61 protein-coding genes (2 of these 61 cut by a window edge) are annotated in these 54,185 nt (G+C 60.0%); 26 read left to right on the plus strand and 35 right to left on the minus strand.

The features are described from left to right. On the minus strand, window positions 1-933 hold the 5' portion of the coding sequence (dmeF, locus tag FHT86_RS11290) for a CDF family Co(II)/Ni(II) efflux transporter DmeF (RefSeq protein WP_133706814.1). The gene continues 27 nt to the left of window position 1, outside the view; 933 of the gene's 960 nt are visible here — the first part of the coding sequence; it begins with the start codon at window positions 931-933; the stop codon falls past the left edge of the window. Window positions 934-970: 37 nt separating this feature from the next. Then, window positions 971-1,243 carry a Ni(II)/Co(II)-sensing transcriptional repressor DmeR gene (gene dmeR, locus FHT86_RS11295; RefSeq protein WP_133706815.1) on the minus strand — a complete coding sequence of 91 codons (273 nt, stop codon included), beginning with the start codon at window positions 1,241-1,243 and terminating at the stop codon, window positions 971-973. 357 nt (window positions 1,244-1,600) lie between these two features. On the opposite strand from dmeR, the gene FHT86_RS11300 reads away from it, so the two are divergent. After that, window positions 1,601-2,089, plus strand: coding sequence for a GNAT family N-acetyltransferase (locus tag FHT86_RS11300; RefSeq protein ID WP_133706816.1), 489 nt, complete (start codon window positions 1,601-1,603; stop codon window positions 2,087-2,089). 39 nt (window positions 2,090-2,128) lie between these two features. Here FHT86_RS11300 and FHT86_RS11305 read toward each other — a convergent pair whose 3' ends face one another. Further along, the gene (locus FHT86_RS11305; protein WP_133707129.1) at window positions 2,129-2,746 is read right to left on the minus strand and encodes a C39 family peptidase; all 618 of its coding nucleotides are present in this window, start codon (window positions 2,744-2,746) and stop codon (window positions 2,129-2,131) included. A gap of 117 nt (window positions 2,747-2,863) precedes the next feature. On the opposite strand from FHT86_RS11305, the gene FHT86_RS11310 reads away from it, so the two are divergent. Next, window positions 2,864-3,634, plus strand: a complete 771-nt coding sequence (locus FHT86_RS11310; protein WP_133706817.1) for a class I SAM-dependent methyltransferase — start codon at window positions 2,864-2,866, stop codon at window positions 3,632-3,634. A 25-nt stretch (window positions 3,635-3,659) separates the two neighbouring features. On the opposite strand, the gene FHT86_RS11315 is transcribed toward FHT86_RS11310, so the two are convergent. From FHT86_RS11315 to FHT86_RS11325, 3 genes are all read right to left on the minus strand, one after another. After that, complete coding sequence (locus tag FHT86_RS11315; RefSeq protein ID WP_133706818.1) at window positions 3,660-4,574, minus strand: cytochrome c; 915 nt, start codon at window positions 4,572-4,574, stop codon at window positions 3,660-3,662. A gap of 109 nt (window positions 4,575-4,683) precedes the next feature. Further along, window positions 4,684-5,127: a cytochrome c gene (locus FHT86_RS11320; RefSeq protein WP_133706819.1), complete on the minus strand. Its 444-nt coding sequence runs from the start codon at window positions 5,125-5,127 to the stop codon at window positions 4,684-4,686. A 159-nt stretch (window positions 5,128-5,286) separates the two neighbouring features. After that, entirely contained in the window at window positions 5,287-5,922 is a 636-nt protein-coding gene (locus tag FHT86_RS11325; RefSeq protein WP_133706820.1) for a LysE family translocator, read from the minus strand. Between the two features lie 128 nt (window positions 5,923-6,050). Here FHT86_RS11325 and FHT86_RS11330 point away from each other — a divergent pair, with 128 nt between their 5' ends. Next, complete coding sequence (locus FHT86_RS11330) at window positions 6,051-6,752, plus strand: YafY family protein (protein WP_133706821.1); 702 nt, start codon at window positions 6,051-6,053, stop codon at window positions 6,750-6,752. 53 nt (window positions 6,753-6,805) lie between these two features. Here the strand turns inward: FHT86_RS11330 and FHT86_RS11335 are convergent, their stop codons facing one another. Beyond that, a complete protein-coding gene (locus FHT86_RS11335) occupies window positions 6,806-7,588 on the minus strand; it encodes an SDR family NAD(P)-dependent oxidoreductase (protein WP_133706822.1) in 783 nt (260 codons plus the stop codon). 23 nt (window positions 7,589-7,611) lie between these two features. Between FHT86_RS11335 and FHT86_RS11340 the strand changes: the two genes are divergently transcribed. Then, on the plus strand, window positions 7,612-7,770 hold the full coding sequence (locus tag FHT86_RS11340; protein WP_166656784.1) for a hypothetical protein: 159 nt from the start codon (window positions 7,612-7,614) through the stop codon (window positions 7,768-7,770). Continuing rightward, entirely contained in the window at window positions 7,754-8,650 is an 897-nt protein-coding gene (locus tag FHT86_RS11345) for an AraC family transcriptional regulator (protein ID WP_133706823.1), read from the plus strand. Before FHT86_RS11340 ends, FHT86_RS11345 begins: the two co-directional genes overlap by 17 nt. Window positions 8,651-8,653: 3 nt before the next feature. On the opposite strand, the gene FHT86_RS11350 is transcribed toward FHT86_RS11345, so the two are convergent. After that, window positions 8,654-9,502, minus strand: a complete 849-nt coding sequence (locus tag FHT86_RS11350) for a metallophosphoesterase (protein ID WP_133706824.1) — start codon at window positions 9,500-9,502, stop codon at window positions 8,654-8,656. 115 nt (window positions 9,503-9,617) lie between these two features. After that, window positions 9,618-10,220, minus strand: coding sequence for a superoxide dismutase (locus FHT86_RS11355; RefSeq protein WP_120703556.1), 603 nt, complete (start codon window positions 10,218-10,220; stop codon window positions 9,618-9,620). Window positions 10,221-10,613: 393 nt separating this feature from the next. Between FHT86_RS11355 and FHT86_RS11360 the strand changes: the two genes are divergently transcribed. The 6 genes from FHT86_RS11360 (at window position 10,614) to FHT86_RS11385 (ending at window position 13,538) form a co-directional block, all read left to right on the plus strand. Further along, window positions 10,614-10,820 (plus strand): cold-shock protein, encoded by a 207-nt coding sequence (locus FHT86_RS11360; protein ID WP_133706825.1) that lies wholly within the window; start codon window positions 10,614-10,616, stop codon window positions 10,818-10,820. A gap of 184 nt (window positions 10,821-11,004) precedes the next feature. Further along, a complete protein-coding gene (locus FHT86_RS11365) occupies window positions 11,005-11,238 on the plus strand; it encodes a hypothetical protein (protein ID WP_210297678.1) in 234 nt (77 codons plus the stop codon). Between the two features lie 202 nt (window positions 11,239-11,440). Further along, window positions 11,441-11,896: a hypothetical protein gene (locus FHT86_RS11370; protein ID WP_246779427.1), complete on the plus strand. Its 456-nt coding sequence runs from the start codon at window positions 11,441-11,443 to the stop codon at window positions 11,894-11,896. A gap of 10 nt (window positions 11,897-11,906) precedes the next feature. Further along, on the plus strand, window positions 11,907-12,158 hold the full coding sequence (locus FHT86_RS11375) for a BON domain-containing protein (protein WP_133706827.1): 252 nt from the start codon (window positions 11,907-11,909) through the stop codon (window positions 12,156-12,158). Between the two features lie 47 nt (window positions 12,159-12,205). After that, a complete protein-coding gene (locus FHT86_RS11380; protein ID WP_133706828.1) occupies window positions 12,206-12,856 on the plus strand; it encodes an aspartate/glutamate racemase family protein in 651 nt (216 codons plus the stop codon). A 175-nt stretch (window positions 12,857-13,031) separates the two neighbouring features. Then, window positions 13,032-13,538, plus strand: a complete 507-nt coding sequence (locus FHT86_RS11385; RefSeq protein WP_133706829.1) for a hypothetical protein — start codon at window positions 13,032-13,034, stop codon at window positions 13,536-13,538. Window positions 13,539-13,579: 41 nt separating this feature from the next. On the opposite strand, the gene FHT86_RS11390 is transcribed toward FHT86_RS11385, so the two are convergent. After that, a complete protein-coding gene (locus tag FHT86_RS11390) occupies window positions 13,580-13,924 on the minus strand; it encodes a nuclear transport factor 2 family protein (protein ID WP_133706830.1) in 345 nt (114 codons plus the stop codon). A 186-nt stretch (window positions 13,925-14,110) separates the two neighbouring features. Here FHT86_RS11390 and FHT86_RS11395 point away from each other — a divergent pair, with 186 nt between their 5' ends. The 3 genes from FHT86_RS11395 to FHT86_RS11405 all read left to right on the plus strand — a co-directional run bounded on the left by FHT86_RS11395 (window position 14,111) and on the right by FHT86_RS11405 (window position 16,954). Next, on the plus strand, window positions 14,111-14,923 hold the full coding sequence (locus FHT86_RS11395) for a helix-turn-helix domain-containing protein (RefSeq protein WP_133706831.1): 813 nt from the start codon (window positions 14,111-14,113) through the stop codon (window positions 14,921-14,923). Window positions 14,924-15,032: 109 nt separating this feature from the next. Then, entirely contained in the window at window positions 15,033-15,725 is a 693-nt protein-coding gene (locus FHT86_RS11400) for a YbhB/YbcL family Raf kinase inhibitor-like protein (RefSeq protein WP_133706832.1), read from the plus strand. Further along, complete coding sequence (locus FHT86_RS11405) at window positions 15,722-16,954, plus strand: MFS transporter (RefSeq protein WP_133706833.1); 1,233 nt, start codon at window positions 15,722-15,724, stop codon at window positions 16,952-16,954. The genes FHT86_RS11400 and FHT86_RS11405 overlap by 4 nt, the downstream gene beginning before the upstream one ends. A gap of 5 nt (window positions 16,955-16,959) precedes the next feature. Here the strand turns inward: FHT86_RS11405 and FHT86_RS11410 are convergent, their stop codons facing one another. From FHT86_RS11410 to FHT86_RS11415, 3 genes are all read right to left on the minus strand, one after another. Further along, a complete protein-coding gene (locus tag FHT86_RS11410) occupies window positions 16,960-17,211 on the minus strand; it encodes a DUF1488 domain-containing protein (RefSeq protein ID WP_133706834.1) in 252 nt (83 codons plus the stop codon). Between the two features lie 73 nt (window positions 17,212-17,284). After that, window positions 17,285-17,407, minus strand: coding sequence for a hypothetical protein (locus FHT86_RS38435; protein WP_007699477.1), 123 nt, complete (start codon window positions 17,405-17,407; stop codon window positions 17,285-17,287). Between the two features lie 185 nt (window positions 17,408-17,592). After that, on the minus strand, window positions 17,593-18,204 hold the full coding sequence (locus FHT86_RS11415; RefSeq protein ID WP_133706835.1) for a TetR/AcrR family transcriptional regulator: 612 nt from the start codon (window positions 18,202-18,204) through the stop codon (window positions 17,593-17,595). A gap of 119 nt (window positions 18,205-18,323) precedes the next feature. Between FHT86_RS11415 and FHT86_RS11420 the strand changes: the two genes are divergently transcribed. Next, window positions 18,324-19,007, plus strand: coding sequence for a glutathione S-transferase N-terminal domain-containing protein (locus tag FHT86_RS11420; RefSeq protein ID WP_133706836.1), 684 nt, complete (start codon window positions 18,324-18,326; stop codon window positions 19,005-19,007). Between the two features lie 136 nt (window positions 19,008-19,143). Here FHT86_RS11420 and FHT86_RS11425 read toward each other — a convergent pair whose 3' ends face one another. Next, on the minus strand, window positions 19,144-20,031 hold the full coding sequence (locus tag FHT86_RS11425; protein WP_133706837.1) for a branched-chain amino acid aminotransferase: 888 nt from the start codon (window positions 20,029-20,031) through the stop codon (window positions 19,144-19,146). Window positions 20,032-20,239: 208 nt separating this feature from the next. Between FHT86_RS11425 and FHT86_RS11430 the strand changes: the two genes are divergently transcribed. From FHT86_RS11430 to zwf, 5 genes are all read left to right on the plus strand, one after another. Beyond that, window positions 20,240-21,280 (plus strand): zinc-dependent alcohol dehydrogenase family protein, encoded by a 1,041-nt coding sequence (locus tag FHT86_RS11430; protein ID WP_133706838.1) that lies wholly within the window; start codon window positions 20,240-20,242, stop codon window positions 21,278-21,280. Between the two features lie 175 nt (window positions 21,281-21,455). Continuing rightward, the gene (locus FHT86_RS11435; RefSeq protein ID WP_246779428.1) at window positions 21,456-21,569 is read left to right on the plus strand and encodes a transporter associated domain-containing protein; all 114 of its coding nucleotides are present in this window, start codon (window positions 21,456-21,458) and stop codon (window positions 21,567-21,569) included. A gap of 16 nt (window positions 21,570-21,585) precedes the next feature. After that, on the plus strand, window positions 21,586-22,356 hold the full coding sequence (gene tam, locus FHT86_RS11440) for a trans-aconitate 2-methyltransferase (protein ID WP_133707131.1): 771 nt from the start codon (window positions 21,586-21,588) through the stop codon (window positions 22,354-22,356). 239 nt (window positions 22,357-22,595) lie between these two features. Then, complete coding sequence (locus FHT86_RS11445) at window positions 22,596-23,315, plus strand: DUF1194 domain-containing protein (protein WP_133706839.1); 720 nt, start codon at window positions 22,596-22,598, stop codon at window positions 23,313-23,315. 240 nt (window positions 23,316-23,555) lie between these two features. Continuing rightward, window positions 23,556-25,070: a glucose-6-phosphate dehydrogenase gene (zwf, locus tag FHT86_RS11450; protein ID WP_133706840.1), complete on the plus strand. Its 1,515-nt coding sequence runs from the start codon at window positions 23,556-23,558 to the stop codon at window positions 25,068-25,070. Between the two features lie 141 nt (window positions 25,071-25,211). Here zwf and FHT86_RS11455 read toward each other — a convergent pair whose 3' ends face one another. Continuing rightward, complete coding sequence (locus FHT86_RS11455) at window positions 25,212-26,573, minus strand: metallophosphoesterase (protein ID WP_133706841.1); 1,362 nt, start codon at window positions 26,571-26,573, stop codon at window positions 25,212-25,214. An 82-nt stretch (window positions 26,574-26,655) separates the two neighbouring features. Continuing rightward, a complete protein-coding gene (locus FHT86_RS11460) occupies window positions 26,656-27,051 on the minus strand; it encodes a hypothetical protein (protein ID WP_133706842.1) in 396 nt (131 codons plus the stop codon). A 226-nt stretch (window positions 27,052-27,277) separates the two neighbouring features. On the opposite strand from FHT86_RS11460, the gene FHT86_RS11465 reads away from it, so the two are divergent. Continuing rightward, entirely contained in the window at window positions 27,278-28,807 is a 1,530-nt protein-coding gene (locus FHT86_RS11465; RefSeq protein WP_133706843.1) for a helicase HerA-like C-terminal domain-containing protein, read from the plus strand. A 133-nt stretch (window positions 28,808-28,940) separates the two neighbouring features. Here the strand turns inward: FHT86_RS11465 and FHT86_RS11470 are convergent, their stop codons facing one another. From FHT86_RS11470 to FHT86_RS11480, 3 genes are all read right to left on the minus strand, one after another. Further along, a complete protein-coding gene (locus FHT86_RS11470) occupies window positions 28,941-29,717 on the minus strand; it encodes a VOC family protein (protein WP_133706844.1) in 777 nt (258 codons plus the stop codon). Window positions 29,718-29,728: 11 nt separating this feature from the next. Then, window positions 29,729-30,202: a DUF1579 domain-containing protein gene (locus FHT86_RS11475; RefSeq protein ID WP_133706845.1), complete on the minus strand. Its 474-nt coding sequence runs from the start codon at window positions 30,200-30,202 to the stop codon at window positions 29,729-29,731. A 119-nt stretch (window positions 30,203-30,321) separates the two neighbouring features. Next, entirely contained in the window at window positions 30,322-31,047 is a 726-nt protein-coding gene (locus tag FHT86_RS11480; protein ID WP_133706846.1) for a thioredoxin family protein, read from the minus strand. Between the two features lie 72 nt (window positions 31,048-31,119). Here FHT86_RS11480 and FHT86_RS11485 point away from each other — a divergent pair, with 72 nt between their 5' ends. After that, window positions 31,120-31,566: a MarR family winged helix-turn-helix transcriptional regulator gene (locus FHT86_RS11485; RefSeq protein WP_133706847.1), complete on the plus strand. Its 447-nt coding sequence runs from the start codon at window positions 31,120-31,122 to the stop codon at window positions 31,564-31,566. Here the strand turns inward: FHT86_RS11485 and FHT86_RS11490 are convergent. The 3 genes from FHT86_RS11490 to FHT86_RS11500 form a co-directional block, all read right to left on the minus strand. Next, complete coding sequence (locus FHT86_RS11490; RefSeq protein WP_133706848.1) at window positions 31,563-32,321, minus strand: RES family NAD+ phosphorylase; 759 nt, start codon at window positions 32,319-32,321, stop codon at window positions 31,563-31,565. The genes FHT86_RS11485 and FHT86_RS11490 overlap by 4 nt on opposite strands. Continuing rightward, entirely contained in the window at window positions 32,281-32,664 is a 384-nt protein-coding gene (locus FHT86_RS11495) for an MbcA/ParS/Xre antitoxin family protein (RefSeq protein WP_133706849.1), read from the minus strand. Before FHT86_RS11495 ends, FHT86_RS11490 begins: the two co-directional genes overlap by 41 nt. A 132-nt stretch (window positions 32,665-32,796) precedes the next feature. Next, window positions 32,797-33,219, minus strand: coding sequence for an organic hydroperoxide resistance protein (locus FHT86_RS11500; RefSeq protein WP_133706850.1), 423 nt, complete (start codon window positions 33,217-33,219; stop codon window positions 32,797-32,799). A 232-nt stretch (window positions 33,220-33,451) separates the two neighbouring features. Here FHT86_RS11500 and FHT86_RS11505 point away from each other — a divergent pair, with 232 nt between their 5' ends. Then, window positions 33,452-33,913 carry a MarR family winged helix-turn-helix transcriptional regulator gene (locus FHT86_RS11505; RefSeq protein WP_133706851.1) on the plus strand — a complete coding sequence of 154 codons (462 nt, stop codon included), beginning with the start codon at window positions 33,452-33,454 and terminating at the stop codon, window positions 33,911-33,913. 39 nt (window positions 33,914-33,952) lie between these two features. On the opposite strand, the gene FHT86_RS11510 is transcribed toward FHT86_RS11505, so the two are convergent. Both FHT86_RS11510 and FHT86_RS11515 read right to left on the minus strand, forming a co-directional pair. After that, window positions 33,953-34,690: a L,D-transpeptidase gene (locus tag FHT86_RS11510; RefSeq protein ID WP_133706852.1), complete on the minus strand. Its 738-nt coding sequence runs from the start codon at window positions 34,688-34,690 to the stop codon at window positions 33,953-33,955. A 158-nt stretch (window positions 34,691-34,848) separates the two neighbouring features. Then, window positions 34,849-35,655 carry a L,D-transpeptidase gene (locus FHT86_RS11515; protein WP_133707133.1) on the minus strand — a complete coding sequence of 269 codons (807 nt, stop codon included), beginning with the start codon at window positions 35,653-35,655 and terminating at the stop codon, window positions 34,849-34,851. A gap of 155 nt (window positions 35,656-35,810) precedes the next feature. Between FHT86_RS11515 and FHT86_RS11520 the strand changes: the two genes are divergently transcribed. Continuing rightward, window positions 35,811-37,163: a methylmalonyl-CoA mutase family protein gene (locus FHT86_RS11520; protein WP_133706853.1), complete on the plus strand. Its 1,353-nt coding sequence runs from the start codon at window positions 35,811-35,813 to the stop codon at window positions 37,161-37,163. 67 nt (window positions 37,164-37,230) lie between these two features. Further along, a complete protein-coding gene (scpA, locus tag FHT86_RS11525; RefSeq protein ID WP_133706854.1) occupies window positions 37,231-39,363 on the plus strand; it encodes a methylmalonyl-CoA mutase in 2,133 nt (710 codons plus the stop codon). A gap of 3 nt (window positions 39,364-39,366) precedes the next feature. Here scpA and FHT86_RS11530 read toward each other — a convergent pair whose 3' ends face one another. The 5 genes from FHT86_RS11530 to FHT86_RS11550 form a co-directional block, all read right to left on the minus strand. Beyond that, window positions 39,367-40,359: an alpha/beta hydrolase family protein gene (locus tag FHT86_RS11530; protein WP_133706855.1), complete on the minus strand. Its 993-nt coding sequence runs from the start codon at window positions 40,357-40,359 to the stop codon at window positions 39,367-39,369. Between the two features lie 90 nt (window positions 40,360-40,449). Then, window positions 40,450-42,087 carry a cisplatin damage response ATP-dependent DNA ligase gene (locus FHT86_RS11535; RefSeq protein WP_133706856.1) on the minus strand — a complete coding sequence of 546 codons (1,638 nt, stop codon included), beginning with the start codon at window positions 42,085-42,087 and terminating at the stop codon, window positions 40,450-40,452. Beyond that, entirely contained in the window at window positions 42,087-43,097 is a 1,011-nt protein-coding gene (locus FHT86_RS11540) for a ligase-associated DNA damage response exonuclease (RefSeq protein WP_133706857.1), read from the minus strand. Before FHT86_RS11540 ends, FHT86_RS11535 begins: the two co-directional genes overlap by 1 nt. A 44-nt stretch (window positions 43,098-43,141) precedes the next feature. Then, window positions 43,142-43,714: a TMEM175 family protein gene (locus FHT86_RS11545; RefSeq protein ID WP_133706858.1), complete on the minus strand. Its 573-nt coding sequence runs from the start codon at window positions 43,712-43,714 to the stop codon at window positions 43,142-43,144. A 94-nt stretch (window positions 43,715-43,808) separates the two neighbouring features. Beyond that, entirely contained in the window at window positions 43,809-46,127 is a 2,319-nt protein-coding gene (locus FHT86_RS11550) for an EAL domain-containing protein (RefSeq protein ID WP_133706859.1), read from the minus strand. Window positions 46,128-46,374: 247 nt separating this feature from the next. Here FHT86_RS11550 and FHT86_RS11555 point away from each other — a divergent pair, with 247 nt between their 5' ends. Further along, complete coding sequence (locus tag FHT86_RS11555; RefSeq protein WP_133706860.1) at window positions 46,375-47,748, plus strand: TIGR03808 family TAT-translocated repetitive protein; 1,374 nt, start codon at window positions 46,375-46,377, stop codon at window positions 47,746-47,748. A 5-nt stretch (window positions 47,749-47,753) separates the two neighbouring features. On the opposite strand, the gene FHT86_RS11560 is transcribed toward FHT86_RS11555, so the two are convergent. The 6 genes in view from FHT86_RS11560 to FHT86_RS11585 are tightly spaced (at most 35 nt apart) and all read right to left on the minus strand, a layout consistent with a single transcriptional unit that may run on beyond the window. Continuing rightward, window positions 47,754-48,536 carry a crotonase/enoyl-CoA hydratase family protein gene (locus tag FHT86_RS11560; protein ID WP_133706861.1) on the minus strand — a complete coding sequence of 261 codons (783 nt, stop codon included), beginning with the start codon at window positions 48,534-48,536 and terminating at the stop codon, window positions 47,754-47,756. Then, entirely contained in the window at window positions 48,533-49,402 is an 870-nt protein-coding gene (locus FHT86_RS11565; RefSeq protein ID WP_133706862.1) for a hydroxymethylglutaryl-CoA lyase, read from the minus strand. Before FHT86_RS11565 ends, FHT86_RS11560 begins: the two co-directional genes overlap by 4 nt. Then, the gene (locus FHT86_RS11570; RefSeq protein WP_133706863.1) at window positions 49,399-51,387 is read right to left on the minus strand and encodes an acetyl/propionyl/methylcrotonyl-CoA carboxylase subunit alpha; all 1,989 of its coding nucleotides are present in this window, start codon (window positions 51,385-51,387) and stop codon (window positions 49,399-49,401) included. Before FHT86_RS11570 ends, FHT86_RS11565 begins: the two co-directional genes overlap by 4 nt. Window positions 51,388-51,396: 9 nt before the next feature. Continuing rightward, on the minus strand, window positions 51,397-51,780 hold the full coding sequence (locus FHT86_RS11575; RefSeq protein ID WP_133706864.1) for a RidA family protein: 384 nt from the start codon (window positions 51,778-51,780) through the stop codon (window positions 51,397-51,399). 10 nt (window positions 51,781-51,790) lie between these two features. Further along, window positions 51,791-53,398 (minus strand): carboxyl transferase domain-containing protein, encoded by a 1,608-nt coding sequence (locus tag FHT86_RS11580; protein ID WP_133706865.1) that lies wholly within the window; start codon window positions 53,396-53,398, stop codon window positions 51,791-51,793. A gap of 35 nt (window positions 53,399-53,433) precedes the next feature. Further along, window positions 53,434-54,185: the 3' portion of an isovaleryl-CoA dehydrogenase gene (locus FHT86_RS11585; RefSeq protein WP_133706866.1), read on the minus strand. Its footprint extends 412 nt past the window's final position; the window shows 752 of its 1,164 coding nt (coding positions 413-1,164); the start codon falls outside the window, past its right edge; it ends in the stop codon at window positions 53,434-53,436.

Raw genomic sequence — 54,185 nt, forward strand, 5'->3', positions numbered from 1 at the left:
AACGGTGACATGCGACAATTCGTGGATACCGGCCAGCCTTGCCTTGTAGAAGGCAGGGTCACGTAGCTCCGGCGTTACCACAGCGACGATCGCCGCATGATGGCCAGGACCGACTTGCCAGACATGCAGATCGGTGATGCGGTCGGCGTCCGTTTCGATGACCTCACGGATCTCATCCGGCAGGTCCTCGCCCGGAGGGATGAAGTCGAGCAAGATTGCGCCTGAGGCACGCAAGAGGCTCCAGGACCACTGCAAGATCACCAGACCACCGACAATGCCCATCAGCGGATCGAGAAAGGTCCAGCCGAAGCGGCTGCCGAGTAGAAGGGCGACAATGGCCAGAACCGAGGTCATGGCATCGGCGATGACATGGACATAGGCCGAGCGCAGATTGTTGTCCTTGCCGCCATGATCATGATCGTGGTGATGGTCATGCGCGTGGTGATGATCATGTCCATGCCCGTGATGATGGTGGTCGTGATCGTCCCGCAGCAGCCATGCGCTGACAAGATTGACGAGGAGGCCGACAAAGGCAATGGCGATCGCCTCACGGAAATTGATTGCCACCGGATTCTGCAATCGCAGCAGGCTTTCCCAGGCCATCAACAGCGCGATCATGGCGAGGACGATAGCGCTGGCGAAGCCGGCAAGATCGCCGAGTTTCCCGGTGCCGAAGGTGAAGCGTGAATTGTGGGCGTGGCGGCGGGCATAGAGATAGGCCAGCGCCGAAATCAGCATGGCGCTGGCATGCGTCGACATGTGCCAGCCATCGGCGACCAGCGCCATCGAGCCATACAGCGTGCCGGCGCCGATTTCGACCGCCATCATCACCGTCGTCAGTGCGATGACCAGCCAGATGCGGCGTTCGTTACGACGATGATCGGCGCCCAGAAATACATGGCTATGCGTCAACGCATCCGAAGAAGTACTCATGAAATCAGTCTCCCGTTGGGGTTACCAAAGCCTCTGATCAGCGCAGATAGGTCTTCAGCACATCGGATATTTCATCGACCGCCTGGCGGCGAGCCTGCTCGCTTTCGGCTTGGAGCACATGCTCCTGCAGATGATCTTCCAATATCTCGCCGGTCAGTCCTGTCAGGGCGCCACGGATGGAAGCGAGAAGCTGCAAGACCTCCCCACAGGGCCGCTCGGCCTCCAGCGCCCTCTCCACTGCCTCCATCTGTCCTTTGAGACGGCGAACGCGGGAAAGTAGCTTGGCTTGCTGACGGATAGTATGGGACATGTCGGCCTCGTTTATAATATAGGGGGGTATACTATAATTATCACCAAGAGAAAACCCGCGCTCGGTGACACGCGGGTGCGATAGACTGACGCGCTGACGCCCGCGGATCGAAATCAACCGCATTACCGATGTCGCACATGGCTCATGAGGAGGCATTGAGCCTCCCCATTGACAAATCCGCCATTCCAGATCATTTATGCGCCCATGATCACGCACGCGCTCCATAACTGCTCGTATTTTTGGCTGTACCTGTAAGGGGCGGCCGAGACAGATCATTTTGTCAACAAGCCGCCGTCAGGCGGCTTTGTTGTATCGGCAGCGTCCTGACGGCATATTCGAAAAAGGACGCCAAACCCCATGCTAGATGATAGCGAAATTTCACTTCTCCGCCCGCCTGTCATCACTATCCGCCATGCGCACCCCCGCGATTTGCCGGAGTTGAACGACATGATCCGGCTGCTCGCCGCCCATCACGGCGATCCTTCAGCCACCACCCCGGAACAGCTCGAACGAGATCTCTTCGGCCCGGTGCCGTGGATCACGGCCCTAGTGGCGGAAGGCGAAAACGGACTGATCGGCTACGCCATCCTCGTACCGCTCTACCGGGCGCAGGAAGGTCAACGCGGCATGGACCTGCATCACCTCTTCGTGCGCGACGGCCATCGCGGCCATGGCGTCGGCCAGCATCTCGTCGACCGCGCTCGCGACGTCGCCCGCAAGGCCGGCTGCGGCTACCTCTCCGTCAGTGCCGCGACCGGGAATGTCCAGGCGCACCGCTTCTACGAACAAATGGATTTCAAACCGCGCCCCGTCACCGGCATGCGCTATCTGCAGGCGCTTGCATGAAACGGACCAACGCCGGGATCGCCAAAGATCTTCCTGTCATCAGAGATCGATGACGATCCCTCGTCCGGCGAAGAACCGGTCGAATATCTCCAGCGGCAATTCGACATTTTCGCGCGTCGCAGGCTCGTGCCCGGAGGGATTGTGAAAGCGGACCATGTTGGAGTTAACCGCCGTCACCAACACAAGATGTCCACCCTTCGATGGCGGTTCGGTGTCCGGCCAGCGGATGGAGTGGTGGACAGACGCTATGAAGAATTCGGATTGCGTCAGAATATCGCCGATATCTGCGACGGAAATCCCGGTGAGGACCCTGGCGTTCAAGCCGAACCGATCTTTGACGAAGGGAACGAATGGCGCATAGATCAGCCCTTTGATCTTGCCGTCCGGTTCTTCGACATAGCCGCCATATTCCTTGCATGCCAGCGCGAGATCCACGGTCGGCACGATTTCGCCGGTACGCGCGGCAAGGACCATCTTCAGGCAGGCCATGCCGCAGATATTGCCGGCCCACCGGGCGTAATCCTCGACATCCCGGGCTCCCGAACCCGCCCATAGCGGGTCTTTCAGCAGCGCCGTCCGCGCCCCTTCCGCCAGCACCGCCATGGTCATGTCAGGCGTCTCCCATTGGCTGAAATAAGGAATCCTGCGCTCTGCCATTCCGTCCATGATCGCCCGCTCCTGCCCCTGCAACCGAAATTCATCGCGCTGTAAAGTTCAACCAAAATGCGCTAGAAAAAAGGCCTCCTATCCCGCATTTCAACCGAGGAAACCGCCTTGGAACAACGGTTCACTTTTGACGACGTGGCAGCCCTCTACGGCGATGCTCGCCCGACCTATCCCGAGCCCGTTTTCGATGACATCGCCGCGTTTGCTGGTTTGGACGGGAGAGATGCGGTCCTTGAGATTGGCTGTGGCACGGGACAAGCGACACGCGGGTTTGCACGCCACGGTTTTTCTATCCTCGCGCTTGATCCGGGCACGGATTTGATCGGCATCGCGCGGAAAAACCTTCAGGAATTTCTCAATGTGCGTTTCGCGGAAACCACCTTTGAGGCGTGGCCGGGTGAGACGGCAGCGTTCAAGCTCGTGATGGCAGCCCAGTCCTTGCACTGGGTCGCACCGGAGGTGCGGTTTGCCAAGACCGCTGAACAGCTTGTGCCTGGCGGAACACTTGCCGTTTTCGGAAATGTACCTATGCCGCCGGCGCCTCCACTCGCCGCAGAATTCGCGCATCTCTATACACACTACGCGCCATCGCTCGCCGGTCCACCAGCGGAAGCGTGGTATCTGCCGGACGGTCCTTTCGCGAAATTACTTGGCGAATCCAAATATTTCGAACCGGCAATGCACCGATGCTATCCCTGGAGCCGGATGCATAGCGCGGCAAGCTATACCGATCTGCTTCGTACGCTCTCAAGTTACCGGCTTCTGGCGGACGACCGGAGGGAGGCGCTGCTTGCGGCGATAGCGGAGGTTATCACTGCGCACGGCGGAGAATTCGAGTTGCGATACGAAACGCATCTCTATCTGGCAAAGCGGCGCTGAGAGGGGTAGCCGGCCACCCTACTTCTCATTGCGCCGGCACCGCCTTCAGGTAGGCCGCGATCGCCTCGCGGTCCGAGGCTGGCAGGCGAGCGATGTTTTGCTGGACTTCCGCCATCGAGCCGCCGGCGGAATCGAAATCGGGGGTGAAGCCGGTTTCGAGGTAGTTGGCGATGTCACCTGCGCTCCAGTTGCCGATTGCTTTCGAGCCGGGAGTGATGTCGGGGATGCGGCCCTTGCCTTCCGGGTTCGGAGCGCCGGCCAGCCACTGGTCCCTCAGAAAGCCACCAAGCTGGTCGCGCGGGGTGTGGCACTCGCCACAATGGCCCGGGCCTTCCACCAGATATTGACCGCGCTTGATCTTGTCGTCGGCATTGGCGATGACAACGCGCGGCTGATCGTTGAAATAGAGAAGCTTCCAGCCGCCAAGCGCCAGCCTGATATTGAAGGGGAACGGCAGCTCGTGCGGCGGCGCGACGTTGCTGCTCTTCGGCAAAGTCTTCAAGAAACCCCAGAGGTCGTTGATGTCCTTGTCGCTCATGCGGGCATAGGAGCCGTAGGGGAAAGCCGGATAGAGATGCTCGCCGTTTTTGCCGACGCCGCGCTTCATGGCGTTACCGAAATCGGCAAGCGTCCAATTGCCAAGGCCCGCCTTTTCATCCGGCGAGATATTAGGGACATGAAAAGTGCCGAAGGGGCTGTTCAGCGCCAGGCCACCCGATAGGACCAATTTCGCATCGCCCTGCGCGCCCGACGCAGCATGACAGCTCGTACAGCCGCCGGCCCAGAACACCAGCTCGCCGTTCTTGATATCGGGGTCGCCGAGATTTGCCCAATGGCTCGCCGGCAGGGGTGACGGCGCGGTGATGAAATAGAAGGCGCCGAAGCCGATGATGGCGAGGCCGACAAGACAGAGCAGCCACCGGACAAATCGCGCAACCATGCCTCGCACTCCCCGTATTCAGCGTGCATCAAGAGATACTAAAATCCGCACCGGCAGCAAAGCCGATGCGGATGCTTGACCTGATTTTCGGACGATGCCGGCCTACCGCTTAGTCCTTCTTGACGCGGTAAGCCTGATGACAGGCGCCGCAATCCGCACCGAGCGTCTTCAACGCGGCGCCGACGCCGGCCTGATCGGCCGGGAGCTGGGCGAGCGCCGTCTCAGCGTCGCCGGAAAGCTTGGCAGCCTTGGCCTTGAAGTCGTCGAAGTTGTCCCAGAGCTTTGGATTGACCTCAGCATCGGTCTTGTCGCTGTTCGGGCCGAACTGGTCCGGGAAAGCTTTGGCCGTCTCGGCAATCGTCGTCAGCGAGGTCTTGACGATAGCAGCATCGTAGGGCTTGTCGCCCTTGGCGATGGCGCCGAGAGCGCCGGCAGCGCCGCCGATTTTCTTCATCATCGCAATACGGGAATCATGCGTGCCATCGGCCGCAATGACTGAACCAAAGGCAACGCCGGCCAAAACCGTCGCAGCCACAATCGCTTTCCACTTCATAGACCTCTCCATATGTGATCTGGACCGCTAATGCGGCCGGCGCGTAGTCACGGCCGACATGTTTGCCGGTTTCCGCTCTTGCAATGAAGTCACAAAGTGGTGAGAGCTGAGCAAAATCAGCGTCATATTTAAGACATATGCCAGATTTCGTATCCGAAGTCACGCCGTCTTCCACCCCTCCCAGACGGTAAATGCCGATACCGCGAACAGGAGCAGCCCGGCGGTGCGGCCGGCAAAGGCGGTCGCTCTGGGATTGGCGATCAGCAGATCGCGGCTGCGGCCGGCGGTGACCGCAAGCCCGCCATAGACAGCGAATTGAGTGCCAATTGTCATGAGCCCCATGATAACAGCCTGTATCCAGATCGGGCCGTAGTCCGGCTTCAGAAATTGCGGATAGACGGCGAACATGAAGAGATAGGCCTTGGGATTGATGAGGCAGGTAACCGCGCCTTGACGAAAAGCCCGCCAGGCCGAACGACTGCCAGCCGGCCCTTCGTGGCCGACGGTAATCGAGCTGCGCATCAGCGTGATGCCGATGAAGGCCATGTAGGCCGCACCGGCAACGAGCAGCGGATTGAAGAGGATCGGCACAAAATGCATCAGCAGACCGACACCCAGCGCGCCATTCAGCGAATGCACAACGCCGCCGAGCATGATGCCGCCGGTGGCGGCCAGTCCCCTGTTGCGCCCGCCGGTCAGCGAATTGGCGAGCACGAAGAGCATGTCCATGCCGGGAACGATGATGATTCCGAAGAGGAGGAGAAAGAAAAGCCAGAGGTTTTCGCTATAATCCATGTCAGTTGCCTATCGTCATATGCGAGCGAGCCGCAGAGGAACTTGTTGATTTTCAATCCGATAGGAAGTTTTATAGATCAGTCCAACTGACAGGGTGTTGTCAGGAGCCTTCAAATCGTGGGGATGAAATGCGCAAGGCGTCACGCTTGTTCGAGATCATCCAGATCCTGCGGCTGGCGAAAAAGCCGGTGACAGCGGCTGTCATCGCCGACCGGCTGGAGGTGACGGTGCGTTCCGTCTATCGCGATATCGTCGCGTTGCAGGCGATGCGCGTGCCGATCGAAGGCGGGCGGGGCATCGGCTATATCCTGCGTCCCGGTTTCGACTTGCCGCCGCTGATGTTTTCAATCGAGGAGATGGAGGCGATCGTGCTGTCGCTGGCGCTGCTGGAGCGCACCGGGGACAATGAGCTGAAACTCGCAGCCAAGCGCGTCAGCGCCAAGATCGCGGGCGCAGTGCCGCCGCCGCTCCGCCAGACACTCGACGCTAACGCCTTGCACGCCTGGGGCTTTGCCGCGCCTTCGGCCGCCGCCATCGATCTCGCTCTGGTGCGCCGTGCCATTCGCGACGAGGAGAAACTGGATCTCTCCTATCGCGACGAATTGGGCCGCGCCACCGAGCGTATCATCCGCCCGATCGCCCTTATCTATTATGCCGAAACCGCGAATATCGTCGCCTGGTGCGAGCTGCGCCAGGCGATCCGCAATTTCCGTAGTGACCGTATCGAGGGTTGCGAGGCGACGGGACTATGGTTCAAGGGCGAAGGAGATGGATTGCGGCAGATTTGGGTGAACGGATGGCAATTGAGTGCGCAACCTGCCGGCGGCTGATGACGCCGGTCGATGATCGCCAGACCGGCCTGGCCTGCCCGGCGATCTGAGACTTAAACCATCATGCCGCCGGACACTTCGATGCGCTGCGCATTGATCCAGCGATTGTCTTCCGACAGCAGCGAAGCGATCATCGGGCCGATGTCATCGGGCTGGCCGACGCGACCGAGCGCAGTCATGGAGGCGACGAGCTTGTTGACCTCAGGGTTGTCGCGCACTACGCCGCCGCTGAAATCGGTGGCGATAGCGCCCGGCGCCACGGTATTCACGGCGATGCCGCGCGCGCCGAGTTCCTTGGCCAGATACCGCGTCAGAACCTCGACCGCACCCTTCATTGCCCCGTAAGCTGACGAGCCCGGGAAGCTGAAGCGAGCGAGGCCGGAAGAGATATTGACGATGCGGCCGCCATCCTGGATCAGAGGCAGCAGCTTTTGCGTCAGAAAATAAACGCCCTTGAAGTGGACGTTGTAAAGCTTGTCGAGCTCGGCTTCCGTCGTTTCCGTGAAGGCGGCATGATAGGCCGTCCCGGCATTGTTGACGAGAAAATCGAAGCGATCGTACCCCCATTCCTGGCGCAGCGCTTGGCCGAGTTCAGAGATGAAAGCGTCAAAGGACGCAACGTCGCCGGCATCGAGTTGCAGCGCCACAGCCTTCCGTCCGAGAGCCTCGATCTCGGCAACCGCGCTTTCCGCTTCTGCCCGATTTGAGTGATAGGTCAGGATGGAATCAATGCCGCGTCGGGCGAGATGAACGGCCGTGTTTCGGCCGAGACCGCGGCTACCGCCCGTAATGATTGCGATCTTCACCTTTGATTTATCTATATTTTCGGTCGTCATTGCCGTTCTCCAAGGAATGTTTGATGACGGAAACTTACGCCCGCTGCACCATCTCCTTGAATGCCGGAACTCTCGAATTTCTTGCCTATTCCTCCAACCACCTTGCCCGGCGCGATGACGCGGCTATGATAGCGGTAAAGCAACAGCTTGCTCCGGAGAACGAAGATGTCGTCCGCTCTTAAAGATGCGCTCATGCAATTCATCGAAGCCAGCGATGGTGGCGACAACGGTGTATTTTCGACCGGTATCGATGGCCTTCACATCATGCGTTCGACAGAGTTGAAGATGCCGCATCCGATGGTCTACAAGCCGGCGCTTTGCGTCGTCGTCCAGGGTGCGAAGCAATTGATGCTGAACGACAGGGTGATCGACTATGCCGAGATGCAAGCCCTCATTATCAGCATCGAGCTGCCCGCATCCGGCCGGGTGATCCAGGCAAGTGCGGAGAAACCTTATGTCGCCATCTCTCTTGAATTCGATGTCGGCATGATGCGCGAGGTGATGGAGCAGCTCGACACGCCGCCGAAGCCGACGGGCAGTGCCCGTCTCGGTATCTTTGTCGAGGACCTCAGCCAGCCGCTTGCCGATTGCCTGATGCGATTGACCGGCCTACTGGCGACTCCGAGGGCTATTCCGGTGCTCTATCCGGCAATTATGCGGGAAATCTGTTTCTGGATGCTCACCGGCCCGAACGGCGGCGAGGTCTGCAAGCTGGTGCTTCCAGACAGTCAGACGCGCCGCATTGCCGACGCCATCCACCTGCTGCGCGACAACTTCACTGAGCCGGTGCGCATCGAACAGCTTGCCGCCGCCGCGCGCATGAGCCCCTCCTCGTTCCATCAGCATTTCAAAACGCTGACCTCGATGACGCCGCTGCAATATCAGAAGCAAATGCGGCTACTGGAGGCCCGCCGCCTCATGGTCGCCGGCAGCGCCAATGTGGAGAATGCAGCCTATCGGGTCGGTTACGAAAGCGCCTCGCAGTTCAGCCGCGAATATACCCGCATGTTCGGCGCGCCGCCGAAGCGGGATGTGGCGGACATGCGGATGGCAGCGGAATGAACATTAGCGCAACGCCAAAGTCCTATCGGCCTCGCGCCCGAAGCCGGTGATCTCGAGCCGGTCTTCATAAACCGAGACGATCGCATAGGCATTGCTGTCTTCGGTATCGACCATGCCTTTGAAATTGATGAAATAAGTGCCGTCGACAACGCCGAAATTGCCGGCATGGTTGTGGCCGCTGAGATAGGCAACAACGTGATCATGTTCGGCCAATAGCGCCAGCATGCGGTCGCAATCGAGCGCGTTATGCGAGTTCTCGGGGAAAACCGGGTAGTGGTTCATAATGACTACCTTCTCGCAAGCCGCTTTTGCCTCATGCAATTTGGCGGCGAGCCAGGCATATTGCGTGTCGCTGACGGCAGCGTTCCAGCGATGCGCATTCGGCGCGCCGGCGTCTTGCAATGCCTTCATCAGCGCCTTGGCCTCCTCTCGACGCGGTTCGCCCTCCGGTGGCGCGAAGAGGCTGATCTCGTTGCCGTCAAGCGCGATGAAACGATAACCGGCATGGGCGAAATCATAATAGGCCGACGGCATGCCGACCCGGCTTGCGACGTTCGTCAAATGCTCCGCTGCGACCGCAAAATCGTGATTGCCGAGCAGAAAATGCCGTTCGTGTCGCAAGGTCTCATAGATCGGCAAAACCGTGTCGAAACTTTCCCAGATGCCGTCGATGATATCGCCGAGGGTGGCGACGAAGGCGAGATCGTGCCGGTTGAATTCCGCAATTGCGTCTTCAAGCTTGGCAATGCTCTTCGCAGGGTAGCGGTCAAGCGCAAGATTGGGCTCCAAGGCGGCATATTGCGGATCGGCGACGACACCGAAACGGAAGAGTGGAGCGGACGGAGACGGCATACAGCCTCCCTGGGGCTGGCAGGATGATGATAGTCGGACGATATCAAACGACGGATATGAAAACACCCGACGCTTGGACAGCGCCGGGTGTAAAAGCGAGCCTAGACGGCAAAGCTTACTTCGTGGCGGCTTCGTAGCGCTCCAGGACGTAGTCCCAGTTGATCAGGCTGTCGATGAAGGCCTCGAGATACTTCGGACGCAGATTGCGGTAGTCGATGTAGTAGGAATGTTCCCAGACATCGACGCCGAGGATCGGCGTGGCACCATGAACGAGCGGGTTTTCGCCGTTCGGGGTCTTGGAGATCTCGAGCTTGCCGTTCTTCACGGAAACCCAAGCCCAACCGGAGCCGAACTGGGTGGCGCCGGCAGCGGCGAAATCGGCCTTGAACTTGTCGTAGCCGCCGAGATCGGAGGCAAAGGCTGCTTCCAGCTTGCCCGGCAGCTTGTTGCCGCCGCCGCCCTTCTTCATCCACTTCCAGAAATGGATGTGGTTGTAGTGCTGGGCAGCATTGTTGAAGAGACCGGCATTGGTGCCGAAGGACTTTTTCACGATCTCTTCGAGAGAGAGATCGGCAAGACCAGCTTCGGCCGCCAGCTTGTTGCCATTGTCGACATAGGCCTTGTGATGCTTGTCGTGGTGATACTCGAGGGTTTCACGCGACATGAAGGGGGAAAGCGCTTCGTAATCATAGGGAAGTTCAGGCAATTCGAAAGCCATGGTCATATCTCCTCTTGGCAAAAAATTGCGTCGGCAGGTGATCGGGAACATAGGAGGGGACGGTGGCAAGGGCAACCGGCGACATGCCAAAAAATCGCGGACTGGAGGAAAATTTACCTTCCCTTCAGTCGGGTACGGCTTACCCCAATCGCACCGGTATCGCCTATGGCGAAACTGCGAATATGCGGTGTTGAACCGCCTATTCGCTCCCTCACCTGTCGCTGGTCTCAATTAAGCCTTAATCAGCCTGTAGTTGTTTTTCTATCGTCTTGGGCAGTTTGGCTCTCGCGGCGTCAGAGGTTCTCGACCCGCCGATCTCCTCAGCCGTATGGTCTTGAATATGCACGGCGCCGCTGTCGGCATTCGACCATGCCATGCCCCGGAGGAGACAGCATGTTCAACGGTATCGTCAAGAATTTCGACCTGGAAAAGGGCTACGGCTTTATTCAGCCGACCGACGGCAGCGTCGCGATTTTCGTTCACGCGAAAACGGTGGCGAAAGCCGGGCTGGAAACGCTGGCCAAGGGGCAGAAGCTGATTTTCGAGATCGAGCAGGACGGCATGGGCCGCAGCTCGATCAGCAACCTCAGATTGGCGTGATTGGAATGGAATGCGGCGCTGACCACGGATGTACTGGCAGCCCGCAATCGTTCCGTTGACAATCAAGCCGAAATGTTCGGCAAGCGGCATTCCTGCCGTCTTGCCGGACATGCATTTCCCGAGAGACCATATTTGCGCGAACGCGCTGTGATACAGGGCCATCGCAACAGACATGGCCGGAAAGATGAAGTGCACCGTGTCCACCCACCGTTTTCCCATCGGCCAGACCGTTCGATTGAAAAGCCGGAAAGGCCTCTCTCCAAAGGCGGCGGAAATCTACCGGATCACGGCCTATCTTCCGGCGAGGGACAATTCCCCGCAATACCGGATGCGCAATGACGAAGTTGCCCAGGAACGGGTGACACAGGAAGTCGACATAGAACCGACCGAGATCGCACCAGCGGCAAAAGCCGAATAGACCGGGTCATCGCGTCGGCCAGACGCTGCAACAGCTTTTGAGCGCTTTGTCTTACGCGACGGTTCGCTCGAAACCGTGGGCAGTTCCGAGAGCCGAACGCCTCCCGCGACCGGAGCCCGCTTTTTCTGCGGAGACTGATGACAATCGCCGCAGGCATCTCGCCGCATCACATCCGGGACCATCAGCCAAACCGGAAGGAATCATGATGCACACTGATAATGCCAACAAAATCAACAATGCCCATCTGTCCGATAGCCGTGCCCATTCCTTCGACAACCGTTCGTCCCGCTATGTCAGGGACACCGCGTTCATGGACAGCCGGACACCTCTTTTTGAAAACGATGACTGGCTGGTCGACGATTTTGGCCTCCGGGCGAAGATGCCTACCGGCGCCTTCAATATTCCTGCCAGCCGTCTTGGCGAATTGACGACATCGTCGGCTGGCGCCTTTCTGTTCTGGCTACTGCATATGGCGGACGAGCATTGGATCAGAATCGATCTGTTTGCAGAAGCCTATAAGCGGGCATTGGCGGTCCACAAGGGACGGTACGGACCCCAGATTCCGGATGCGCTGCTCGACAGCAGCATACGAGCCGCGAGAACGATATCGATGGGCACAGTGCACGCAACCCAGAATGCAGCGGGCTATGGGCAATAGGACAACAGGTATGACAACCTCACTCGCCTCCAAATCGGCGCGTCTCAATGCGCCCAAATCGGCCGATCTTGAATTGGCGGTCGAAAACGCGCTGGCCATGGCTGAAGATATCGACGGTGCTGATGTTTTCGTGACCGTGAACGGCTCCAAGATCGTCCTTAGCGGCTGGCTCGCGACCGAAGAAGAGATCGACCGCGCCGGGGAAATCGCGATTGAGATCTGCGGCGCGACACGCGTCGACAACCAGATCGTCAGAGGCTAGGTTTAGCGGATCGCCGCCCTATCGGCGGCTTCAGCGAGGCCAACTCCGTGAAGATCGTCTGCCTGCACACTGCCGAAAGCAATGTCGCCATCTATGAGGACGCTGCAAAGCAACTAGGCCTTCCAGCCGTCGCTCTTCGCCACCATGTCCGCGCCGATCTTCTCTTCACCGCTGAACGGGCGGGCGGACTGACGCCGAATATCGAGGCGGAAACGGTCGCGGTTCTGCAGCACCTTGCGCGGGACGCTGATGCTGTCTTGCTCAACTGCTCCACCCTCGGCCCAGCGGCATCGCTAGCGGCAGGCTCATCCGATGTACCCATTGTCAGAGCCGACGGTGTACTCGCCGAAAAAGCCGTGAAGGCCGGCGGCAAAGTCACCGTTCTCTGCACCACCGAGACGACCATCGCCCCAACCACCCGACTATTCGAAGAGGCAGCGAAGACCACAGGCGCCAAGATTGAAGTCCGCCTGATCGACGGCGCATGGGTGCTGTTCCGGGCGGGTGAACAGGAAGCTTATCTGGCGCGGATCGCCGAGGCGGCGGAGGTAGCCTATCGTGAAGGGGCCAAGACGGTTGTATTCGCGCAGGCATCGATGACCGGTGCGGCGGCACTATTGGGTGACAAACTGGCACGGCCGATGAACGGTCCGGCCGCAGCGTTGGAAGCGGCAATGACGGCAATAGCCGCAAGCTGAGGATATAGCCGGGACTTGCTCCTTAGACTTCGATCGAAGACCGGCACTTGGCCATTGACAGCCTACCAACTAGTAGGTTAAGCCTTCCATCACAGAGGCGAAGAAGATTCTAACGGCATCCATTGCTCGCCGCTCAAGCCTACCTACTGGTCGATATACATTTCGGAGATCTATTATGCCTGCCCCTCTTTCTTTGCTCGGCGAACTCCATACCGTCATCAGTTTCGTCCCGATCGTTGCGGGACTGTATAGCTTTGCCAAACATGGCGGCATCCAGCCACAGATGCGGTCTGGACAGATCTATCTCGGTGGATTGGCGCTATCGGTGGTGACCTCCTTCGGACTTTCGTCAACGGGCGGGTTCAATCCGGGGCATGCGCTAGGCATCATGGCTCTGCTGGTGGCATCAGCCGCAATTTTGGTGGGAAGACTAAGCTTTCTTGGCCGGCTGCGGGCCTATCTGAAGGCGTTCGGCTTGTCCTTCACCTATTTCCTTCTGTGGGTTCCCGGCATCAATGAAACGCTCTCGCGGCTGCCGCCGTCGCATCCGATCGGCAACGGCCCTGATTCGCCGCCGGTGCAGATGGCCTTGCTCGTCTGGCTGATCCTGTTTGCCGCCGGCAGCCTCCTGCAAGCCTGGACGATCCATCGCGGTCATGCGCTCGCCCGCGCGAGGGCATGAGCCGAGTGAAAGGGCCGGCTCTCGGGCTGGCCCGCCTTCTCCTAGACATTGCGTCCGAAGTAGACGTTCACCTCGGCGATCCTGTCGCCGGTAAAGCGGATCATCTCCACATTGCGAAAGCTGCCTCCGTCCATCTTCTCGGCGCGATAACCAACGATTACCTCATCGCGGTCCGGCACCAGATGTTCGATATGAATGGCGCGGAAGACCTTCTCCTTCGGCCAGCAATGTTTAAAATATTGATCGCGGTCAATGTGATCATCGCGCGGGCTGGAAAAGGTAAAATCGCTGGTCAGCATCGGGCCGACGACGTCAGGATGTTGTGCGACATAGGCAGCATATAGCCGCCGCACCGTGTCGCAGCGGGCAGTCTCAAGAGTGCTCATGGTGCATCTCCTCTCAATCCGGCAACTGCTTGGAACATCTATTCAGCTACCGGCAATCCGATTGCAAAATGCAATCGGTTTTATATCATGAGATGACGGAACCGACAAGGCGCTTTGCCGGCTTGGCATCGCCGGTGGCGTGGTCCAGACTATCGCTATATTGGACATCTGCAGGAAGCCGCCGTCATGCCCGAGGCTCATCAAATATTAGAAAAGTTGCGCCGCCTGGCGGGCAAAGACAACCGGCCAGTCGCAATGCCGGCTGGCGAAAAAGACTATTCCACACTCTTCACCTTCGTGACCCGGCAACGCGAGCGTATCGCCGGTTCGACCTTTTCCCAAGTATCGATTGTCGTTATCGTCGAGGGCTTCAAGGATGTGCTCAGCATGGGACGCCATCTGCGCTTTCCAGCCGGTACGGTGCTGGTACTGCCCGCCGGCTGGCGCGGCGATGTCGTGAATGATCCCGATCCGCAGAGCGGTGTCTATCGTGCCATTTTCATCAGCTTTCCCAACGAGCTGGTGCGCCGGGCTACCAGGGCCTTTCCACCAGGACAGGTGGCGTCGCAGATCGACCTGGCGCTCGATCCAGTGCTGGCTGCAGCTATCCATCATGCCGGCGAAGGCATCGCGTCCGGGGATTTGCCGGCCGCCCTGATCGAGCATCGCCTGATGGAGGTGCTGATGGTGCTCGGCATGCGCGGGGCCCTGCCCTCCTCGCCCGAAACAACGGCTGAGGCCGTGCGCGCGCTGGTGCGCTGGCAACCGGACCGCGCCTGGACGGCCGATCTCATCGCCGCCGAGCTCGGCACCAGCAACGCAACACTGCGGCGGCGCCTGTCGCAGGAAGGCTCATCGCTGCGTGATCTGATGACCAGCGAGCGTGTGGCGCTTGCGACCACACTACTGACCAAAGATGGATTGTCGCTGCGTGAAGCCGCACTTGCCACCGGCTATCGTTCACCCCGCCGCTTTGCCGAACGGCTGCGCAACACTTGAGCGTTTTCGGACGAACTTTGAGCGTTTGCGTACGCCGGAGCATCAAGTCGATCTGTTAGACCCTGCCCAATGAAAGCTGGAAAGGGCTGAAATACGAAAGGGCAAGACCATGCGAAACACCACCCACCTTGTCAGCGCAATCGCCGTCACCGCAACGCTCACAGCCGGCGGGCCGGCCGTCGCCGCTGATCTCAAGGTCACGGTTGAAGAGAGCGGTGGCCATACATTGTTATCGGAAAACGCATCTTGCATCGCCACAGCGGATGGAAAGTCCGCTCCTGGGCCGAACAAGAGCGCCGCGCTGTCATGGTCAAAGGGGCCAAAAGGCACACGCTCCTACGCGCTGACAATGGTCGACCCCGATGTGCCGGCCGATTTCTCACTGTTCAACAGGGATGACATGACCATCCGCAAGACCTTCAAGCGGATCGAGTTTGCCCACTGGGTGCTTGCCGATATACCGGCCTCGCTGACCAAACTTCCCGAAGGCGCCGATGGCGATGGTCCTCCGGAGGCCGGATTGCCGCTCGAACGCACCGCCCACGGCAGGCGAGGACAGAATGGCGCAGGCGGCGGCTCCTTGAAGGATGGCCCGCATGGGGGCTATATGGGCGCATGCCCGCCCTGGAATGACGAACGGGTCCACAGCTATCACGTCACCGTCTACGCGCTCGACGTCGACCGGCTCGATCTTCCCGATCTCTTTACCCGCGCTGACCTGCTTGCCGCGATGAAGGGACATATCCTCGCGTCGGGTCGCGAGGAGTTATTTTATACATTGAATGCAAAGGCCAAGAAATGACTGCTGAGACAAGATGGGATGCGGCCGCGCCGGCTGAACCGGAAACCGCTTATTGGATGCGGAATCTGATCATCTGCCTCATGGGCTCCTTCACCACCATCGTGGCGATGACGCTGCTGCTTCCCTTCCTGCCGCTTTACGTCGAGGAGCTTGGCGTCACCGACAAGGCAGCGATCGTGCAGTGGTCCGGCATCGCCTATGGTGCCACCTTCTTTGCCGCGGCCTTCGTCGCGCCCCTCTGGGGCCGGCTCGGCGATATTTATGGCCGCAAGCTGATGCTGGTGCGTGCGAGCCTCGGCATGACGGTGGCGATCTCGCTGATGGGAATGGCGGGCAGCGTCTGGCAGTTGGTGGCGCTGCGCCTGTTCACCGGGCTTGCCGGCGGTTATGCCTCGGGCTCGATGGTGCTGGTGGCGACGCAGACACCCAAGCATCGCTCGGCCTGGGCGCTCGGAGTATTGTCCTCCGGGATCATGGCCGGCAATCTGGTTGGACCTCTGATCGGCGGCGCGCTTCCACCCATCATTGGCATTCGCGGCACCTTTCTACTGGCTGGCAGCGTGATCTTCTTCACGTTCCTCGCGACGACCTTCCTGATCAAGGAAGAGAAATCACCAGCGCGAAAGAAGGCCGCGAAAGCAAGTGGCGGCTGGACTTCCATCCCAGACAAACGGCCTGCCATCGCCATGTTGTCGATCGGCCTGCTGCTGATGCTCGCCAATATGTCGATCGAGCCGATTATTACCGTCTATGTCGCTCAGTTCGTCGGCGGTGCGCGTGTCACGATGATTTCGGGCGTGGTCATGGCTGCGGCGGCGCTTGGCAGCATCCTGTCAGCCTCGTGGCTCGGCAAGCTTGCCGATCGCGTCGGCCATTGGACGGTGATCATGGCGGCTCTCGCAGTCGCGGCGCTGCTGTTGATCCCGCAGGCTTTCGTAACCTCCGCCTGGCAACTAATCGTGCTGCGTTTCCTGATGGGTATAGCGCTCGGTGGACTGCTGCCCTGCATCACCGCCGTCATCCGCCACAACGTACCGGATGCGGCGGCCGGCAGCATCCTTGGTCTTTCGATCTCCTCGCAGTATGTCGGTCAGGTCGTCGGCCCTGTCATGGGCGGTTTCGTCGGCGGCCATATCGGCATGCGCGCAGTCTTCCTCGGCACATGCGTGCTGCTGGCGGTCGGCGCGGTCTATTGCTGGTGGGTCAGTCCGAAGAAAGAGGCGGAATAAATCCGTTATCGGAAATCATTCGCCGTCAGGACGTACAAGCGCCGGCGGGTATAACCGTAGGCTTTTATTGCGACCTTCTGAATCGCATCGCGTCCGGCGTCGAAGGCGGCAAGATAGCCCGCTTCGGTGTTGGCGTTTGGAAAGACATCTGCGTCGACGAGGAATGGAACTTCGAACATGCCGTCATGTCCGATAAAGCGGATACGCCGCGCCGAGGCATCATAACTGCGGCTCCGATTGGGAAAGCTCAGGCTCATCGTCAAACTACCTCTAAACAAAAAACGGACCCGACGGCTCCACGGGAGCCGGCGGCCTCAATCGCTTCCGACGTCACCAAGTCAATCCGAACAGCATCGAATAGATGACGAATCCGATCGCCGCGATCACACAGAGCTGCAAAAACAGCCTGTAATAGTCGAAAAGATAGACAGAAGCGGGAAGAGAAATTTTCATGGCGGCCTCCTCAGTGGTTTTGCCGACCAACTCTACTTTATCATGAAAGCCGTATTCGCGCTGTTTAATTTGAACTATTTTCTCCGACGAAATATTATTCTTTCGAATTTCTAATTTGTTTCGCTAAGCAGCTCTCTTTTTTCGCAAGCAGAGGCATACTTGCCGCAAACCATCGGATCGCCTCACTATTTCCGACCGCAAATGAGATCGACACCGGAGTGCGCGAGCGCTTCCAGCGTTTCGCGGGTATCGCCTGCACGAGCGCGCACGGCGAGCGAATGCATGACAGCGGAAGCAAGTCTCGCAAGGGTCGCCGGATCGGCGTCTGCCGGGAGTTCGCCCCGCTTCACCGCGAGCTCCATCCGTTCCTTGATCGCGTCGTCAAAATCATTCAGGCTGCGGCCCAACACCTCCCGCACACGGGCATGCTGAATCGCCTCCGCCGTCGCGGTGCTGATCAGAAAACAGCCGCGCGCAGCGGTCTCCCCGTGCAGATATATTGCCAAAGCTCTGTCGTAGACACGTGCCAGATTTTCACGCAGCGGCAAAGCGGGATCAAGAGCCTCCGACAGCACATCAAGGCTCTCTTCGCGATAGCCTTCCAAGGCATCAAGATAAAGCTCTTCCTTGTCGCCAAACGCACCGTAGAGGCTCGGGCGGTTCAGCTTCGTCGCAGCACTCAGAGTGTCGAGCGAGGCTGCAGAAAATCCCCTGTCCCAAAAAACCTCCCGCGCCTGTCCGATCACCGTCCTGGCGTCGAAGGCGCGTGGGCGCCCCTGCTTTTTCTCGCTTTTCATATTTTATACCGTTTCGCATAAAAATCTTGACCAAACGAAATTTATGCGAAATGGTACAAATGTTCAACGGATATTCGCGCGATGCTTCGTTGCCGCGCTGAGGGAAAGAGGAAGACCCGATGAAACTTTACATGCACGCTGCTGCATGCTCCCTGTCACCGCACATCGTTTGTCGGGAATTGGGGCTCGATATCGAATTGGTCGAAGTCGATCGGAAGACGCATCGCACGAGTTCGGGTGACGACTACCTTGCGATCAACGGCAACGGCTACGTGCCGGCGTTGATGCTGGATGACGGCAGCATACTGACCGAAGGGCCCGCGATCGTTCAGTACCTTGCGGAATGCACACCGGAAGGCTCGCGCCTGCTGCCGAAAGCGGGAACCTATGCCCGCAGTCAAGTGCAATCCTACCTGAACTTCATTACCGCCGAACTGCATAAGCCGATGGCGATGCTGTTCAACCCTGTCTATGAAGGCGCCCATGCCGGTATCCACGAACTGGTGTCCAAACGACTGGATTGGTTGAACGGCCGGTTTGCCGGCCCCTACCTGACCGGCGAAGACTTCACTATCGCCGACGCCTATCTCTTCGTGTGCCTGAACTGGTCGCCCTGGATCAAGATCGACCTCGCCCGCTGGCCAGCGTTACGTGGTTTCATGGCCCGCGTCGGCGCCAGACCAAAGGTCCGCCAAGCGCTCCAGGTGGAAGACCTTGAAGCCTTCGAGGCCGATGGCATCTTCTTCGCGCCGCAATCCTACATCGCTTCGGCGGGTCGTTCCGGAACACCGGTGCGGCCGTAAAGTCCTTATGGAGTTCCTGGGGCGGAGCTTAACTGGCTTTGCCCCTTTTACCGCTCTGCGCTTCGCTTTAGCTCAGCGCGTTCATCGCTGCAATCGATTCACTGGATCGATTGCTCGGGCTACGCCCGACCGCTCCTCACTCCTCACTGGCGCTCCGTCCGTAAGCCCAGTCCATGTAAAGCTCCAGCGCCTTGCGGGCGATCGGACCCTGCTGGAATTCGCGGTCGTCGAGGCGGTTGACCGAAACGACCTTGGAATAGTTGCCGGTGGTGAAGATCTCGTCGGCAGCCATGAATTGCTCAACCGACAGTGTCTCCTCTCGCACATCGAACCCGCCCTGGCGCAGCAGGCCCATGACGCGGGCGCGGGTGATGCCGGCGAGGAAGGTGCGGTTGGCGACCGGCGTGTAGACGATACCGTCCTTCACCATGAAAACGTTCGAGGAAGCAGTCTCGACAACATTGCCGTTCATGTCGCGCACTAGTGCATTGTCGAAGCCGCGCTTCTTCGCCTCCAGGATCATGCGGCCGCTGTTCGGGTAAAGCGAACCGGCCTTAGCATCGGTCATCGCGTTTTCCGCCGACGGGCGGCGGAAGGGCGAGACGGTGAGCGTAACGCCGCCATGGCCACCCAGCGGTGCTTCGAACAGGCAGAGTGCGAAACGGGTCGATTCCGGATCGACGGCGACGACGCTGCCCGGCGAGCCATGTTCGCCCCAATACATCGGCTTGATGTAGATCGGCGTTTTGCCGTCGAATTTCTTGACGCCTTCCCAGGCAAGCGCCTCGATTTCCTCGGCCGTCTTGAGCGGCTTCAGCCCCATGGCAACCGCCGAGCGGTTGATACGCTGGCAGTGAAGATCGAGATCGGGCGCAATACCGTCAAGCCATCGCGCACCGTCGAACACGGTCGAACCCAGCCACATGGCATGCGACGTGGGGCCGATCAGCGGCGGATTGCCGGTGAGCCATTCTCCATCGACATAGGTCCAGGTTGTGGAGCGGGGGGATGTATCGACGGCCATGATGATTTCCTCCTGAAAGCAGCGAGCAGGAAATCCCCGCACAACCTGAGGGTCAAGCAGAAATTTCGGCCCAATATCCATTTGCAACAAAGCGCCGGAAGCCGCATTCCCAGCGCAATTTTCATGCGCCGAAACAACAGCTTGACGAATGGGTGAATCAGGAAAAATGATGGACTATATTAACCGCGGCAGGATACGCGAGATTCCCATGAAAGCTATGTACTATGAGGCCTTCGAGGCCACTCCGGATATTCGCACTCTCCCCGACCCCACGCCGAGCGAAGACGGCGTCGTGATCGCCGTCGGTGCGACAGGGCTTTGCCGTAGCGATTGGCATGGCTGGATGGGCCATGACCCCGACATCAAGCTGCCGCACGTGCCCGGCCACGAACTTGCCGGCAAGGTGGTAGCGACCGGCCGGGGCGTCGTTCGCTTCAAGGTCGGCGATCGGGTGACCGTGCCGTTCGTGTCCGGCTGCGGGCATTGCGCCGAATGCCATTCCGGCAACCAGCAGGTCTGCCCGAACCAGTTCCAGCCCGGCTTCACCCATTGGGGCTCCTTCGCCGAATATGTGGCGATCGACTATGCCGACACCAATCTGGTGCATTTGCCGGAGACAGTCGACGATGCGACGGCGGCGAGCCTCGGCTGCCGTTTCGCTACGTCGTTTCGCGCTGTTGCCGACCAGGCCAAAACGCGTCCGGGCGAATGGATCGCGGTCCACGGCTGCGGCGGCGTCGGCCTGTCCGCCATCATGATCGCGAGCGCCCTCGGTGCGAACGCCATCGGCATCGATATTTCTGACGAAAAGCTGGCTTTCGCCCGCGAATGCGGCGCGGTCGCAACGATCAATGCGGCTGGCGTTGCCGATGTCACAGAGGCTGTGCGCGAGATCACCAAGGGCGGTGCGCATGTGTCGATCGACGCGCTCGGCCATCCCGTCACCTGCTTCAATTCGATCAAAAATCTCCGCCGCCGCGGCCGCCATGTGCAGGTCGGCCTGATGCTCGGCGAACATGCCGCGCCGCAAATTCCGATGGCGCAGGTTATTGGCCACGAGCTGGAAATCTACGGCAGCCACGGCATGCAGGCCTGGCGTTATGACGCCATGCTGGACATGCTCGCCGCCGGCAAGATCGCCCCGCAAAAGCTGATCGGCCGCAGGATCAGCTTGGAAGAAGCCGTGCCGGCGCTGATGGCGCTGGACAAGGCAGAGGGCACGGGAATCAGCGTGATTACACGATTTTAGGCACCCTTTTTCATCCTATCCATCGACGGCGCGCTCGTCGGCGCCAACGACGAAATGGACGATGCGTCTGCCGGCAGTATGGCGGCGCTGGATGAGGCAGCAAAGCGGAAGCTGGCGGTGAGCTGCCAACCGCTATTCGACGCTTGCCTGCTTCATTCTCTGGCAGCTGGGCCATTTGCCGCATGAAGGCGAGAACTTCACCTCTGGCGATCTCGTCTTCGAAGTGGTCAAACTCGACGGACGCAATATCGACAAGGTCCGGATCCACCGGATGGAATATGCAATCTGATGAAGAGGATACGATCATGGCATGGTCTGCCGGCCAATATGTGAAATTCGAAGATGAGCGCACGCGCCCGGCGCGCGATCTGCTGGCTCAGGTGCCGCTGGAGCGCATCGACCGAGCCATCGATCTCGGCTGCGGGCCGGGCAATTCGACCGAGCTGATCGTCGAGCGCTATGGTGCGGCCAGTGTCTCCGGCCTCGATAGCGACGAGAACATGCTTGAGGCCGCCCGCAAGCGCATGCCCGGCACGGAATTCGTCAAGGCCGATCTTGCCAAATGGCAGCCGGAAGAACCCGTCGATCTGCTTTTCGCCAACGCCGTCTTCCAATGGTTGCCTGATCATCTCGACATTTTCGAGCGGCTGATGGACGGGCTCAAGCCGGGTGGTGTGCTCGCCATCCAGATGCCGGACAATCTGACCGAACTCAGCCACCTGATGATGGAGGAGACGGCGAAAAATGGGCCGTGGAGCGAGGCCTTCGCGAAGAAAAGCGTGCGCCGCAGTCCCCTGCCCTCGCCATCGGTTTATTATAACCGGCTGATCGGGAAGTCGGTACGCGTCGAACTTTGGCACACCAACTACAATCACCCGTTGGAAAATGCGGCGGCCATCGTCGAATGGGTCAAGGGCACGGGCCTGCGCCCCTATCTCGATCATGCCGGCGCCGAACACCGCGAGGCCTTCACGGCCGACTATCTTGCACGCATCGAAAAGGCCTATCCGCCCTTGGTCGATGGCAAAGTCTTGCTGCGGTTTCCGCGGTTGTTTCTGGTGGCGGTAAAGAAATAAACTACCCACCTTGCGACTTGATTGCGGTCCGGTGCCGAATGCACTGGACTGCAGTTCATCCAGGATGGAATACGCCCTAACAAGCTGTGCTTGTGAGCAGTGTTAGGACGTGGCTCGGAATTCGAAGAATCACAGAGCCTTTCGCTAGCAACGCGACTGCATATCCCTACGCGTTTTAGTTTGTTCATGATAAAGTTTTTTGTCTTTTTATTATCAATGAACTCAAACAGGGGGCGGCGATGAGGAAGACACTGCTCTGCATCACTTCGACACTGATGTTGATCGCAAGTGCAGCGTCTCAAGCAAACGCATGCGTCGACACCGCGATTGTCCTCGCAGTCGACGGCTCTGATAGCGTCGACAATGAAGAATATGCATTTCAGAAGGCTGCAATTTCCAGCGCATTCCGCGACGAGACCGTGATTTCGGTCTTGCGTGACACAGGAGTTGTTGCAGTTTCGGCGGTTTTTTGGGGAGATGGCGAGATCCCGACGCAAAGACTCGGCTGGTTCATTGTTAACGATGGTGAAGGTGCAGAAAGTTTCGCACGCGAAATAGAAAACAATCATCGCGTCGTCTACGGAAATACCGACATTGGCAGCGGTATCTCGTCTGCTCTCACTTTGCTTTCAGACTCGAGTTTATGTGCCCGCAGATCAATCGTGGATATCTCAGGCGACGGTAGAGAGACGTTGGGACCGAAACGGCGGCAAGTGATCTCATTGCACCAGGCACGCCTGCGCGCCGAACAAATGGGCGTAAGAATCAATGCCTTGGTCATATCCGACGACGGGGGAGACCTAGCCGGCTACTATGCCAAGAAAGTCATCCTCGGATCCGGTGCATTCGTGATGGACATCAAAAATTATGCCGATTATTCCGTCGCGGTCAGAAAGAAACTCATCAGAGAACTGTCGTACAAAGCCGAGGACGTGCGGTTCCAAACGAGAGCTGAATAGTATGCTAAGACCGCAGCCAGAGCTCGATCGTCCGAACATCTTTCAACGCATCACAAAACGACAACGAAGCGGCTGCACTTTGTGAGGGAACGATTGGGCCAAGACCATCCTTGATCCCATCGACAACCGACGCCGGCCCGCGCTAGAACAACAGCCGACGCAAGAACCGCAACAGGTCTGAGGAGATACCCCCATGTCGTCCAGGAACCCGATGTCCATCCGTTTGGCTGAGGTGCGGTTGTGAGCGGGCCGGATGTTGCGCCGGCACCGCCGCTGACCTTCGTCATCTTTGGTGCTACCGGCGATCTGACGCGGCGGCTGCTGATCCCCACGATGATCAACATGACGCGCAGCGGTTTGATCGGCGACGATTTCAGTATTCTTGGTGTCGGCATCGAGCCAGGTGGCGACGAGATGCTGCTGCAACGGTTGGATTCGTTTCTTGAAACCTTGGGCATGGAGCCGGATCGGCAGGATGCTTGGCAACGACTGCGCAAGCGTATCTCATATGTTTCCGGCGACTTCACCCAAAACGGCGTTTATGACGAAATTTCAAGTCGTCTGGCGCATGCGCCGAGCGCTAATGCGGCATTCTATTTCGCAGTGCCGCCGCAGTTCTTTGGTGAAATTGCCGAAAAACTGTCCGAGCACGGGCTTACCAATGAGGCCGTGGGAGCTTTCCGCCGGATAGCGATCGAAAAGCCTTTCGGCCACGATCTTGCATCGGCTCGCGCGCTGAATGCGCGGCTACTGAACCAGGCCAACGAAAGCCAGATCTATCGCATCGACCATTTCCTCGGCAAGGAGACGGTGCAGAACATCATGACGACGCGTTTCGCCAACATGATGATCGAAGCGCTCTGGAACAACAATTACATCGATCACGTCCAAATCACTGCAGCCGAACTGGTCGATGTCGGAACGCGCGGCAAATTCTACGACGCTACCGGCGCGCTGCGCGACATGGTGCCGAACCATCTGTTCCAGCTGCTTGCCATGGTTGCCATGGAGCCCCCGAACAGCTTCGACGCCGAGTCAATCCGCAACGAGAAGGGCAAATTGCTGAAGGCCCTGCGCGTCTATTCGCGCGAAGACGCAGCCAAGAACGGGGTACGCGGCGCCTATACCGCCGGTCCGCTCAACGGCAACAATCTCCCGGCCTTTACGGAGACCACCGACGTCAGGCCGGACAGCAACACCGAGACCTTCGTCGCGTTGAAGCTCTTCGTCGATACGTGGCGCTGGGCTGGCGTACCCTTCTACCTGCGCACCGGCAAGGCAATGAAAGAGCGCGATACGGAGGTGGTCATCACCTTCCGGCAGGTGCCTTTCGCGCAGTTCCCGCGAGCCGCATCCCGCCCGCCGCTGCCGCCGAACAAGCTGGTTATCCAGGTCCAGCCCGACGAAGGCCTCGACATGGAAATCTCGATCAAAACGCCCGGTCTCGTGATGAATACCGTGCCGATCTCACTCGATTTCCGTTATGCCGACCGCTTCGATATCGGCAAGCAGACCGGTTATGAGAGCCTGTTTTACGAACTCTTCGTCGGAGACCAGACCCTTTTCCAACGCGCCGATGGCATCGAAGCCGGCTGGGCCGCCGTGCAACCCTTCCTCGATCTCTGGGCAGACGGGGGCAAGCCCGATCCCTATGCGCCAGGCAGCATGGGTCCGGCCTGCGCCAACGAGCTGATCGAACGCGACGGCCGCGTCTGGCATCGACCCCATGAGAAGCCGGACGGCAACAAGCCCTGAGGTCTTGAGGGCGATCTCGGTTGATCGCCTTTCACAATTGCCGTCCGTCGCCATTTTTCTCCCCGCCGGCTAGTTTCAAGCGGATTTCGACATGGTCTGACCGGCGGCTTCTTCAGCGCGGATCAATCATAGTCCTGGAGATCACCCCGTCGCTGCGATCTGGACCTGCAACCCACTGCCGATAAAGGCGCGATCCGCCGCGCCGCCCTGGCCATGACCCACACTCCATTGTGCCGGCCATATCAGGCGTTCGAGGCCGGTTGCGGAGGCTCCGTCGAATGAGGTCCATCTGCTATCGCCGTGCATGCGATAAAGCATGCCACCAGGACCCATGCCGGCGTGCAAGGCGATATCGACATCGAGGGACTGGCCGGCGGCGAGATCCGGGCCAAACCAATAATGCGGGCTGCGGCCGGGATCGCGACCGAGGATCAGGGTCAGCGTTTGCCGCGGACCACGCAAACCGAGCCACAGCGGTGCGATGGCGTCAGGATTGAACGCAGAGAAGAGTGTTTGGGCCGGAGGGTGTGCCGTCTCCGGCATAAGGCCCGTTATTCGCAATTCGATCGCACGCTCGCTGTTCATCGGGCCGGTAAAGACGGCCAGATGCTTCCCGGGCGACAGGTTTTGCCAGCTCTCGGGATCGGCTGGCTTGAAAGGCCATTGCAATCGCTCACGGACGGCACCGTCCGTATCCAGAACCTGATAGCGAAAACTGTCCGCGTCGAGCGCCGCCTGGATGCAATGAAGATATTCCACGCCCTCCGGCATTCTATGCGCGGTACCCGCGCCGGCAGTGCAAAGCTGCAGGACGCCACGGTGAACCTGGACGTCGAAGGCAAGGATATGGCTGCAGACATAGGCCAGAACGTCTGCGTCGACCAGAATATCCCAAAATCGCTTGGCGTAATCCAGGCCGATCTCGCGCTGATACGCTCCGGAAAATCCGTTGATGGGGAAAACCGGGTGATGGCCGAGGACGATCTTATGACCGGCATCGCTATGCTTTTTCAGCGTCGCCTCCAGCCACTCCGTCTCGACATGGCCCTCGCCGCCGAGACCGGTCCACAGCGTATGGACGAATACCAGCAAGAGATCACCGCAGCGCACCCAATAAGACAGTCCTTCCTGGCCCGGCGGCCCGTTTTCCGGAAGCTGCAGGACCTCGCGAAAGACCTGCTCACTCATCTCGTCATAGGTGGTGTGGTTGCCGGTCGTGTGCCAAAGCGGCGTTTGCCTCCGGTCGAGCCAGCCCATTTCATGCTCGAACCAATGCCGCCATTGCGCCCTCAGAGCCTTCGGATCGGCGGTCAGGCCAATGACCTCGTCGCCTGGAAACAGGATGAACTCCGGCGGCGGTTCAAGCCGGCGCAGAACGGCGTTGACGGCGGCAAAGGTCTTCTCGTGCAGCGCACCAGGAACGCCGGAACAGGAATCGCCATAAAGCACGAACTGATGCCCAGGCCCGTTCGGCCGAAGTGACGGAATGGTGTTTGCGGACATGGGATGGCTTGCAACCTACTGCATGATCAAACAAAAAAGCCCCGAGGATAGACCGCGGGGCCCGTTCGCAAATGACAGCGTATTACAGAAACTGGCTCAACCCCGGCACGGAGTTGACGACCTCATCGACCACTTCATCGCCGGCATGCTCGCGGGCGGTCGCAATGGTTTCTTTGGCGAGCGAAGAAATTTCGCCCATGCTGAGGCCGCTGCTCATCAGGGACTGGCCCAGCGCCATGAGACCGCCACCGCCCCCAACGGCGCTGAGGAGGCCCCCGAGCAGACCGCCACCGGACGTTTCTTCACCGTTGTATTGCGCCACCAGATCGGAAGCGCCGGGGATGGCTTCGATCATCTTGGTGACCGGACCATCCGGGGCCTCGCGCTGGAGGAAGCCAAGCATCATGCCAACGGCCTTCTCCGCAATATCGGGGGAAATGCCGGCTCTCGTTGCGATCTGATCAATAATCTCGTTCATTCTGGCCTCCTGCCTGTTACTTATGACGTTAACGTCAACGTAAATGAATGCGCCGACCGACTCAAGCCGGGCTGGTTGTGCACGACTCTACCGGAAGCATCACCATGAAGCGAACGGTTGTCCCCATTCAAGTCTGTTCTTATAACAGGGTCAGGACAAATCAATGAACGGGCCCTGGCAACCTTTAAAGGTTGCTGTGCCGCCGCCCAGAGGGAGACGACACCTCATGCCGCAACAGGATGGACAGATTTTCGTCGGTGCCAGCCGCAAGCCGGACGACAGCATCAACAAGGACGAATATTTGACGCTGAAATTCGGCAATCGTCATGGTCTCGTCACCGGCGCGACCGGCACCGGCAAGACGGTGACGCTGCAGGTATTGGCAGAAGGCTTTTCCAAGGCCGGCGTGCCGGTCTTCTGCGCCGACATCAAGGGCGACCTCTCCGGCATCGCGGCAAAGGGCGAGCCCAAGGATTTCCTTTTGAAGCGCGCAGAGGAAATCGGCCTGAAGCCTTACGAATTCGATCAATTCCCGGTGATCTTCTGGGACCTCTACGGCGACAAAGGCCATCGCGTGCGCACGACCATGGCCGAAATGGGGCCGTTGCTGCTTGCGCGGCTGATGAACGCATCAGAGGCGCAGGAGGGCGTGCTCAATATCGCCTTCAAGATTGCCGACGAAAATGGCTTGGCGCTGCTCGACCTCAAGGATTTCCAGGCACTGCTCAACTATATGGGCGACAACGCCAGCGAGCTTTCCAGCCAGTTCGGCTTGATCTCGAAATCCTCCGTCGGCTCGATCCAGCGGGCTCTATTGGTCCTGGAGCAACAAGGAGCTGAAAATTTCTTCGGCGAACCGGCGCTGAAGATTTCCGACATCATGCGCACCAGCAATGACGGTTACGGACAGATCTCGGTGCTCGCGGCCGACAAGTTGATGATGAACCCGCGGCTCTATGCCACCTTCCTGCTATGGCTGCTCTCGGAACTCTTCGAGGAGCTGCCGGAAGTCGGCGACCCTGAAAAGCCGAAGCTGGTGTTCTTCTTCGACGAGGCACACCTGCTCTTCAACGATTCGCCGAAGGTGCTGATCGAGCGCGTCGAGCAGGTCGTGCGCCTAATCCGCTCCAAGGGCGTCGGCGTCTATTTCGTCACACAGAACCCACTCGATGTGCCGGAAACGGTGCTCGCCCAGCTCGGCAACCGCGTCCAGCATGCATTGCGCGCCTATTCGCCGCGCGAACAGAAGGCGGTACAGACGGCCGCGGAAACCTTCCGACCCAATCCCGCCTTCGATTGTGCCGAAGTCATCACCACGCTCGGAACCGGCGAGGCGCTGGTCTCCATGCTCGAAGGCAAGGGCGCACCATCGATCGTCGAGCGCACCTTGATCCGCCCGCCGTCCGGTCGCATCGGCCCGGTGACGGATACAGAACGCCAGGCCGTCATCAACGCCAGCCCGGTCGCCGGCCTCTATGACGAGACCGTCGATCGCGAATCTGCCTTCGAAATCCTCACTGCTCGTGCCCGCAAGGCTGCCGAGCAGGATGCCGCCAAACAGGACAGCGGAAGCGCCGGCGGCCGCTGGACGCTTCCCGGCTTTGGAGGTGACGATGACAAGCCGGCGAGCCGCGGCCGTTCCGGCTACCAGCGCGAAACGATCATGGAAGCGGCCATGAAAAGCGTCGCACGCACGGTCGCGACACAAGTCGGCCGAGCGTTGGTGAGAGGGATTTTGGGAAGCTTGAAGCGGTAGAAGGTTACCCTCCCTTCGAGAGGGAGGGTTGAATCGAAGATCTGGAGTAAGGTGACCCGCGGCAAGCTCCGTTTCCTGCCGAGTGTCACCTCCCCATCCACCGCTTTCCGGCAACCTTCCTTGAGGAAAGTTGCTATTTCACCGGCGCAACCAGCGAGAAGAACGCGCCTTGTGGGTCGGTGCACTGGACGATCCAGCTACCGCCGGGGACTTCCATCGGGCCGTTGACGATCTTGCCTCCGGCTTCGTTGACGCGGCCGATGGCGGCATCGATTGCGGGGACATTGAAGTAGAAGTTCCAGGCCGCCATCGGCATTTCCGCCGGCTTGGTCATGATACCGCCGAAGTCGCGGTCGCCGATCTTGAAGATCTTGTAGGTGCCCATCGGCCCCATGTCGAAATCCGAACTCGATTCCCAGCCGAACATGTCGCAGTAGAAATCAAACGCTTTCGGCCCGTCATTGGAATAGAGCTCATGCCAGCCGATATAGCCGGGAGCGTTGGGCTCCGCCGGTTCCCAGTCTTGGCCGGGCAGCGGCGTGAAAATGCAGAAGGCGGCGCCATAGGGATCGGCCACGACCGCGAAGCGGCCAACACTCGGAATGTCCCCCGGCTCGCGATAAACCTTGCCGCCTTTTGCGGCGATCGTCTTGGCCGCCTCATCGACATTGGGCACGCTGATATAGCCGGTCCAGCAGGGCGGCGTGCCCATGGCCTTGGCTTCTTCCGGCAGGATCATCATCCCGGCGATCGGGCCTGCGCCGGCGCTGAACAGAGTATAGGCCATTTCAATTTCCGGCATGCCGGCATCCTTGGCGTCCCAGCCGACAACCTTGCCGTAGAAGGCCTCTCCCGCGGCCATGTCGGTGGTCATGAGTTCGTACCAGACAAAATATCCCTTCGCAGCCATTGTAGCTCTCCCTATTGCTTGCGGCGGTAATTGGCGATCATGAATTCCTTCCAGCTCCCGTCCGGTTGGCGGACGCTGGAGGTAAAGGTGCGTTCATTGTCGTTGATAAATGTGATGGCTTCACGATAGCTGGCCGACTGGCCTTCGTGTTCAAAATCCGGCCCTGACGTGTCGAGCAGCAGCGTGCGGCCGGTGTGGTCGAGAGCGCCTTCGTAAACCCACATGTGGTTCATCATGCTGCCGACCCAGGTGCCAGTGTATTTGCGCTTATCCGGATCGTAGCCGAGCGTCAGCAGTGTAGCTGCGGCGCCCCCGCCGGGCATCGTGCCCTCACCTTCGCATAGAAACCAACGGCCATGCAGCGAGCGGACGGTCTCCGTCCAGGTGCCATGATCAATCTTGCCGTCAGGATCGGCGGCATCGACCTCCCATGTGCCGATCAGCTTCTGCAGAAATGCGTGTTCTTCCGTCAGTTCTGCCTTCATCGCGTCCCTCCTTTGCGACTGGCCGAGCCCTATGCCCCGTAGTGCTCTAAACACGGCACTTCGGGTCTTTGTTCCCACGCGACCTTCAGGGGAAGGTCACGTGACCTGGGCTCCCATCGTTAGTGACAGGAGGACTGCGCTTTCGGGGCTTCGTCATATTCGTCGTGGCGACGAACGAAATCCATGGTGCTATCTTCGTTGCGACCCTTCGGCGCATTGTCGAGGATCATCAGCGTGCCGATCATCTCCTCGCCGCCGCGGGCATAGCTGGAATAGGTGTGAAAGATATTGCCGGCTTCATCCTTGTAGAAGGCGCTGAGGCCGGGGAGCTCGTCATGGCCGTCTTTGGCATCCATGGCTCTGAAATTATAGAACACCTTTTCGCCGGCAAGCTGCTCCTCGGTGAAGGAGACATGATAGTCGAAATTGAAATCGTTGGAGAAAGACGACACCCACGGGAACTTCCAGCCCATGCGTTTCTTGTAGGCCTCTATCTTCTCCATCGGCGCGCGGGCCACGGCAACCAGGGTGACATCGTGGTGGTTAAGATGTGGCAGGGTGCCATCGAAATGATCGGCGAGGAACGAGCAGCCGGGACATCCGGCTTCCCATTTCGGACCGAGCATGAAGTGATAGACGATGAGCTGACTGCGGCCGTCGAAGAGATCGGCAAGCGATTTCTTTCCCGTGGGCGTATCGAAAACATAATCCTTGTCAATCTTGACCCAGGGAAGCGCCAAGCGCTCGGCATTGATACGGTCACGCAAACGCGTCGCTTCTTTCTCCTTGGCGAGCAGTTCGCGGCGGGCCTCCAGCCACACCTCGCGTGAAACGATCTGGTTCATTGTCCGCGCCCTCCTCCGGCGTCCACCTTTTACCAAACTTGACAATTACATTGATATCAATATTAATAAATCATGTCAAACGTGATTGAGATTCCTTTCGAGACAACACTACTGGTGCGCGATAGCTGCCTTTGCCTGCATGTGCAGCGCGCCGCTCGGGCCGTGGCACGCCGTTTCGACGAGGCGCTGAGGCCGCTCGGCCTCACCAACGGCCAGTTTTCCCTGATGATGTCCTTGAACAGGCCGGAGCCTGCGGCCATGGGGCCCGTCGCGACCCTGCTCGCAATAGACCAGACGACGCTGACTGCGGCCTTAAAGCCGCTGGAGCGGCGGGGCTGGGTGTCCATTCTCCCCAATCCGAAAGACCGCCGTGCTCGGCTGCTCAGCCTGACGCCATCAGGCAAAGCTGTGCTTGCGGCCGCCGTGCCGATCTGGAAGGTGACGCATGCTGAGGTGGAAGCGCGATTGCCCGACGGCAATGCAGAACGGTTGCGGCGGGATCTACTGGCGCTGTCTTAAGCACTATTTCGCATGCGGGGATCGGCGCCAAAATCGCTGCGCGCGAAACCAATGCGGCTTTTCGGAAAATCGCAGAGCGCCTGCACGCCAGTTGGCGATAGCCGGATACGCCAGGTCTGACGCTCGACTGGTTCACGAGCGGCGAAGGCATGGGCTGTCAGAAGCGCAATATTCTTGCCGCCTTTGGGATCGCGGACAGACCTGTAGAGGATCGCTTGAATGCCCCCTGCCCGCGCTGTGTCAGCGAGCGACTGGCAAGCGTCATAGTTGACGGGATCGGCCCAGGCCTCGCGATCCCGATCCAATGGCGAACGAGCAAGATCGATCGCCTCTTTCGTCGTAATAGCGGCGGCGAAGGCGGTATATTCCGCAGCGTTGGCAGGCAACGGCGTCTCCGGAGAATCGCCAAAGAAAAGCAGCCTGTAAAAACTCATTTCGGCCAGCGCCGTTTCGACCTGTTCGGACGCGTAAAAGACGCCCAGGGTACGTCCTGCCCGTCTGAAGCGCGAACCGTATGGATAGATCGCTCCATAGCGGAAGGGAGTGGCCAATAGATAATCCAGGCCGGCGCATTCCGGCGGCAGCGCCGGTTTGCTCTCTTCCAGCAGATTTTCGAGGAGTGCCTGCTCCTCCAGCGAATCGACCAGTTTCAACGTAGAGACTTGATGTTGCGCCTCCACCAGCCGCCAATAGCGGCCGGAGATCGGCCGAGCCTCAGACGAGAGCGCGGCGGGCGTCCAGGTAGGCAAGGACATCGGTCAATCCGGAAATGGAGGTGATCTTTTCAAGCGGCGTCGCGCCGAAGGCGAGGTTGACGTTGCGCAGCCATTGCCGCGCCACGGCCTCATCGCCGCCGACAATCGCATCGAGCGAGCGGAACAGACGTACGAAGAGCACGGCGAGTTCAAATGATTTGCTGTGCCGCTCCAGGAGATGATCTTGCCGCTTCATGCGCGACACAGTCGCTTCCGAAACGCCGATCACGGCAGCGAGCACGCGCGCATTCAGCCCCAACCGCTCCGCTGCATTGACGACCGCCTTGGTGATGACCAGAGCTTCACCGGGATTTGCATGACCTATCGCTTGGGCATTTGTCATGGCTACATCCTTTCTCAAGAAAATATATAGCAACTTTCTTGCAAAAGAAAAGAAGCGGCGCGCCGAAAAGCGTGCCGCTCCTTTTTAGACCTAGTCTACTCCGTCAGTCCGGAGAGATGGGAAAGCCTATTCTCACGCAACCGTGACCGGCACTTCCGTCGAGGTGCGCATAGCATGGCTATACGGGCAGACAATGTGGGCGGCAGCAGCGAGCTTTTCAGCTTCGGCCTTGTCCATACCGGGAATGTGAACAGACAGAGACACTTCGATGCCGAAACCGCCGCCATCTGCGCGCGGACCGATGCCGACCGTTGCGGTCACCTTGGCGTCTTCCGGAATCTTGACCTTCTGCTGACCTGCAACAAATTTCAAAGCGCCGAGGAAGCAGGCGGAATAGCCGGCAGCGAAGAGCTGCTCGGGATTGGTGCCGGTGGCGCCGTCGCCGCCGAGTTCCTTCGGAACAGTCAGGGTGACGTCGAGAACGCCGTTTTCGGATACGGCGTGGCCTGCACGGCCGCCAGTCGCAGAAGCCTTGGTTGTGTAGAGGATAGGCATGTCAGATCTCCTTTGCGGGTTGGATGAAGATTGTATATAGCACGATTTAATAGCGCGCAACATATTTTTGCGATTTGATTTTGAAAAGTGAACCTGTGACAATGAGACCACGTGCATAACCCCGAAAATCGGTATCGATTTTTGGAAAGGTTTATGCGCCAACAAAAAAGTTGCTGCGTCCTTTGCGTGTCGGAACCGACACGCGGCGCAGGAAGAAAGTGGCGGAGCAGCGATGACGGACAAGGTGCAGGAGCGGGCAATACCCGATGAAGAAAAGCGGCTGGAACGACAGCTTTGTTTTGCCGTCTACGCGACCGCACATGCCTTCAATCGCGCTTACAAGCCGATCCTCGACCGTGTCGGCCTGACCTATCCACAATATCTGGTAATGCTGGTGCTCTGGGAAAAAGGCTGCATGCCGGTCAAGACTATCGGCGAGCAGCTCGACCTCGATTCGGGCACGCTTTCACCGCTGTTGAAGCGTCTCGAGCAGGCAGGCCTGATTGGCCGCATGCGCGACCCGAAGGACGAGCGGCAGGTGATCGTTTCATTGACGGAAAAGGGAACCGGCATGAAATGCCAGGTCAATATGATCATGGCCGCCATCGGCGAAGCCGTCGGCTGCGATATGGATGAAATGGCCAGCCTGCGCGACCGGCTGCAACGGCTTAGAGCGAATTTAACGGCCGAATGAGAGCCGTTAAATTGCCCTGATTGAAAACAGGTCCAAAACTTACGACTGCGTCACCAAAATCGGCGCGCGTTCCGGCACGCGATCATAGAGATCGATGACGTCCTGATTCAGGAGGCGGACGCAGCCGGAGGAAACGGCCTTGCCAATGGAGCGCCAATCGGGATTACCGTGCAGACGGTAAAGCGAATCCTGCTTATCCTCGAAAATATAAAGGGCCCGCGCGCCGAGCGGATTCTTCAGGCCGGGCTCCATGCCGCCGTTGGCGATGGAATATTTGACGAGTTCCGGCTGGCGGGCGACCATTTCATCCGGGGGGTTCCAACGCGGCCATTTCTTGCGCCACTGGATGACACCGCGGCCCTGCCAGGCAAAGCCTTCGCGACCGACGCCGATGCCATAGCGCATCGCGGTGCCGCCTGGCTCGGTAACATAGAGGAAGCGCTCGCGCGTATTGACGACGACGGTGCCTGGTGCCTCGCCGGTCGGGTCGACGACACGCTGCCGATAATATTTCGGATCGATCTGCTCATAGGGTATCGGCGGAAGATGAAAGCCGCCATCATCCATAGCCGCATAGATCACCGCCGGGTCCGGCTGCTCGCCGTCATAGCTGGCAAGCCCACCACCGAAGGGGTGATAAATGGAACCGCTATACTGCACAGGGCTGACGATCGGGCGACTTTCGACCGTGGAAGCGCAGCCGGCGAGCGTCGAAACGGCGCCGATGCCCGCAAGGGCGAGGAAGTTTCGTCGGGAAAGGGAAGAAGGCAGGCTCATGTCGACAGCATCATTCCTGTTGGAAGGGAAGCGGGAACCCAAAACAATCCGATTCGGCTCCCGGCGAGATTCGCAGAGACTGGAATAAAACTAAAGAGCGCAGCCGGCCCCCGCTATCGCACTTATGCAACATCACGAAAATTTGTTGCAATCTGCCGTTACAACACCACCACTTCCGTCTTTGCAGGCACACGATTGTAAAGATCGATCACATCCTGGTTCAGCATACGTACGCAACCGGATGACGCTTCCTTGCCGATCGACTGCCAATCGGGCGTGCCGTGAATGCGATAGAGTGTATCCTTGCCGTTCTGAAAAATATAGAGAGCACGGGCGCCGAGCGGATTGGTCGGCCCCGGATTCATGCCTCCGCGTTCGGCCGATACCTGCTTGATCTCCGGTTCGCGAACCACCATTTCGGCCGGCGGCGTCCAGCGCGGCCATTTCTGCTTCGACTGTATGACGCCCCTCCCATGCCAGGCATAACCGGCCGCCCCAAGGCCGACACCATAGCGCATCGCCCTGCCACCCGGCTCGACGAAATAGAGATAGTGGCTCCTCGTGTCGACGACGATCGTGCCGGGTCTTTCATTGGTCTGGTAGTCTACCTCCTGGCGCAGAAAGCGCTGGTCTATGCGCGTATAGGGGATGGCCGGCAGAGTGAAGTCGTCTTCGCTCCTCTGCGCATACATGGCCTGATGTACCGGATTGGACGTCGGCAGGCCATAGGTCTGATTGAATTGCGTGCGGAAGAGATCGCGCGCTTGCGGCACCGGCTGGACGGGCAGACGCTTTACCTTTTGCGGATCGATGCCTTCAGGTCGATAAAAGATAGGCGCAGTTTCCTGCGCAAACCGATCGGGATCGGTCGCCCCGGTATCGGGAATAATGCTGCAGGCGGACAGCATGGCAAAAGCAGCAACGGCAAGCAGGCGACGGGAAACGGGCAGAAGATCGGCCATCATCGGGAACCAGTTGGAATACGGATCGGTCAGCCACATGATGACCGGCGCGGCTGGCGCGAGGCTGGCGTCGGATGCGAAGATATTGCGCCAATAAGCCAAACTTCTGTTTTCCCTTGCCTTGGCTTGGGTTAGACCATTGGGGGACGGAGGATAGCATGAATATCGACAGTCTCGACCCGAACGTTTTTGCTCCGGTAAATCGCCAGGCATGGCTCAAGCTGGTGAACCGGGTGCTGAAGGGCGCCGATTTCCAGGAAGCGTTGGTATCGCGAACGGATGACGGCATCGCAGTCGAGCCACTTTATGCCCGCCGCCCCGATGCCACGCCATTGGCCCGCCGCCAAGTCGACAGGCCTTGGATCGTCAGCCAGCGCATGGACGATCCGGATATCGAGCGTGCTTTTGCGCAGCTCGCCGATGATCTTGCCAACGGCGCCAATGGCATCAATCTCATATCGAAAACCGGCTCTTCGGCCTTTGGCGCCGGCATCGACGCTGGTACGGAAGGGCTTACGGCACGATTGGCGGATGCGGTTTCGGGCAGTTCCATCTCGCTACGCCTTGATGGCCTCGCACCGGTCTTTGCCGAGGCACTGGTGTCGGCGCTCGGAAGAAACCAGCATCTCCCGACACTGCATTTCGGTCTCGACGTTTTCACTTCGACCGGAATCGCCAAAGAGATAGCCAGCGGCTTTCAGCGCCTGCGCAACGCCGGATTTTCCGGCAGCATTCTCAATGCTGATGGCCGTGCCGTGCACAATGCCGGTGGCACGGAGGCGCAGGAACTGGCCGTCATGGCCGCGTCGCTCGTCGGCCATCTGAGACTATTGGATCAGGCAGGTTTCGCGCCGGATGCGACCCTGGATGCCATAAGCCTCTGTCTGTCTGCCGATCAGAACCAGTTGATCACTATGGCGAAAGCTCGCGCCGCACGGATGATCTTTGCCCGTATCGCCGAGACCTGCGGTATTTCCGACCCGCCGACGGCCTACCTCCACATGGAGACGAGCTACCGCATGCTCACGCGGCTCGACCCGGAGACTAATATCCTGCGCAACACGATAGCCGTTTTCTCTGCCGGCACCGGGGGTGCGGACGAAATCTCCGTGCTGCCGCACAGCCTCACCTACGGAATTCCCGGTCCGCTGGCGCGGCGTCTGGCGCGCAATACGCAGACCATCCTGATTGCCGAAAGCCATCTTGATCACGTCATCGATCCGGCCGCTGGAGCCGGCGGTATCGAGGCGTTGACGGAGGCTCTCGCTGAAAAGGCCTGGGAGATTTTTGTGGGTATCGAGCGAGACGGTGGGCTGGCGGAGGTCATCGCGAGTGGTCGACTGGCGGCGATGGTGCAAGAAGAACGAGGAAGCCGCGCGGCAAAACCGATTGTGGGGACGACATTGTTTGCCGCGAAGGTGGAGCGGCCCGTCGCGGTTTTGGGGGAACTGGGGATTGCGGCAGAGTGTATGGGATTGAAACCTGTGCGGTTGGATGAGGTGGAACGGTGAAGACATCGACTACAGGGTTTGCAGAGAGGGGTGACGCAGGCTCGGCATCCGCGAAGGCATCGTCCCCATGACCAATATTCCCGATTTCACCACCATCCCTTGGGCAAAACCCCAAACCAAGACGCCGAAAACCGACGCCCCAGCGTGGCAAACCCCGGAAGGCATCGCCGTCAAGCGGCTCTATAATACGGCTGATCTTGCCGGTTTGAACTTCCTCGACACGTCTCCTGGCGCCGCTCCCTTTGTCCGCGGCCCCTATCCGACTATGTATGTCCAGCAGCCCTGGACCATCCGCCAATATGCGGGTTTCTCCACCGCCGAGGAATCGAACGCCTTCTACCGCCGCAATCTCGCGGCCGGTCAGAAAGGCCTCTCCGTCGCCTTCGATCTTGCCACCCACCGTGGCTATGACAGCGACCATCCGCGCGTTGCCGGCGATGTCGGCATGGCCGGGGTGGCGATCGATTCCATTCTCGACATGCGCCAGCTCTTCGACGGCATCCCGCTTGGCGAGATGAGCGTGTCGATGACCATGAACGGCGCGGTGCTGCCGGTGATGGCGCTCTATATCGTCGCCGCCGAGGAGCAAGGCGTTTCCGAGGATAAGCTCTCCGGCACGATCCAGAACGACATCCTCAAGGAGTTCATGGTCCGCAATACCTACATCTACCCGCCGCAGCCCTCGATGCGGATCGTTTCGGACATTTTCAGCTATACCAGCCAGCGCATGCCGAAATTCAATTCGATCTCGATTTCCGGCTATCACATGCAGGAGGCTGGTGCGACGGCGGACCTGGAGCTCGCCTATACGATCGCCGACGGCATCGAATATGCCCGCGCCGGAGTAGCCGCCGGGCTCGATATCGACAGCTTCGCGCCACGCCTCTCCTTCTTCTGGGCGGTTGGCATGAATTTCTTCATGGAAGTCGCCAAGATGCGCGCGGCGCGGCTGATCTGGGCCGCATTAATGCAGAAAAACTTTGCGCCAAAGGACGAGAAATCGCTGGCGCTGCGCACCCACAGCCAGACCTCGGGATGGTCGCTGACGGCGCAAGACCCCATGAACAACATCATTCGCACCATGGTCGAAGCCATGGCGGCAACGCAGGGCCATACGCAGTCTCTTCACACCAATTCCTTCGACGAAGCGCTTGCTCTGCCGACGGATCATTCGGCCCGTATCGCCCGCAACACGCAGATCCTGCTGCAGAAGGAATCCGGTACGACCGATATCATCGATCCCTGGGGCGGCTCGGCCTATGTCGAGCGGTTGACGCATGATTTGGCTGCCCGTGCACTCACCCATATCGAAGAGGTCGAATCGCTCGGCGGCATGGCAAAGGCGATCGAAAAGGGCATTCCGAAGCTCCGGATCGAAGAGGCGGCCGCACGCACGCAGGCTCGCATCGACAGCGGCCACCAGACCGTCGTCGGCGTCAACTTCTCGCGACCGGAACAGGATATCGACGTCGACGTGCTGAAGGTGGACAATTCCGAAGTCCGCGCCCGGCAGCTCTCGAAGCTGCAGCAGTTGAAGGGTACACGCGAAACGGCGGCAGTGGAGACCGCTCTGGAGGCACTGACCGATGCCGCGCGAAACGGCACCGGCAATCTGCTGGATTTCGCCGTCAGGGCGGCACGAGCAAGAGCGACGGTCGGCGAAATCTCACTGGCGCTGGAAAAAGCCTATGGCCGGCATGTCGCGGAGATCCGAACCATATCCGGCGTCTATCGCAAGGAGGTCGGCACTGCCGATCCCCTCTTCAACAAGGCCGTCGCCAAGGTCGAAGCATTCCGCAGGGCGCGCGGCGAAAAGCCACGCATCCTCGTCGCCAAGATGGGGCAAGACGGCCATGACCGCGGCCAAAAGGTCATCGCCACCGCTTTCGCCGACCTCGGCTTCGATGTCGTCGTCGGCGCGATGTTCCAGACGCCGGAGGAAGTCGCCGATCTTGCCGTGCGGGAAGGAGTCGACATCATCGGTGCTTCGTCACTCGCCGCCGGTCATTTGACGCTGGTGCCGGAACTGAAGGAAGCGCTCACCCGCCGTCACGCCAGCCGCGTCCTCATCGCCGTCGGCGGCGTCATCCCGCCCCAGGATTTTGCAACGCTCACAGCAGCCGGCGCCGACGCGATTTTCCCACCGGGGACGGTGATCGCGCAAGCGGCGGCGGCACTGATGGATCGGTTGATGAACTAGCCGTTACGCCGCCACGCTTCTGAAAAACTGGATGCTCTGTTCGATCTCACCCGGCAGAGCGGAATTGTGATTGCCCTGAACCGTCGCCAACTCCATTTTTACACCGCCGGCAAGGGCGCGCTTGGAAAGCAGCGCCAGGCGCGTGTCGAAATTGACCTCCTCGCTGCCATGCATCACCTTCATAGGGCACTTGAAGCTGTGGGCATAGCAGACCGCCGAGCGCATCTGGAATTCGCGCGGATTCTTGGCGTTGAAGCGGATGTCTTCGGGATAGCGGTGGAAGAAGGCGAAGGCATCCGGATTGCCTGAGATCGGAGCGGCAGCGCGGAAACGTCTGGTCGACATTGCCGCCAGCATCGCCAGTGTGCCGCCAACGCTGTGGCCGGCGAGAAACAGGCGATGCGGATCGACACCCGGCAGATGACGCAGCCGATTGGATGCAGCAAGTACATCCGAAACTTCATCGTAGAAACCGGAGAAATTGCCCTTCTGGCCGTTTTCGCCGCGCATCGACGGGATCATCACGACATAGCCGGCATCGATGTAAGGCTTCATCAACAGCCAATGACCCTGACCGATGGCGTTGCCACCATGCAGGAAGAGCACGGCCGGCCTCGGCTTCGGCGTGCGCTCATAGCGCGACACCCAGGCGACGAGTTCCAATTCACCGCCCAATCCGCTGCGATAGAAAATCTGATCCGCGCCGGGGGGTGCGACCAGCGGTTCATACTTGTCAGGCGCCGGACCCTTGTTCAGAAGATCGGTGCGAAACTTGTGTCGCTCCTTGGCATAATCGCCTGCCAGAAGTGGCGGATCGGCCGGCGCGTCCGCGGCTTTAGTGGCCTTGGGATCCACAATCTTCGTCTCGACCGGCTTGGCATCAAGGGCCTTGGTATCGGCAGCTTTAGCGATACTAGGAGCCAGGAGTGTTGCGGCAAGACCGGCAAGAACGGTGCGGCGATTGGAGCGGAACGCGTTTTCTTTTGACGTTGTCATATGCTCTGTCCAAATATGCCCGGCAAATCCAAATCTGCACGGGTTGAAAGGCGAGGCCAACTCACATTGTGGTGAGGAATCAGGCTGAACCTATTCATCAACGGCGGGAGCCTTGGCGTCAATTAGCGCCACTAAACTTTCCAGCCGATCCGCCTCATAGGGCGGCTTGTCAGGTCGAAGACGGGCAATTCGCGGAAAACGCATGGCGACACCGGATTTGTGCCGTGTCGAACGGTTGATTCCTTCGAAGGCGACTTCGAGAACGAAGCCGAAATCGCGATCGGCCCGCACCGCTCTCACCGGGCCGAAACGATCGATGGTATTGTTGCGCACAAACTTGTCGAGCACTTCCAACTCGGCATCGGTGAAGCCGAAGTAGGCCTTGCCGACCGGTACCAGTTGTTCACCCTCCGGCGTCATCGACCAGACGCCGAAGGTGAAATCGGAATAATAGCTGGAGCGTTTGCCATGGCCGCGCTGGGCGTACATCAGCACGGCATCGACATTGTATGGATTGCGCTTCCATTTGAACCACGGCCCCTTGGCGCGGCCGGCGAGATAGGCGCTGTCTCGGCGCTTGATCATAACCCCTTCGATAACCGGATCGGGCGGCGCCGAACGCAATTGGTCCAACTCCTCCCAGGAGGTAAAACCGACCAGCGGCGAGAGATCGAAACGATCGTGAGGCGCAGCCTCGATGATCTCCGTCAGCCGCGCTCGCCGATCAAGAAAGCCGCGGGCGCGCACATCCTCTTCGCCATCGAACAGCAGATCATAGGCACGGACGAAGGCCGGATATTCCTCCAACATCTTCGCCGTCACCGTCTTGCGGTTGAGCCGCTGCTGCAGATCGGAGAAGGTGCGTGTTGGGCTATTGGAGCGCACCGTGCCGCCGATCAACAGTTCGCCGTCGACGACGCCCTCGAAGCTGACGGCGTCGACGATGTCAGGGAAGGCACCGGAGATATCGTCACCAGAGCGGGAGTAAAGCTTGCTCGTCGCTCCCGCCCGCGAAAGCTGGACGCGGATGCCGTCCCATTTCCACTCGGCGGCATAGTCCAGGGGATCGAGCCCATCGAGATCGCCGGGCTCGACGGGATTGGCGAGCATGACGGAATGAAAGATCGCCGGCGTTGCCAGCACCGGCTTGTCGCCTTTGCCTTCCAACCATTGGAACAGGCTTTCATAGGGCGGCTGCAGCCCGTGCCACAGCGTTTCGATCTCGGTCACGTCCTTGCCGCTCAACTCCGCCAAAGCCTGCTTGGCAAGCCGCGCCGACACACCGATGCGCAGCGCACCGGTGGCGAGCTTCAGGAAGGCAAACCGGCCTGACGTGTCGAGCCGGTCGAGCAGGTCGCGAACGAAGCTGCGCACTTCGGTGCGGCCGAGCGTGTTCATCCGGCGCACAACGTCGCCGAGCTTCGGCTGTTCGCCCGCGGGGCGGACGATATCGCTTTCCTTGTCCCAGACCAGCGAGATGGTCTCGGCGAGATCACCAACATAGTCGTAAGAGTAGCGAAACAGCACCTCGTCCATGCGTTCCAGCACGAGCTCGCGCAGCATGGCCGGCTTGACGTTGCGTACCTCCAGCGTACCGGCGATCGCCGCGAGACCGTAACCGCGATCCGGGTCCGGCGTATCGCGGAAATAGTCGGTGAGCAGCTTCAGCTTGCCGTTACGGCTCGGCGTCAGCACCAGGCGATCGAGGAGATCTGCGAAGGCTTTCATCAGTCGCCCTCGTCTTCATAGCCGATCAGATGCAGCGGCTTGGCCGGGATGCCCTGTAATTCGCACCAGCGCACAAGGGCCTCTTCGCGTCCGTGGGTGACCCAGACTTCGCCCGGCTTCAGCTCCGAGATGGTTTCAGTCAGCTCCGGCCAATCGCAGTGATCCGAAATGACGAGCGGTAGCTCGACGCCGAGTTGCTTGGCGCGCTGACGCACCATCATCCAGCCCGACGCAAAGGCAGGCAGAGGATCGTGAAACCGCCGCGCCCAGCGATCGGAAAAGGCCGATGGCGGACCGACGACGACGGCACCCTTGAAGATCGATTGGTCCCGGCTTTCGATTGTTGCAGGCAACAGCTCGCCAAGCGTGATCCCCTGCCCGGCATAATAGCCGCACAATGTCTCCAGCGCGCCGTGGATATAGATCGGCTTGTCATAGCCGGCATCGCGCAGCAGCCGGATGACACGCTGCGCCTTGCCGAGCGCGTACGCACCGATGAGATGGGTGCGCTCGGGAAACTGCCGGAGCGACGCGAGCAGCTTTTCCGTCTCGTCCATCGGATCGGGATGATGGAACACAGGCAGCCCGAACGTCGCCTCGGTGATAAAAACGTCGCACGCGACGGGCACGTAGGCTGCACAGGTCGGGTCCGGCCGTCGCTTGTAATCGCCTGATACGACGATGCGCAGCCCATCCTTCTCCACCGCGATCTGCGCAGAACCGAGCACGTGCCCGGCCGGATGAAACCGTACCCGTACGCCTTTGATCGTCAGCTCCTCGCCGAAACCGACCGCCTGCTCCGATCCGGCAAAACCACTGCCGTAGCGTATCCGCATGATGTCCAAGGTCTGTCGGGTGGCAAGCACTTGGGCATGACCGGCACGGGCGTGGTCGGAGTGCCCATGCGTCACCAGCGCCCGCTCGACCGGACGCACCGGATCGACGTAGAAGCCGCCGATCGGACAAAACAGGCCTTCAGGCGCGGGATAAAGCAGTTGATCCGGTCTCATACGCAGAGGATAGCGTGATTTGCAGCGGAGGCCAGAGGGCAGTCCTACTTCATCATCCGCTCGAAGCGCCGGTCAGGCACCAGCCATATACCGGTGACGATCACGTACATTCCGACGGAGATGTAAGGATTGATGCCAGCGAGCAGGATGGCGAGAACGTAGAAGCAGACGGAGAACGTGGCTTTCCGATCCGAACCGAGCGTGTGGGCAAAATCAGAATCCGCACCATGCACACGGATCAGCATCCGTCCGAGAATGTAATAGGCGAAACCGCACATCAGCAAGATGAAGCCATAAACCATCACGGGGGTCATGGCGAAGTCGTTTTCGTCCATCCAACCGGTGGCGAAGGGCATCAACGACAGCCAGAATAGCAGATGCAGATTGGCCCAGAGCACGCCACCCCTGACATGCTTCACCGCCTGGAACATATGATGGTGATTGTTCCAATAGATGCCGACGTTGACGAAACTCAGAAGATAGGAAAGCAGCGTTGGGATTAGCGGCAAAAGCGCCTGCAGCCCCCCGCCATGCGGTACTTTCAATTCCAGCACCATGATGGTGATGATGATGGCAATCACGCCATCGGAAAAGGCCTCGACGCGTCCCTTGCCCATAATCGACTTCCCTCTTCTTGGCGTAGGCCCCAATACAGAATCAGCTCAAGGGGCGGCGCATATGGAAGCAGGATTACAGCAGACAGGGATGCGTTCAAGCGAGGCGGTCACAGGCACTTTTCAGAAGCTTCGCGATCTCCCCTGCACCGACCGGCCGCGAGAAATAGAAACCCTGGGCTTCGTTGCACTGACTCTGGCGCAGGAATTCGAGCTGCTCATCCGTCTCCACCCCTTCCGCAACGACGGCGAGGCGCAGCCGGCGTGCGAGCGAGATGACGGCGGAGGCGATGGCCACGGTTGTTTCGTCGCGTGGCAACGCTTCGACGAAGGAGCGATCCATTTTGAGACGGTCGAAGGGAAAGGTCTTCAACGCCGCCAAGCTGGAATAGCCGGTGCCGAAGTCGTCGATCGACAGACGTACGCCAAGCGCCTTCAGTGCCTGCATCACATGCAAGGCGCGCGGCACGTCATGCATCAGCGTGCTTTCGGTCAACTCCAGCTCCAGCCATTGCGGGCAGAGGCCGCTTGCCTCCAAGGCTTCGGTGACATACGCGGCAAGCGCCGGATCACTGAACTGCCGCGCCGAAACATTGACGGCGATCGTGACCGGCGGCAGGCCCATCGCCTGCCACTCCTTGGCCTGCCGACAGGCCTCGTTCAGTACGAACAAGCCGAGCGGGATGATCAGCCCGGACTCTTCCGCCAGGGGGATGAACTGGCCGGGAGGTAGCATGCCCTGACGCGGATGACGCCAGCGCACCAGCGCCTCGACGCCGACGATGCGGCCGCTCGCGACATCGACCTGCGGCTGGTATTCCAGGAAGAACTGATTTGCACCGATGGCGTTGCGCAACTCCTCCTGCTCGCTCAGCGGCATGACACCTGCCGCACTCGGCTTATGCGTATGATACTGCAGCCGGTTGCGGCCGTGCTCCTTGGCCTTGTACATGGCGGCATCTGCGCAGGCGATCAGCTCCTCCGGCGTCTCGCCATCCGTTGGAAATGCGGCGACACCGATGCTGCTCGTCACCGAAACCTCGATATCCCCGACCACCACCGGCTGCGCAATCGCCTTCTGCAGCTCACGCAACCGACGCGCGATGCCACTGTCGCGCCGTGACTGATGGACGAAGACCAGCAGGAATTCATCGCCGCCAAGGCGCACCACCATGTCGGAGGCCCGCAGGCTATCGACCATGCGCGCTGTCAGCTCCTTCAGTAGCTCATCGCCGGCGCTGTGGCCGCGGCTGTCATTGATCTGCTTGAAATTGTCGAGATCGACATAGGCAACCGTCACCTTGCGGCCGTTACGCCGAGCCTTGAACAGGATCTTCGCCATGTTCTCCTTGAGAAAGGCGCGGTTCGGCAGACCCGTCAGGTCGTCGTGATGGGCCATGAAATAGATGCGGTCCTCGGCGCGCTTGCGCTCGATCGCGATGCCGGCAATATGGGTCGCCATGGCAACCAGCTCCAGCTCGTGCTCGGTCGGCTCGCGCACCGCGCCGGAATAGAGCGCGAAAGTGCCAAGCACGTTGGCCTGCGAGGTCATGATCGGCGTCGACCAGCAGGAACGCAGACCGAATTGCGCGGCAAGCCCACGAAAATCCTCCCAGAGGAGATCGGTCTGCGTGTCGTTGACGAAGACCGGCTTGCCGCGCCAAGCGGCCGTGCCGCAAGAGCCGACCTTCGGGCCGATGGCAATGCCATCGATCAGGCGGCTATAGGCGGCTGGCAGGTTGGGCGCGGCGCCGTGGGACAGACGTATACCTTCGTGATCCAGCAGCAACACCGATCCTTTGATATCGGTAAGCTCATCTTCAACCATCAATACCAGCGCCTCGAGGATCATCTCGAGCGGCTCGCTCTTGGCGATCATTTCCAACAGTTCGGCTTGACTGCGGCGCAGATGCTCCTGGCGCTTGCGCTCAGTGATATCGCGCGAAATGCAGATCAGGCCGATCACCTCACCGTGACCGTTGCGCAACGGTAATTTCGAGGTCAGACGATAGGCCGGCTTGCCGCCGGTCGGGGAAAGGACAACATCCTCCATATCGATCCGCGGCTTGCCGGTGGCGATGATTTCCTGCTCGACCCGGTAGTATTCCCTAGCTTGCTCCAGAGGCATCAAATCGAAATCGGTCTTGCCGGTCAGCGCACTCGCTCTTTCCATTCCGAGACTTTTGGCCGTGGCGGCGTTAGCAAAGACGAAGCGGCTTTCGCCATCCTTGACGAAGAGAAAATCCGGCAGTTCATGCACGATCGCCTTGAGGCGCAATTGCTCTATACCATCTGCGACGTGGTGCGCGTTCGCCGCCATCAGTGCCTGCGTCGCAGCCAACAGACGCTCCGTCTCGATGTCAAGCGAACGACCACGCTCGCCTGTGCGCGCGTGCTGAAGAGCCGGCTTATTCATGATGCGCATTCTCCCAACGCGGCCGCAGGCGCGGCTTTTCTCAAATGTCACAACCGAAACGCGATCATTATAGTTCCCGCTTCCTTCGAGCCTCTTAAGCGGATGGGTGAATGAAAAAATAAAAGAGCGAAATGCCTGAAAAATATGAGGCCCATCTTGGCGACAACAGGTCTTTTTCCGTGCCAAATCGGGACAGATGCGCATGGCACGTTTTCTGCTTCCCGAAGGTTGAATTCAGGAGTCAATAATGGTCCAGCGCCGCGCGTTCATCGCCTATATCGCCGTCTCGGCCGCAGGCGGTCTGTTTGGCCAACGCGCCTTTGCCGCGCCGCTCGCCAAGATTGCCGGCGCCGACATGCGTGGACCGATCGACGCCATCGCCTACAAGGCGACGCCAGGCACCAGCGATATCAGAAGCGGCAAACTCCAAGCGATGATCGACAATGCCGCGCGCAACAACGCGCCGGTTTTCCTGCCGCCCGGCAATTATGATGTCTCGAACCTCACATTGCCCGACAATACCCGCATCACTGGCATCCCAGGTGCTTCACGGCTCGTCTATGGCGGCGAAGGCCATCTGATGAGCGCCGACAAGGCCAAGCGTATCGAGCTTTCCGGCCTTGTTCTTGATGGCGGCAACCGCTGGCTTGCCGACTATGCCGGCGGATTGCTGCAATTTACCGGCGTCGACGAAGTGCTCATCGACAATTGCGAAATCGCCGGCAGCCGCAAACATGCGCTGCAACTGGAGCGCTGCGGCGGGCGGGTCGAACGCAGCCGAATATCAGGCGCCGCGGAAGCTGGCCTTTATTCTGTCCAGTCGGCCGGATTGACGATCACGGGCAATACGGTCGAGGATTGCGGCAATGGCGGCATCCTTATCCACCGCTGGGAAAAGGGCGAAGACGGCAGCATCGTCAGCGGCAACCGCATCGCCCGCATCGGTGCCAATGATGGCGGCACCGGCCAGAACGGCAACGGCATCAACATCTTTCGCGCCGGCGGTGTCCTGGTCTCCGGCAACCAGATCGCCGATTGCGCTTTCACCGCTGTGCGGGCCAATTCGGCATCGAACGTGCAGATATCTGGCAATCAATGCCTGCGCTCCGGCGAAACAGCGATCTTCTGCGAATTCGAATTCGAAGGCGCTGTGGTCAGCAACAATCTCATCGAGGGCGCTGCCAATGGCATTGCGATTGCCAATTTCGACAAGGGCGGCCGGCTCGCCAACGTTACCGGCAATATCATCCGCAACCTGTCTCTGACCGGCCCCTATCCTCAGGAGAGCGGCTTCGGCATCGGGATATCGGCCGAAGCCGACACGCTGATTGCTTCGAACCTCATCGAAAATGCCCCGCTCTGGGGCCTGAAACTCGGCTGGGGGCCCTATCTCCGTAATCTCGTCGCCACCGGCAACATCATCCGCCAAGCCCCAATCGGCTGTGCGGTCTCCGTCGTCGATGGCACCGGTGCGGCTGTCATCTCCGACAATCTGTTCCAAGGAACAGCAAAAGGCGCGGTCATCGGCTTTCGTTGGGACAAGCCGGCTTCAGGTGACTTGACGGTGACCGGCAAAGAAGATTTTCCACAACTAACAATAGAAAAAAATAGGCTCGCCTAGACATCCTATCTCCAGCTCGGCTCCCGCCGTTCGAAGAATGCTGCGAGCCCTTCCCTTGCTTCTTCCGTCTCCCACGTATCAGCCAGTTGTGTGATGACGCGGTCGATGAGTTCGTCGGTTATCGGCACGCCGAGAGAACGGGCCAGTGCCTTTGCTCGCGCGGCGGCCTGCGGCGAGGCAGCGAGGAGGTGGCGGATTTCGGACTCGATGGCCTCGTCGAGCGCGTCCTCGGGAACAACGCGGGACAGCAGGCCGGCGGCATGGGCTTGCCATGCGTCGATGATCTTGCCGGAGAGGAAGAGCGGGCGGGCCTTGGCCTCGCCGATGCGGGCGATCACATAGGGGCTGATGGTGGCCGGGATGATGCCGAGGCGAACCTCCGTCAGGCCGAAGCGGGCCGTCGCGGCGGCTATTGCCATGTCGCAGACACTGAGGATGCCGATACCGCCACCGAAAGCATTGCCGTGCACGCGGGCGATCAGCGGCTTCGGCAATTCGTTCAGAGCCTTGAACAGCATGGCGAGCCGTCGGGCTTCGGCGACGCGCTCGGCGCGGGTGGCGTCGAACTGCGCGCGCATCCAACCGAGATCGCCGCCAGCACAGAAACTCGCACCCTCTCCCGCGAGAACAACCACACGCACGTTCGCATTCCGGCCAAGATCGTAAGCAGCTTCGGTCAGGGCATCGATCAACTCAGCCGATAGGGCGTTGTGCTTTCCCGGGCGCGCCAAGGTCAGGTGGGCGACACCGCGTTCCTCGATGGCGATATGGATCGTTTGCGATGTCATGTGGCACTCCTGAGGCTGCTGGCAAAGGCGGCGGCGTGGGCAAGTTTCTCCTCGTTGAGGCCAGTCTCAAAGCCGTGCAAACTCAGATAGTGGTGAACCGCCACGGTATCGACATTGCCTTTGGCGCCGGGAGCAAAGGGGCAGCCGCCGAGACCGCCGGCGGCGGCGTCGAACACCCGCAGGCCCCGATCCAGGGCCACGCCGATATTGTCCAATGCCCTGCCCGAGGTATCGTGAAAATGGCCGGCCAGCATGGCGGCGGGAAGATCAGCAAGGACAGCTTGCAGCATCCTGTCTACCGCCTCCGGTTCACCCCTGCCGATCGTGTCGCCAAGGCTGATCTCATAGCAGCCGAGCTCCCGCAATTGCCGGGCGACGCTTGCGGCATTCGCAGGCGGCACGGTGCCTTCATAGGGGCATTCGACGACGCAACTGACGTAGCCGCGCAGGGGAATGCCGCGATCACGGCTCGCCGCCGCCACTGGCCGGAAGCGATCGATGCTTTCGGCGATGGAGCAATTGATGTTGCGCATCGAAAAACTCTCGGAGGCCGACGCGAAAATCGCCACCTCATCGGCGCCGGCGGCAAGCGCTGCCTCGAACCCCTGCATATTCGGCGTCAGCACGGCATAACGGACGCCAAGCTTCCGTTTGATCCCAGCCATGACGCCGGCGGCATCGGAGAGCTGTGGCACCCATTTCGGGCTGACGAAGCTCGTGACTTCGATACGCTCGAAACCGCAATCGGAGAGCAGGTCCACCAGCTCAATCTTGGTCTCCGTGTCGATCAGCCGCTTTTCGTTCTGCAGGCCGTCCCGCGGTGCCATTTCGACGATGGTGACGTAATTGGGAGGGCGATCGGTCATTGCGCGTCCTCCGGCCGGAGCATCAGGAGAACGGCGCTCTCGCTGGTCTGATCCCCTTCCCCGACATGCAGGCTTTCCACCACACCGTCGCGCGTCGCCGTCAGCGTCAACTCCATTTTCATGGCTTCCATGATGATGAGTGCCTCGCCCTTCGCCACCATGTCGCCTTCCCGCACCCGGACGATCTTGATGAGGCCTGGCATCGGTGCAATCAGCCGGTCGCTGCCGGCGACCTCTTCCTCAGCGCCATCCAGCGGATCGGGCCGATGGAAATGATCGGTACGGCCATCGAGGAACAGCGTCATGTCGTGTGGCGTCCGGAACACGTCGGCACTCAGTTGCCGGCCGTCGATTTCCACACGGCAGGCGCCGTCGCTGCGGCCGATGATGCGAACGGCGACAGCGCGATCATCGAAATGCACCGAGAAGAGATCCTGTCCTTTCGTAATCACGCGGCAGTTTGCATGGCCGCCAATGTGACGCAGCGTCACGGGCCGATTTACCTCGCCCCAAAGCTGCCAGGCGCCAAGCGATTGCCAGGGATCACGCGCCAAGGATCGCGCCATGCCTTCCACTTCGAAGATGGCGGCAACGGCGAGCGCGACGTCATCAGGTGCTGATGCCGCGGTCAGCGCCTCCGCCTCGCGGTCGATCAGGCCGGTATCCGGATGGCCTGCAACAAAATCCGGCTGCAGGCTCAAGCGGATCAGAAAATCGACGTTGCTTGTTGTTCCAGCCACCTGCGTATGCTGTAGCGCTCGCGTCAGCTTGGCCAGTGCCGCTTGGCGGGTTGGGGCGTGGACGACAAGCTTGGCGATTAATGGATCGTAATGCGGCGTGATGCTGTCGCCCTGGCGCACGCCGGTGTCGACGCGTGCGTCACTCTCGGGAAATCTGAGGTGAGAGAGCGTGCCCGTCGCCGGCAGAAAACCGCGCGACGGATCCTCGGCATAAAGCCGCGCTTCGAAGGCCCAGCCGTCAATTGCGAGTTCGGCTTGGGTCTTCGGTAAGGGCCCGCCGCCGGCAATCCGCAATTGCCATTCGACCAGATCGACCCCGGCGATCGCCTCCGTGACGGGATGCTCGACCTGCAGGCGGGTGTTCATTTCCATGAAGAAGAACCGCTCCGGCGATAGGCCGTCGGAAACATCGGCAATGAATTCAACCGTGCCTGCTCCACGATAGTCGATGGCACGCGCTGCCCGGACGGCAGCTTCGCCCATGGCATTGCGCATCTCCTCGGTCATGCCGGGGGCCGGCGCTTCCTCGATCACCTTCTGGTGTCGCCGCTGCAAAGAGCAATCGCGCTCGAAGAGATGCACGACATTGCCCTGACTGTCGCCGAAGACCTGGATTTCGATGTGACGGGGTTGGGTCAGATATTTTTCGATCAGTACCGCATCGTCCCCGAAGGCCGATTTTGCCTCGCGCCTTGCCGCTTCCAATGCAGCCGTAAAATCCTCCGTCCGGTCGACCCGACGCATGCCCTTGCCGCCGCCGCCGGCGCGCGCCTTAATCAGTACGGGATAGCCGATCTCCGTTGCCCGCTCCGCGAGGAACGCCGCGTCCTGCTTATCGCCGTGATAGCCTGGAACGACAGGCACACCAGCGCGCTCCATCAACGCCTTGGCCGCATCCTTCAGGCCCATGGCGCGGATCGAGGCCGGCGATGGACCGATGAAAACCAGTCCGGCAACTTCGACGGCCTCCGCGAAATCGGCATTTTCCGAGAGAAAGCCATAGCCCGGGTGAATGGCCTCGGCGTCGGATCGCTGTGCGGCAGCAATAATGCGCTCCTTCGAGAGATAGCTCTCGCTCGCGGCCGCCGCGCCGATATGGATCGCTTCATCGGCGAGCCCGACGTGTCGAGCATCGATATCGGCGTCGGAATAAACGGCGACCGTGCGGATGCCCATGCGCCTTGCCGTATGGATGATCCGGCAGGCGATTTCTCCGCGATTGGCGATCAATATCTTCGAAAACATGGGCACACCCTATTGCGCGGCAACGACCTCTACTTCGAGCAGCCACGCGGTATCGAAAATGCCGGCGATCACCACCGTCATCGCCGGGGCGAGCGAGCCCAAGTACTCACTGCGGATCTCGCGGTTTTCTAGCGTGTGGTGACGGTCGGCAAGATAGGTGGTGACCTTGACGATGTCGGCCTTGCTCATTCCGGCGGCCTTAAGCTGGGCGTCGACATTGAGCCAGACCTGACGCGCCTGCGCCTGAAATCCATCGGGAAGCGCATCGTCGACCGTCGTCGGAATCTGGCCGCTGACGAATAGCAATTTCTCGAAGTTTTCGAGCTTCACGGCCTGGGCGTAGCCGCCGCGCGGCTGAGGTGCGTTCTTGGCATTGACGGTGTCCCGTTTCATCTCAGTCTCCTCACATCCTGAACAGGCCGAAGCGCGTGTCTTCTATGGGCGCATTGAGCGCCGCCGAAAGCGACAGCGCCAGCACATCGCGGCTCTTGCGCGGGTCGATGATGCCGTCATCCCAGAGACGCGCCGAGGCATAGAGCGGGTGGCTCTGGGTTTCGAACATTTTCAAGGTCGGCTGCTTGAAGGCCGCCTCCTCCTCTTTCGTCCAGGGTTTGCCCGAACGCGCCAGGGCCTCGCCGCGTACCGTCGCCAGCACGCCGGCCGCCTGCTCTCCGCCCATGACGGAAATGCGGCTGTTGGGCCAGGTCCAGAGAAAGCGCGGCGAGTAGGCGCGGCCGGCCATGCCGTAATTGCCGGCGCCGAAAGAGCCGCCGATCAGCATGGTGATCTTCGGCACTTTCGTCGTCGCCACCGCCGTCACCAGCTTGGCGCCGTGCTTGGCGATGCCCTCGGTCTCGTATTTCCGGCCGACCATGAAGCCCGTGATATTCTGCAGGAAGGCCAGCGGGATCTTGCGCTGCGAGCAAAGCTCGACGAAATGCGCGCCCTTCAGCGCCGATTCCGAAAACAGCACACCGTTGTTGGCGATGATGCCGACGGGGATGCCGTGAATATGAGCAAAACCGCAGACCAGTGTCGCGCCATAGCGCGCCTTGAATTCGTCAAAGCGCGAGCCGTCGGCGATGCGAGCGATAACTTCGCGGACATCGTAGGGCGTGCGCAGATCGGAGGGCACGATGCCGAGAATATCTTCCGGATCGTAGAGCGGCGGCTCCGGCGCCTGCAGTTCGACAGTCGTCGGCTTGCGGCGATTGAGATTGGCAACGGCCTGCCGGGCCAAGGCAAGCGCATGAGCATCATCTCGGGCCAGATGGTCGGCAACGCCGGAAAGGCGTGTGTGCACATCGCCGCCGCCGAGATCTTCGGCCGACACCACCTCACCGGTCGCGGCTTTGACCAGCGGCGGCCCCGCGAGAAAGATAGTCCCCTGCCCCTCGACGATGATGGTCTCGTCGGACATGGCCGGCACGTAGGCGCCCCCGGCCGTGCACGACCCCATGACCACAGCGATCTGCGGAATACCGGCCGCCGACATATTGGCTTGATTATAGAAGATGCGGCCGAAATGATCGCGATCCGGAAAGACTTCATCCTGGTTCGGCAGATTGGCTCCGCCGGAATCCACCAGATAGAGGCAGGGGAGATTATTTTCCGCTGCGATCTCCTGGGCTCTGAGATGTTTCTTCACCGAGATCGGATAGTAGGTGCCGCCTTTGACCGTGGCATCGTTGCAAACGATCATGCAGTCGCGGCCGGCAACGCGGCCGATGCCGGCGATCAATCCGGCGCCTGGCGCATCATCGCCATACATGCCGTGCGCAGCCGTCGCGCCGATTTCGAGAAAAGGCGTCGCCGGATCTATCAGACCCGCTACCCGGTCGCGCGGCAGCATCTTGCCGCGACTGACATGGCGCTCGCGCGCCTGTGCCCCGCCACCCTCCGCTGCCCGCAAGGCCGCCGCCTCGGCCACCCCGATCGCCTCCAGCATCGCGGCGCGATTGTCCCTGAAACGCTCCGAATGCGTGGAAATCTCTGACTTCAGGACGGTCATACGGCATCACCAAAAGTTGGGGTGAAACTTCGATATCAAACAGTCTCTGCAAATAGCTCCCGCCCGATCAGCATGCGGCGGATTTCCGAGGTGCCGGCGCCGATTTCGTAGAGCTTGGCGTCGCGCAGCAGCCGGCCGGCGGGATAGTCGTTGGTGTAGCCGTTGCCGCCAAGGGCCTGGATGCATTCGAGCGCCATGGCGGTCGCCTTCTCCGCGGCATAGAGGATGCAGCCGGCAGCGTCCTTGCGGGTCGTTTCGCCGCGATCGCAGGCGGCGGCAACCGCATAGACATAGGCGCGGGCGGCGTTCATGGTCACATACATGTCGGCAAGCTTGCCTTGCATCAACTGGAACTCGCCGATCGGCTGGCCAAACTGCCTGCGTTCATGCAGGTATGGCAGCACCACGTCCATGCAAGCGGCCATGATGCCGAGCGGGCCTCCCGACAGGACAACGCGCTCATAGTCGAGCCCGGACATCAGCACGCGGACACCGCCATCGATCTGACCCAGCACATTCTCCGCCGGCACCTCGCAATCGATAAAAACCAGCTCCGAGGTACTGGAGCCGCGCATGCCGAGCTTGTCGAGTTTCTGGCCGACCGAGAAACCCTTAAAAGCCTTCTCGACAAGGAAAGCGCTAATGCCGCGAGGGCCGGCCTCCGGCGCAGTCTTGGCATAAACGACCAGCACGTCGGCATCCGGACCGTTGGTGATCCACATCTTGCTGCCATTCAACACGTAGCGGTCGCCGCGCTTTTCGGCCTGAAGCTTCATCGAGACGACAT

Source organism: Rhizobium sp. BK313 (assembly GCF_014193655.1).
Lineage (GTDB): Bacteria > Pseudomonadota > Alphaproteobacteria > Rhizobiales > Rhizobiaceae > Rhizobium.

Excerpts from the sequence above, each read along its gene's own strand:
- FHT86_RS11415 (WP_133706835.1), bottom strand. The coding sequence starts at position 18,204 with ATGAAAAGCGAGAAAAAGCAGGGGCGCCCACGCGCCTTCGACGCCAGG.
- FHT86_RS11305 (WP_133707129.1), bottom strand. The coding sequence starts at position 2,746 with ATGGCAGAGCGCAGGATTCCTTATTTCAGCCAATGGGAGACGCCTGAC.
- FHT86_RS11575 (WP_133706864.1), bottom strand. The coding sequence starts at position 51,780 with ATGAAACGGGACACCGTCAATGCCAAGAACGCACCTCAGCCGCGCGGC.
- FHT86_RS11475 (WP_133706845.1), bottom strand. The coding sequence starts at position 30,202 with ATGAAGGCAGAACTGACGGAAGAACACGCATTTCTGCAGAAGCTGATC.
- FHT86_RS11515 (WP_133707133.1), bottom strand. The coding sequence starts at position 35,655 with ATGATGGCCGATCTTCTGCCCGTTTCCCGTCGCCTGCTTGCCGTTGCT.
- FHT86_RS11390 (WP_133706830.1), bottom strand. The coding sequence starts at position 13,924 with ATGAGCACTCTTGAGACTGCCCGCTGCGACACGGTGCGGCGGCTATAT.
- FHT86_RS11555 (WP_133706860.1), top strand. The coding sequence starts at position 46,375 with ATGGTCCAGCGCCGCGCGTTCATCGCCTATATCGCCGTCTCGGCCGCA.
- FHT86_RS11560 (WP_133706861.1), bottom strand. The coding sequence starts at position 48,536 with ATGACATCGCAAACGATCCATATCGCCATCGAGGAACGCGGTGTCGCC.
- FHT86_RS11430 (WP_133706838.1), top strand. The coding sequence starts at position 20,240 with ATGAAAGCTATGTACTATGAGGCCTTCGAGGCCACTCCGGATATTCGC.
- FHT86_RS11510 (WP_133706852.1), bottom strand. The coding sequence starts at position 34,690 with ATGAGCCTGCCTTCTTCCCTTTCCCGACGAAACTTCCTCGCCCTTGCG.
- FHT86_RS11325 (WP_133706820.1), bottom strand. The coding sequence starts at position 5,922 with ATGGATTATAGCGAAAACCTCTGGCTTTTCTTTCTCCTCCTCTTCGGA.
- FHT86_RS11465 (WP_133706843.1), top strand. The coding sequence starts at position 27,278 with ATGCCGCAACAGGATGGACAGATTTTCGTCGGTGCCAGCCGCAAGCCG.
- FHT86_RS11405 (WP_133706833.1), top strand. The coding sequence starts at position 15,722 with ATGACTGCTGAGACAAGATGGGATGCGGCCGCGCCGGCTGAACCGGAA.
- FHT86_RS11495 (WP_133706849.1), bottom strand. The coding sequence starts at position 32,664 with ATGACAAATGCCCAAGCGATAGGTCATGCAAATCCCGGTGAAGCTCTG.
- FHT86_RS11410 (WP_133706834.1), bottom strand. The coding sequence starts at position 17,211 with ATGAGCCTGAGCTTTCCCAATCGGAGCCGCAGTTATGATGCCTCGGCG.
- FHT86_RS11385 (WP_133706829.1), top strand. The coding sequence starts at position 13,032 with ATGCCTGCCCCTCTTTCTTTGCTCGGCGAACTCCATACCGTCATCAGT.
- FHT86_RS11355 (WP_120703556.1), bottom strand. The coding sequence starts at position 10,220 with ATGGCTTTCGAATTGCCTGAACTTCCCTATGATTACGAAGCGCTTTCC.
- FHT86_RS11360 (WP_133706825.1), top strand. The coding sequence starts at position 10,614 with ATGTTCAACGGTATCGTCAAGAATTTCGACCTGGAAAAGGGCTACGGC.
- FHT86_RS11520 (WP_133706853.1), top strand. The coding sequence starts at position 35,811 with ATGAATATCGACAGTCTCGACCCGAACGTTTTTGCTCCGGTAAATCGC.
- FHT86_RS11530 (WP_133706855.1), bottom strand. The coding sequence starts at position 40,359 with ATGACAACGTCAAAAGAAAACGCGTTCCGCTCCAATCGCCGCACCGTT.
- FHT86_RS11485 (WP_133706847.1), top strand. The coding sequence starts at position 31,120 with ATGTCAAACGTGATTGAGATTCCTTTCGAGACAACACTACTGGTGCGC.
- FHT86_RS11420 (WP_133706836.1), top strand. The coding sequence starts at position 18,324 with ATGAAACTTTACATGCACGCTGCTGCATGCTCCCTGTCACCGCACATC.
- FHT86_RS11345 (WP_133706823.1), top strand. The coding sequence starts at position 7,754 with ATGTCGTCCGCTCTTAAAGATGCGCTCATGCAATTCATCGAAGCCAGC.
- FHT86_RS11370 (WP_246779427.1), top strand. The coding sequence starts at position 11,441 with ATGATGCACACTGATAATGCCAACAAAATCAACAATGCCCATCTGTCC.
- FHT86_RS11375 (WP_133706827.1), top strand. The coding sequence starts at position 11,907 with ATGACAACCTCACTCGCCTCCAAATCGGCGCGTCTCAATGCGCCCAAA.
- FHT86_RS11580 (WP_133706865.1), bottom strand. The coding sequence starts at position 53,398 with ATGACCGTCCTGAAGTCAGAGATTTCCACGCATTCGGAGCGTTTCAGG.
- FHT86_RS11470 (WP_133706844.1), bottom strand. The coding sequence starts at position 29,717 with ATGGCTGCGAAGGGATATTTTGTCTGGTACGAACTCATGACCACCGAC.
- FHT86_RS11340 (WP_166656784.1), top strand. The coding sequence starts at position 7,612 with ATGACGGAAACTTACGCCCGCTGCACCATCTCCTTGAATGCCGGAACT.
- FHT86_RS11550 (WP_133706859.1), bottom strand. The coding sequence starts at position 46,127 with ATGAATAAGCCGGCTCTTCAGCACGCGCGCACAGGCGAGCGTGGTCGT.
- FHT86_RS11300 (WP_133706816.1), top strand. The coding sequence starts at position 1,601 with ATGCTAGATGATAGCGAAATTTCACTTCTCCGCCCGCCTGTCATCACT.
- FHT86_RS11400 (WP_133706832.1), top strand. The coding sequence starts at position 15,033 with ATGCGAAACACCACCCACCTTGTCAGCGCAATCGCCGTCACCGCAACG.
- FHT86_RS11425 (WP_133706837.1), bottom strand. The coding sequence starts at position 20,031 with ATGGCCGTCGATACATCCCCCCGCTCCACAACCTGGACCTATGTCGAT.
- FHT86_RS11445 (WP_133706839.1), top strand. The coding sequence starts at position 22,596 with ATGAGGAAGACACTGCTCTGCATCACTTCGACACTGATGTTGATCGCA.
- FHT86_RS11315 (WP_133706818.1), bottom strand. The coding sequence starts at position 4,574 with ATGGTTGCGCGATTTGTCCGGTGGCTGCTCTGTCTTGTCGGCCTCGCC.
- FHT86_RS11480 (WP_133706846.1), bottom strand. The coding sequence starts at position 31,047 with ATGAACCAGATCGTTTCACGCGAGGTGTGGCTGGAGGCCCGCCGCGAA.
- FHT86_RS11330 (WP_133706821.1), top strand. The coding sequence starts at position 6,051 with ATGCGCAAGGCGTCACGCTTGTTCGAGATCATCCAGATCCTGCGGCTG.
- FHT86_RS11565 (WP_133706862.1), bottom strand. The coding sequence starts at position 49,402 with ATGACCGATCGCCCTCCCAATTACGTCACCATCGTCGAAATGGCACCG.
- FHT86_RS11350 (WP_133706824.1), bottom strand. The coding sequence starts at position 9,502 with ATGCCGTCTCCGTCCGCTCCACTCTTCCGTTTCGGTGTCGTCGCCGAT.
- FHT86_RS11570 (WP_133706863.1), bottom strand. The coding sequence starts at position 51,387 with ATGTTTTCGAAGATATTGATCGCCAATCGCGGAGAAATCGCCTGCCGG.
- FHT86_RS11500 (WP_133706850.1), bottom strand. The coding sequence starts at position 33,219 with ATGCCTATCCTCTACACAACCAAGGCTTCTGCGACTGGCGGCCGTGCA.
- FHT86_RS11505 (WP_133706851.1), top strand. The coding sequence starts at position 33,452 with ATGACGGACAAGGTGCAGGAGCGGGCAATACCCGATGAAGAAAAGCGG.
- FHT86_RS11320 (WP_133706819.1), bottom strand. The coding sequence starts at position 5,127 with ATGAAGTGGAAAGCGATTGTGGCTGCGACGGTTTTGGCCGGCGTTGCC.
- FHT86_RS11365 (WP_210297678.1), top strand. The coding sequence starts at position 11,005 with ATGAAGTGCACCGTGTCCACCCACCGTTTTCCCATCGGCCAGACCGTT.
- FHT86_RS11545 (WP_133706858.1), bottom strand. The coding sequence starts at position 43,714 with ATGGGCAAGGGACGCGTCGAGGCCTTTTCCGATGGCGTGATTGCCATC.
- tam (WP_133707131.1), top strand. The coding sequence starts at position 21,586 with ATGGCATGGTCTGCCGGCCAATATGTGAAATTCGAAGATGAGCGCACG.
- FHT86_RS11535 (WP_133706856.1), bottom strand. The coding sequence starts at position 42,087 with ATGAAAGCCTTCGCAGATCTCCTCGATCGCCTGGTGCTGACGCCGAGC.
- FHT86_RS11490 (WP_133706848.1), bottom strand. The coding sequence starts at position 32,321 with ATGTCCTTGCCTACCTGGACGCCCGCCGCGCTCTCGTCTGAGGCTCGG.
- FHT86_RS11455 (WP_133706841.1), bottom strand. The coding sequence starts at position 26,573 with ATGTCCGCAAACACCATTCCGTCACTTCGGCCGAACGGGCCTGGGCAT.
- FHT86_RS11540 (WP_133706857.1), bottom strand. The coding sequence starts at position 43,097 with ATGAGACCGGATCAACTGCTTTATCCCGCGCCTGAAGGCCTGTTTTGT.
- FHT86_RS11335 (WP_133706822.1), bottom strand. The coding sequence starts at position 7,588 with ATGACGACCGAAAATATAGATAAATCAAAGGTGAAGATCGCAATCATT.
- FHT86_RS38435 (WP_007699477.1), bottom strand. The coding sequence starts at position 17,407 with ATGAAAATTTCTCTTCCCGCTTCTGTCTATCTTTTCGACTATTACAGG.
- FHT86_RS11460 (WP_133706842.1), bottom strand. The coding sequence starts at position 27,051 with ATGAACGAGATTATTGATCAGATCGCAACGAGAGCCGGCATTTCCCCC.
- FHT86_RS11395 (WP_133706831.1), top strand. The coding sequence starts at position 14,111 with ATGCCCGAGGCTCATCAAATATTAGAAAAGTTGCGCCGCCTGGCGGGC.
- scpA (WP_133706854.1), top strand. The coding sequence starts at position 37,231 with ATGACCAATATTCCCGATTTCACCACCATCCCTTGGGCAAAACCCCAA.
- dmeR (WP_133706815.1), bottom strand. The coding sequence starts at position 1,243 with ATGTCCCATACTATCCGTCAGCAAGCCAAGCTACTTTCCCGCGTTCGC.